The sequence below is a fragment of the Microbacterium bovistercoris genome (assembly GCF_003387575.1).
Lineage (GTDB): Bacteria > Actinomycetota > Actinomycetes > Actinomycetales > Microbacteriaceae > Microbacterium > Microbacterium bovistercoris.
Map to the genome: position 1 here is coordinate 1 of NZ_QUAB01000013.1, position 57044 is coordinate 57044.

The 57044-nt window shown below is 68.6% G+C and carries 54 protein-coding genes and 2 pseudogenes (1 of these 56 running past the window's edge); 17 read left to right on the forward strand and 39 right to left on the reverse strand.

The window, feature by feature from the left end; translation table 11 throughout:
* Both DY023_RS17855 and groES read right to left on the reverse strand, forming a co-directional pair.
* Window positions 1-693, reverse strand: a pseudogene (locus DY023_RS17855) (hypothetical protein); the annotation flags it as partial.
* Window positions 694-912: 219 nt separating this feature from the next.
* Entirely contained in the window at window positions 913-1209 is a 297-nt protein-coding gene (groES, locus tag DY023_RS01675; RefSeq protein WP_017203655.1) for a co-chaperone GroES, read from the reverse strand.
* A 166-nt stretch (window positions 1210-1375) separates the two neighbouring features.
* Between groES and DY023_RS01680 the strand changes: the two genes are divergently transcribed.
* A complete protein-coding gene (locus DY023_RS01680; protein WP_116240615.1) occupies window positions 1376-2596 on the forward strand; it encodes a class I SAM-dependent methyltransferase in 1221 nt (406 codons plus the stop codon).
* Here DY023_RS01680 and DY023_RS01685 read toward each other — a convergent pair whose 3' ends face one another.
* From DY023_RS01685 to DY023_RS01730, 10 genes and pseudogenes are all read right to left on the reverse strand, one after another.
* A complete protein-coding gene (locus DY023_RS01685; RefSeq protein ID WP_147303239.1) occupies window positions 2597-3715 on the reverse strand; it encodes a hypothetical protein in 1119 nt (372 codons plus the stop codon). It lies immediately after the preceding gene.
* 2 nt (window positions 3716-3717) lie between these two features.
* Window positions 3718-4161, reverse strand: coding sequence for a hypothetical protein (locus tag DY023_RS01690; RefSeq protein ID WP_116240617.1), 444 nt, complete (start codon window positions 4159-4161; stop codon window positions 3718-3720).
* Window positions 4158-5216, reverse strand: coding sequence for a tRNA (adenosine(37)-N6)-threonylcarbamoyltransferase complex transferase subunit TsaD (gene tsaD / locus DY023_RS01695; RefSeq protein WP_116240618.1), 1059 nt, complete (start codon window positions 5214-5216; stop codon window positions 4158-4160). Before tsaD ends, DY023_RS01690 begins: the two co-directional genes overlap by 4 nt.
* The gene (gene rimI / locus DY023_RS01700) at window positions 5209-5700 is read right to left on the reverse strand and encodes a ribosomal protein S18-alanine N-acetyltransferase (RefSeq protein ID WP_245958538.1); all 492 of its coding nucleotides are present in this window, start codon (window positions 5698-5700) and stop codon (window positions 5209-5211) included. The genes tsaD and rimI overlap by 8 nt, the downstream gene beginning before the upstream one ends.
* Window positions 5697-6275, reverse strand: a complete 579-nt coding sequence (tsaB, locus tag DY023_RS01705; RefSeq protein WP_116240619.1) for a tRNA (adenosine(37)-N6)-threonylcarbamoyltransferase complex dimerization subunit type 1 TsaB — start codon at window positions 6273-6275, stop codon at window positions 5697-5699. Before tsaB ends, rimI begins: the two co-directional genes overlap by 4 nt.
* Window positions 6276-6572: 297 nt before the next feature.
* Window positions 6573-7055: a tRNA (adenosine(37)-N6)-threonylcarbamoyltransferase complex ATPase subunit type 1 TsaE gene (tsaE, locus tag DY023_RS01710; protein WP_116240696.1), complete on the reverse strand. Its 483-nt coding sequence runs from the start codon at window positions 7053-7055 to the stop codon at window positions 6573-6575.
* A gap of 11 nt (window positions 7056-7066) precedes the next feature.
* Window positions 7067-8167, reverse strand: coding sequence for an alanine racemase (gene alr, locus DY023_RS01715; RefSeq protein WP_116240620.1), 1101 nt, complete (start codon window positions 8165-8167; stop codon window positions 7067-7069).
* Window positions 8168-8349: 182 nt separating this feature from the next.
* Window positions 8350-8697, reverse strand: a pseudogene (locus DY023_RS01720) (holo-ACP synthase); the annotation flags it as partial.
* 548 nt (window positions 8698-9245) lie between these two features.
* Window positions 9246-9737 (reverse strand): SRPBCC family protein, encoded by a 492-nt coding sequence (locus DY023_RS01725; protein ID WP_116240622.1) that lies wholly within the window; start codon window positions 9735-9737, stop codon window positions 9246-9248.
* Window positions 9734-10087, reverse strand: a complete 354-nt coding sequence (locus DY023_RS01730; RefSeq protein ID WP_116240623.1) for an ArsR/SmtB family transcription factor — start codon at window positions 10085-10087, stop codon at window positions 9734-9736. Before DY023_RS01730 ends, DY023_RS01725 begins: the two co-directional genes overlap by 4 nt.
* A gap of 243 nt (window positions 10088-10330) precedes the next feature.
* Between DY023_RS01730 and DY023_RS01735 the strand changes: the two genes are divergently transcribed.
* Window positions 10331-11161 carry a type IV toxin-antitoxin system AbiEi family antitoxin domain-containing protein gene (locus tag DY023_RS01735; RefSeq protein WP_116240624.1) on the forward strand — a complete coding sequence of 277 codons (831 nt, stop codon included), beginning with the start codon at window positions 10331-10333 and terminating at the stop codon, window positions 11159-11161.
* A gap of 300 nt (window positions 11162-11461) precedes the next feature.
* Here DY023_RS01735 and glmS read toward each other — a convergent pair whose 3' ends face one another.
* The 3 genes from glmS to DY023_RS17860 all read right to left on the reverse strand — a co-directional run bounded on the left by glmS (window position 11462) and on the right by DY023_RS17860 (window position 15241).
* Window positions 11462-13306 carry a glutamine--fructose-6-phosphate transaminase (isomerizing) gene (glmS, locus tag DY023_RS01740; RefSeq protein WP_116240625.1) on the reverse strand — a complete coding sequence of 615 codons (1845 nt, stop codon included), beginning with the start codon at window positions 13304-13306 and terminating at the stop codon, window positions 11462-11464.
* 350 nt (window positions 13307-13656) lie between these two features.
* Window positions 13657-14595 carry a type I pantothenate kinase gene (gene coaA, locus DY023_RS01745; RefSeq protein ID WP_116240626.1) on the reverse strand — a complete coding sequence of 313 codons (939 nt, stop codon included), beginning with the start codon at window positions 14593-14595 and terminating at the stop codon, window positions 13657-13659.
* 259 nt (window positions 14596-14854) lie between these two features.
* The gene (locus tag DY023_RS17860) at window positions 14855-15241 is read right to left on the reverse strand and encodes a hypothetical protein (protein ID WP_181905678.1); all 387 of its coding nucleotides are present in this window, start codon (window positions 15239-15241) and stop codon (window positions 14855-14857) included.
* A 54-nt stretch (window positions 15242-15295) separates the two neighbouring features.
* Here DY023_RS17860 and DY023_RS01755 point away from each other — a divergent pair, with 54 nt between their 5' ends.
* The 4 genes from DY023_RS01755 (at window position 15296) to DY023_RS01770 (ending at window position 19701) form a co-directional block, all read left to right on the forward strand.
* The gene (locus tag DY023_RS01755; RefSeq protein WP_281271898.1) at window positions 15296-16114 is read left to right on the forward strand and encodes an arsenate reductase/protein-tyrosine-phosphatase family protein; all 819 of its coding nucleotides are present in this window, start codon (window positions 15296-15298) and stop codon (window positions 16112-16114) included.
* Window positions 16111-16821: a signal peptidase I gene (gene lepB / locus DY023_RS01760; protein ID WP_116240627.1), complete on the forward strand. Its 711-nt coding sequence runs from the start codon at window positions 16111-16113 to the stop codon at window positions 16819-16821. The genes DY023_RS01755 and lepB overlap by 4 nt, the downstream gene beginning before the upstream one ends.
* A 309-nt stretch (window positions 16822-17130) precedes the next feature.
* On the forward strand, window positions 17131-18552 hold the full coding sequence (locus DY023_RS01765) for a sugar transferase (RefSeq protein WP_116240628.1): 1422 nt from the start codon (window positions 17131-17133) through the stop codon (window positions 18550-18552).
* 63 nt (window positions 18553-18615) lie between these two features.
* On the forward strand, window positions 18616-19701 hold the full coding sequence (locus DY023_RS01770) for a glycosyltransferase (RefSeq protein ID WP_116240698.1): 1086 nt from the start codon (window positions 18616-18618) through the stop codon (window positions 19699-19701).
* A 115-nt stretch (window positions 19702-19816) separates the two neighbouring features.
* On the opposite strand, the gene DY023_RS01775 is transcribed toward DY023_RS01770, so the two are convergent.
* Genes DY023_RS01775 through DY023_RS01790 form a run of 4 tightly spaced genes read right to left on the reverse strand, consistent with a single transcriptional unit; the run spans window position 19817 to window position 23132 of the window.
* On the reverse strand, window positions 19817-20815 hold the full coding sequence (locus DY023_RS01775; RefSeq protein ID WP_116240629.1) for a TlpA family protein disulfide reductase: 999 nt from the start codon (window positions 20813-20815) through the stop codon (window positions 19817-19819).
* A 9-nt stretch (window positions 20816-20824) separates the two neighbouring features.
* Window positions 20825-21091 carry a PqqD family peptide modification chaperone gene (locus tag DY023_RS01780; RefSeq protein WP_116240630.1) on the reverse strand — a complete coding sequence of 89 codons (267 nt, stop codon included), beginning with the start codon at window positions 21089-21091 and terminating at the stop codon, window positions 20825-20827.
* Window positions 21088-21939: a nucleotidyltransferase family protein gene (locus tag DY023_RS01785; protein ID WP_116240631.1), complete on the reverse strand. Its 852-nt coding sequence runs from the start codon at window positions 21937-21939 to the stop codon at window positions 21088-21090. Before DY023_RS01785 ends, DY023_RS01780 begins: the two co-directional genes overlap by 4 nt.
* Before the next feature lie 14 nt (window positions 21940-21953).
* Window positions 21954-23132 (reverse strand): glycosyltransferase family 4 protein, encoded by a 1179-nt coding sequence (locus DY023_RS01790; protein ID WP_181905679.1) that lies wholly within the window; start codon window positions 23130-23132, stop codon window positions 21954-21956.
* Window positions 23133-23354: 222 nt separating this feature from the next.
* On the opposite strand from DY023_RS01790, the gene DY023_RS01795 reads away from it, so the two are divergent.
* Genes DY023_RS01795 through DY023_RS01810 form a run of 4 tightly spaced genes read left to right on the forward strand, consistent with a single transcriptional unit; the run spans window position 23355 to window position 28613 of the window.
* A complete protein-coding gene (locus DY023_RS01795) occupies window positions 23355-25328 on the forward strand; it encodes a glycosyltransferase (protein WP_245958539.1) in 1974 nt (657 codons plus the stop codon).
* The gene (locus DY023_RS01800) at window positions 25328-26458 is read left to right on the forward strand and encodes a glycosyltransferase (RefSeq protein ID WP_116240634.1); all 1131 of its coding nucleotides are present in this window, start codon (window positions 25328-25330) and stop codon (window positions 26456-26458) included. The genes DY023_RS01795 and DY023_RS01800 overlap by 1 nt, the downstream gene beginning before the upstream one ends.
* Window positions 26455-27486: a glycosyltransferase family 4 protein gene (locus DY023_RS01805; protein WP_116240635.1), complete on the forward strand. Its 1032-nt coding sequence runs from the start codon at window positions 26455-26457 to the stop codon at window positions 27484-27486. The genes DY023_RS01800 and DY023_RS01805 overlap by 4 nt, the downstream gene beginning before the upstream one ends.
* A complete protein-coding gene (locus DY023_RS01810; RefSeq protein WP_116240636.1) occupies window positions 27483-28613 on the forward strand; it encodes a glycosyltransferase in 1131 nt (376 codons plus the stop codon). Before DY023_RS01805 ends, DY023_RS01810 begins: the two co-directional genes overlap by 4 nt.
* A 53-nt stretch (window positions 28614-28666) precedes the next feature.
* On the opposite strand, the gene DY023_RS01815 is transcribed toward DY023_RS01810, so the two are convergent.
* Window positions 28667-29179 carry a hypothetical protein gene (locus tag DY023_RS01815; protein ID WP_116240637.1) on the reverse strand — a complete coding sequence of 171 codons (513 nt, stop codon included), beginning with the start codon at window positions 29177-29179 and terminating at the stop codon, window positions 28667-28669.
* A gap of 161 nt (window positions 29180-29340) precedes the next feature.
* On the opposite strand from DY023_RS01815, the gene DY023_RS01820 reads away from it, so the two are divergent.
* Window positions 29341-31158, forward strand: a complete 1818-nt coding sequence (locus DY023_RS01820; RefSeq protein WP_116240638.1) for an ABC transporter ATP-binding protein — start codon at window positions 29341-29343, stop codon at window positions 31156-31158.
* Window positions 31159-31162: 4 nt separating this feature from the next.
* Here DY023_RS01820 and DY023_RS01825 read toward each other — a convergent pair whose 3' ends face one another.
* The 3 genes from DY023_RS01825 to DY023_RS01835 are packed head-to-tail and all read right to left on the reverse strand — an operon-like array spanning window position 31163 to window position 33875.
* Window positions 31163-32053: a glycosyltransferase family protein gene (locus DY023_RS01825; RefSeq protein WP_116240639.1), complete on the reverse strand. Its 891-nt coding sequence runs from the start codon at window positions 32051-32053 to the stop codon at window positions 31163-31165.
* A complete protein-coding gene (locus DY023_RS01830) occupies window positions 32050-32913 on the reverse strand; it encodes an alpha-1,2-fucosyltransferase (protein WP_116240640.1) in 864 nt (287 codons plus the stop codon). Before DY023_RS01830 ends, DY023_RS01825 begins: the two co-directional genes overlap by 4 nt.
* The gene (locus DY023_RS01835; protein ID WP_116240641.1) at window positions 32910-33875 is read right to left on the reverse strand and encodes a glycosyltransferase family 2 protein; all 966 of its coding nucleotides are present in this window, start codon (window positions 33873-33875) and stop codon (window positions 32910-32912) included. The genes DY023_RS01830 and DY023_RS01835 overlap by 4 nt, the downstream gene beginning before the upstream one ends.
* A gap of 114 nt (window positions 33876-33989) precedes the next feature.
* Between DY023_RS01835 and DY023_RS01840 the strand changes: the two genes are divergently transcribed.
* A complete protein-coding gene (locus tag DY023_RS01840; RefSeq protein WP_116240642.1) occupies window positions 33990-35036 on the forward strand; it encodes a glycosyltransferase family 4 protein in 1047 nt (348 codons plus the stop codon).
* Entirely contained in the window at window positions 35033-36238 is a 1206-nt protein-coding gene (locus DY023_RS01845; protein WP_116240643.1) for a hypothetical protein, read from the forward strand. Before DY023_RS01840 ends, DY023_RS01845 begins: the two co-directional genes overlap by 4 nt.
* Here DY023_RS01845 and DY023_RS01850 read toward each other — a convergent pair.
* The 5 genes from DY023_RS01850 to DY023_RS01870 are packed head-to-tail and all read right to left on the reverse strand — an operon-like array spanning window position 36214 to window position 42570.
* Window positions 36214-37404: a hypothetical protein gene (locus tag DY023_RS01850; RefSeq protein WP_116240644.1), complete on the reverse strand. Its 1191-nt coding sequence runs from the start codon at window positions 37402-37404 to the stop codon at window positions 36214-36216. The genes DY023_RS01845 and DY023_RS01850 overlap by 25 nt on opposite strands.
* Window positions 37405-37460: 56 nt before the next feature.
* Window positions 37461-38345, reverse strand: a complete 885-nt coding sequence (locus DY023_RS01855; RefSeq protein WP_147303240.1) for a polysaccharide pyruvyl transferase family protein — start codon at window positions 38343-38345, stop codon at window positions 37461-37463.
* Window positions 38342-39451 carry a glycosyltransferase family 4 protein gene (locus DY023_RS01860; protein WP_116240646.1) on the reverse strand — a complete coding sequence of 370 codons (1110 nt, stop codon included), beginning with the start codon at window positions 39449-39451 and terminating at the stop codon, window positions 38342-38344. Before DY023_RS01860 ends, DY023_RS01855 begins: the two co-directional genes overlap by 4 nt.
* 6 nt (window positions 39452-39457) lie before the next feature.
* Window positions 39458-41215: a tyrosine-protein kinase domain-containing protein gene (locus DY023_RS01865; RefSeq protein WP_116240647.1), complete on the reverse strand. Its 1758-nt coding sequence runs from the start codon at window positions 41213-41215 to the stop codon at window positions 39458-39460.
* Entirely contained in the window at window positions 41185-42570 is a 1386-nt protein-coding gene (locus DY023_RS01870; RefSeq protein ID WP_181905680.1) for an O-antigen ligase family protein, read from the reverse strand. The genes DY023_RS01865 and DY023_RS01870 overlap by 31 nt, the downstream gene beginning before the upstream one ends.
* 85 nt (window positions 42571-42655) lie before the next feature.
* Between DY023_RS01870 and DY023_RS01875 the strand changes: the two genes are divergently transcribed.
* The gene (locus tag DY023_RS01875) at window positions 42656-43732 is read left to right on the forward strand and encodes an acyltransferase family protein (RefSeq protein WP_181905681.1); all 1077 of its coding nucleotides are present in this window, start codon (window positions 42656-42658) and stop codon (window positions 43730-43732) included.
* Between the two features lie 4 nt (window positions 43733-43736).
* Here the strand turns inward: DY023_RS01875 and DY023_RS01880 are convergent, their stop codons facing one another.
* Both DY023_RS01880 and DY023_RS01885 read right to left on the reverse strand, forming a co-directional pair.
* A complete protein-coding gene (locus DY023_RS01880; RefSeq protein WP_147303241.1) occupies window positions 43737-44423 on the reverse strand; it encodes a nucleotidyl transferase AbiEii/AbiGii toxin family protein in 687 nt (228 codons plus the stop codon).
* Window positions 44416-45042: a hypothetical protein gene (locus DY023_RS01885; RefSeq protein WP_116240651.1), complete on the reverse strand. Its 627-nt coding sequence runs from the start codon at window positions 45040-45042 to the stop codon at window positions 44416-44418. Before DY023_RS01885 ends, DY023_RS01880 begins: the two co-directional genes overlap by 8 nt.
* Before the next feature lie 172 nt (window positions 45043-45214).
* On the opposite strand from DY023_RS01885, the gene DY023_RS01890 reads away from it, so the two are divergent.
* The gene (locus tag DY023_RS01890; RefSeq protein ID WP_116240652.1) at window positions 45215-45475 is read left to right on the forward strand and encodes an acyltransferase family protein; all 261 of its coding nucleotides are present in this window, start codon (window positions 45215-45217) and stop codon (window positions 45473-45475) included.
* Here DY023_RS01890 and DY023_RS01895 read toward each other — a convergent pair.
* The 4 genes from DY023_RS01895 to DY023_RS01910 all read right to left on the reverse strand — a co-directional run bounded on the left by DY023_RS01895 (window position 45472) and on the right by DY023_RS01910 (window position 49402).
* A complete protein-coding gene (locus tag DY023_RS01895) occupies window positions 45472-45873 on the reverse strand; it encodes a VanZ family protein (RefSeq protein ID WP_181905682.1) in 402 nt (133 codons plus the stop codon). The two genes, DY023_RS01890 and DY023_RS01895, sit on opposite strands and share 4 nt — an antisense overlap.
* 77 nt (window positions 45874-45950) lie before the next feature.
* Complete coding sequence (locus DY023_RS01900) at window positions 45951-47618, reverse strand: choice-of-anchor G family protein (protein ID WP_147303242.1); 1668 nt, start codon at window positions 47616-47618, stop codon at window positions 45951-45953.
* Between the two features lie 193 nt (window positions 47619-47811).
* Entirely contained in the window at window positions 47812-48258 is a 447-nt protein-coding gene (locus DY023_RS01905; protein ID WP_116240655.1) for a VanZ family protein, read from the reverse strand.
* Window positions 48259-48301: 43 nt separating this feature from the next.
* Window positions 48302-49402, reverse strand: a complete 1101-nt coding sequence (locus DY023_RS01910; RefSeq protein ID WP_181905683.1) for an acyltransferase family protein — start codon at window positions 49400-49402, stop codon at window positions 48302-48304.
* 300 nt (window positions 49403-49702) lie between these two features.
* Here DY023_RS01910 and DY023_RS01915 point away from each other — a divergent pair, with 300 nt between their 5' ends.
* Complete coding sequence (locus DY023_RS01915) at window positions 49703-50764, forward strand: glycosyltransferase (RefSeq protein ID WP_116240657.1); 1062 nt, start codon at window positions 49703-49705, stop codon at window positions 50762-50764.
* A gap of 162 nt (window positions 50765-50926) precedes the next feature.
* The gene (locus DY023_RS01920; protein ID WP_116240658.1) at window positions 50927-51685 is read left to right on the forward strand and encodes an alpha-1,2-fucosyltransferase; all 759 of its coding nucleotides are present in this window, start codon (window positions 50927-50929) and stop codon (window positions 51683-51685) included.
* Here the strand turns inward: DY023_RS01920 and DY023_RS01925 are convergent.
* The 5 genes in view from DY023_RS01925 to DY023_RS01945 are tightly spaced (at most 14 nt apart) and all read right to left on the reverse strand, a layout consistent with a single transcriptional unit that may run on beyond the window.
* The gene (locus DY023_RS01925; RefSeq protein WP_181905684.1) at window positions 51682-52590 is read right to left on the reverse strand and encodes a glycosyltransferase family 2 protein; all 909 of its coding nucleotides are present in this window, start codon (window positions 52588-52590) and stop codon (window positions 51682-51684) included. The genes DY023_RS01920 and DY023_RS01925 overlap by 4 nt on opposite strands.
* A 14-nt stretch (window positions 52591-52604) precedes the next feature.
* Window positions 52605-53555: a glycosyltransferase family 2 protein gene (locus DY023_RS18440; RefSeq protein WP_116240660.1), complete on the reverse strand. Its 951-nt coding sequence runs from the start codon at window positions 53553-53555 to the stop codon at window positions 52605-52607.
* A complete protein-coding gene (locus DY023_RS01935) occupies window positions 53555-55366 on the reverse strand; it encodes an ABC transporter ATP-binding protein (protein ID WP_116240661.1) in 1812 nt (603 codons plus the stop codon). Before DY023_RS01935 ends, DY023_RS18440 begins: the two co-directional genes overlap by 1 nt.
* Window positions 55366-56412: a glycosyltransferase family 4 protein gene (locus DY023_RS01940; RefSeq protein ID WP_116240662.1), complete on the reverse strand. Its 1047-nt coding sequence runs from the start codon at window positions 56410-56412 to the stop codon at window positions 55366-55368. The genes DY023_RS01935 and DY023_RS01940 overlap by 1 nt, the downstream gene beginning before the upstream one ends.
* Window positions 56405-57044, reverse strand: partial view of a glycosyltransferase family 2 protein gene (locus DY023_RS01945; RefSeq protein ID WP_245958540.1) — the 3' portion only. 338 nt of this gene lie beyond the right edge of the window; the window shows 640 of its 978 coding nt (coding positions 339-978); its start codon lies off the right edge, out of view; its stop codon occupies window positions 56405-56407. Before DY023_RS01945 ends, DY023_RS01940 begins: the two co-directional genes overlap by 8 nt.

Sequence of the window (57044 nt, forward strand, 5' to 3'; positions counted from 1 at the left end):
GCCGGCGCCGGTCGCCCCGCCTGCGCCGCCGGTGCCCGCGCCGCCTGCGCCACCGTCGCCCAGGACGCCCAGTCCGCCCGATCCGCCGGTTCCGTCGCCGCCGTCGCCGCCGTCGCCGGTGTCGCCACCGCCCGCGCCGGAGAAGGCCGGTCCGCCCCAGCCGCCGTCCGCGTCGCCGCCGACCGCGATCGCCGCGCCGCCGCTGCCCGACGACGTGGTGATGTTCTGGTTGACCGACTGGTCGCTGACCGTGGAGCGCGCGTCGATGTCGATGTCGACATCACCGCCGTGGCCCATCGCCGCCATGCCGCCGGCCCCGCCGAAGTCGAGGTTCAGGTCGTTGAATCCGGAGCTGTACTGCCGGATGCCCGCGTTGACCGAGTGGTCGTTCAGCGTCTGGTTTCCGGAGTCGTGCACGGAGTTGTCGTTGTACGAGTCGTTCGTCGAGTTGTCGGAGTTGTCCGAGTTGTCGGAGTTGTCCGAGTTGTCGGAGTTGTCCGAGTTGTCGGAGTTGTCGTTGAACGAGTCGTCGACATCGGTGTCGTTGTTGGACAGCAGGTCGTTGTTGGAGTCGTTCGTCGAGTTGTCGGAGTTGTCGGAATTGTCCGAGTTGTCCGAGTTGTCGTTGCCGACGTTTTCGAGACCCACGTTCCACTGAGCCCCGAGAACGTTCAGGTTGTCATCCAGTGCCATGATCGATTCCCCTTATCGGTGACAGCGCCTTGGAGCGCTTGATAAGAGTGTCGGCGCACGCGACGCGTCCGGCATCGGGGGTGACCCCGCGGACCCGTAGGGGCGGCATCGGGGATCGGCGGGGGCTGCAGGGGACGGATGGGGGTACGACGAAGGGCCCGGATGCCAGGCATCCGGGCCCTTCGGGACCTTTCGGTCGCTGAGCTTGTCGAAGCGTCGTCAGCGGACGACGACCGCGAGCACGTCGCGGGCCGACAGGACGAGGAACTCGTCCGCGCCGAACTTGACCTCGGTGCCGCCGTACTTGCTGTAGAGCACGCGGTCGCCGACGGCGACGTCGAGCGGAACACGGTTGCCATTGTCGTCGATGCGGCCGGGGCCCACGGCCACGACCTCGCCCTCCTGGGGCTTCTCCTTGGCGGTGTCGGGGATGACCAGGCCACTCGCGGTGGTCTGCTCGGCCTCGACCTGCTTGATGACGATGCGGTCCTCGAGCGGCTTGATGGAAACCGACACGGTCTACCTCTTTCTCGGCTGAACAATCAGAAGACTGGTTCGCACTCTCAGGGGGAGAGTGCTAACGCCAGTGTAGGCGGTCGGCTGGCACTCACGCAATGCGAGTGCCAATTCCGCGCCCAGATGCGGCGCATTGCGACATTCCCCGGGAACGTAGGCTGAGGGGGTGGAGATGACCGAGCTGACCGCGCTGCTCACCCGCGACGGACTCGCACTGCTCGACGAAGTCGGACCGATCACGTCGGCGGCGGAGGTCGCGAAGGCCGTGTCGCGGCTGCGCGCCGCCGGGCACTCCCCCGACCTCGTGTCGGCCGTCGTCGGCCAGGCGCACCTGCGCGCGAAGGCGCAGGCGAAGTTCGGCGAGTTCGCCGACCGGATGCTGTTCACCCGGGCCGGACTCGAGCAGGCGACGCGACTGAACGTCGCGACGCTGCACGCCGTGCGGATGCGGCAGGCCGGCATCACGCACGTCACGGATCTCGGATGCGGGATCGGCGGCGACTCCCTGGCGTTCGCCGGCGCAGGCCTCGCCGTGCACGCCGTCGACGCCGATGAGGTGACCGCCGCGATCGCCGCCTACAACCTCGCACCGTTCAGAGACGAGGCTACGGTGTCGCACGGCACGGCGGAGGAGCACGCCCCGGATCCTGAACGACGAGACGAAGGGGGCGAGGAGGCCGGCACCCACGCCGTCTGGCTCGACCCCGCACGCCGCACCGCCGGGCACTCCGAGACGCAGCGCGTCGCGGCATCCGACTGGTCTCCCGCGCTGGACTGGTGCTTCGACCTGGCCGCGCGGGTGCCCACCGGGATCAAGCTCGGGCCGGGCCTCGACCGCGAGCTGATCCCCGACGAGGTCGAGGCGCAGTGGGTCAGCGCCGACGGCAGCGTCGTCGAGCTGGTGCTCTGGAGCGGAGCGCTCGCGCGGGACGGCATCCGTCGTGCCGCGCTCGTCGTGCGCGGCGACGCGATGCACGAGCTGACCGCCACCGCCGATGCTGACGACGCGCCGGTGCGCGAGCTCGGCGCGTTCCTGCACGAGCCCGACGGGGCGGTCATCCGCGCCCGCCTCATCGGCGACGCCGCGCGGATGCTGGATGCCGGCATGCTCGACGAGCAGATCGCGTATCTCACCGGCGATGCGGCTCTCACCAGCCCGTTCGTGCAGTCGTTCCGGGTGCGCGAGACCATGGCGGCGCACCCGAAGACGATCAACGCAGCACTGCGTGCGAACGACATCGGCCGGCTCGAGATCAAGAAGCGCGGCATGGACATCGATCCGGCCGCATTCCGGAAGAAGCTTGCGCTGAAGGGCTCGCAGGAGGCGACGCTGATCCTCACCCGCACGCCGGCCGGGCGGATCGCGATCCTCGCCGACCGGGTGTGATCAGTCTGCAGTCTTGCCTGTGGTGTCGTCGATGGCGGGCTCTTCGGGGCCGGGCTGCGCCGGATCCGCGCTGCGGATCACCGTCACGACCAGGCCGTGCTCCGTCGCGCGCACGTCGTAGGCGACGCCCGGCTGCTCGAAGCGCATCTTCGTGCCCGGAGTGAGATCCAGGTCGCACATCTCGGTGATCACGGTCGTGGTGTCCGCGAGGTACAGGCACGCCTTCTCGCTCTGGGTGAGCCAGATCGGGGTGTCGCCGTCATAGCCGACGACCTGCAGGCTGGCGCCGTCGACGCCCTTCTGCTCGACGATGACCTTGGCGATGTCGAGCTCCGTGCCCTGGAACATCGCGGTCCAGTCATCCGGCCCGGTGTTCTCCCACTTGTCGATGATGGCGACCGGCCGGTCGTGCGAGTCCCGGACGACGTAGGCCTGCACGATCGACCCCTCCGCCTCTTCGACGGGCACCTGCACGCTGAGCTGACCCCAGTACCCTGCCTCGTCCTCCTTCGACGGATCCGGGGGCGGGGCGCAGCTGACCGCATTCGAGGCCGGCGTCAGGACGAGGCACTCGAGCTTGAGACCCGACTTCGTCGCGTACCAGGCCGTGAAGCCGTACTTCTCGCCGAGCATGCGGATCGAGCCCGCGTCGTAGTCGCCGGATGCCTCCAGGGCGGTCCAGGCCTCCCGCTGCTCCGCATCCATCGGCGGGCCCGAGTCCCTGCCGAACAGCAGCCAGCCGGCGCCGAGACCGATCAGCAGAGCGGATGCCAGGGCCGCGGCCGCGAGGAGGAGGCCGCGTTTCTTCGTGGGCGCAGCAGGTCCTTCGTCTCGTCGCTGCGCTCCTCGCTCAGGATCCGGCACCTCAAGACCTTCTCCTCGCTCAGGAACCGTCACCTCAAGACCTTCTCCCCGCTCAGGATCCGGGGCCGGTCGAACCTCCTCGGCTCCTGAGCGAGCGGAGCGAGACGAAGGACGCCCCTCCGGCGACGGCTCAGCGGCCGGCATCCGCACCGCCGCCTGCAGCCCCGCGAGCTCGTCCGCCTCGGACGCGCTCAGCCCGCCGCCCGGGCCGTAGGCCCGACGCTGCAGATCGCGGAGGCGGTCCCCATCGGGCACTTTCAGACCAGCCTCTCGAACTGCGTGACCGCCCAGATCAGCCAGCCGGCGCTGAAGACCGTGGCCGCGATCCCCAGCACGAGTGCCCAGATCGCGACGGCGCGGTTCTCGACAGGACGGCGGATCGACATGATCGCGGCGATCACGGCGATGATCGCCACGGGGATCCCCCAGCCGACGAACATCGACGTGCACAGCGCGACGATCGCCGCGAACAGCGCCCAGGGCGCGAGCCTGGTCTTGTCCTCGGCGTAGGGCTCCCCCGCGGAGGGCTCCCACTCCGTCGAGATGCCGCCGGTGTCGGCATCCGGGCCCGTCATCACGGGCTCGACGCTCACCGGTCCGGTGGGCAGCTTGCTGTAGGTCTTCCGCGCGCCGGGCAGAGCCGCCGAGCCCTCCGGGCGTTCGACCTCGGGGCTGGGCTCCTCGACGTGCGGATCGCTCATGCCGGGCTCACCTGGATCTCCGTCACGGGCAGCGTGGAGTCGGCGCCGAACGCGAAGGTCGAGGGGCCTCGCCCGGAGGCGATCAGCTCTGCGGCGAGCGCGGCGATCATCGCACCGTTGTCGGTGCACAGGCTCAGCGGAGGGATGCGCACCGTCACGCCCGAGGCCTCGGCACGCTCGAGCGTGACATCGCGCAGCCTCCGGTTGGCGATCACGCCGCCGCCGAGCAGCAGCCGCGGCACGCCGAGGTCCTCACAGGCGGCCAGTGCCTTGGTGACCAGGACGTCGACGACGGCCTCGCGGAAGCTCGCCGCGACATCCGCCACCGGGATCTCCTGGCCGTCGGCCTGCGCGCGCTCGATCCAACGCGCGACGGCCGTCTTCAGTCCCGAGAACGAGAAGTCGTAGCGGTGCTTCGCCATGTCGGATGCCCGCGAAAGGCCGCGCGGGAACCGGATGGCCGTCGGGTCTCCGTCCGCAGCGGCCTTGTCGATCTGCGGCCCGCCGGGATAGGGCAGCCCGAGCAGCCTGGCGACCTTGTCGAAGGCCTCACCCGCTGCGTCGTCGACCGTCTCGCCGAGCAGCTCGACGTCGGTGGTCAGGTCGCGCACGTGCAGCAGCGAGGTGTGCCCTCCGCTGACGAGCAGGGCGATGGTCGGGTACTCCAGGGGCTCGGAGTCGGGGGTGAGGATGTCGGCCGCGATGTGTCCGACGAGATGGTTCACCGCGTACAGCGGTTTGTTCAGCGAGACCGCCAGGCCCTTCGCCGCACCGACGCCCACCATGAGCGCGCCGGCGAGACCGGGACCGCTGGTCACGGCGACGGCGTCGAGGTCTTCGAGAGTGACCTGCGCTTCGGCGAGGGCAGCCTCGATCGACGGCTGCAGCGCCTCCAGATGCGCGCGGGCGGCGACCTCGGGGACGACGCCGCCGTAGCGGGCATGCTCGTCCATGCTCGAGGCGATCGTGTTCGACAGCAGCGTGCGGCCGCGGACGATGCCGATGCCCGTCTCGTCGCAGCTCGTCTCGATGCCGAGCACCAGGGGTTCAGGCATCCGCGATCCCTTCGGTCTGGGTCCCTGAGCTTGCCGAAGGGCGGCCCGCGAGCCCGGTCTTCATGATGATCGCGTCGATCCCGCCCTTGTAGTACCGCGGGCGGCGGCCGATCTCGATGAACCCCTCGGAGAGGTACAGCCTCTGCGCCGCCTCGTTGTCGTCGCGCACCTCGAGGAACGTCTCGCGGGCACCGCGCTCACGGGCCTGGTCGAGCAGCAGGCGCAGCATCCGCCGTCCCCTGCCCTGCCCGCGGAACGCGGGATCGAGGGCGATGGTCTGGATGTCCGAGTCAGGCGCGCCGACCAGCGCTCGGACACCGCCGTAGCCGACGATGCGGCCGTCCTCCTCATCGACGAAGTAGCGGCCGTGCTCGCTGCCCAGCTCGGAAGCCATGCTCTCCGCGCTCCACGCGTCGTCGGGGAACGAGGCGTTCTCGAGCGCCATGATCCCGTCGAGGTCGAGGAGCGTCGCCGCGCGGATCACAGCCGCACCTGCTTGGGAGCGCTGACGTCGGGATGCCGCAGATACAGCGGTTCGTCGCCGGCGAGCGTGCGCCCCGCGGCGAGCGCGGCCGCGCCGACCCGTGCGAGCGCGGCGGCGTCGATCGTGGTCACCGTGACGACGGGGACGTCGAGCACGGCGTCCTGCGGCTCGAGGCGGGTCGGCTCCACCAGGAGCGGGATGCCGTCGGCATCCGTGCCCTCGAAGATGCTGACCGCGATCTCGCGGCGGCGCGCGTCGGTGACGATCGCGAAGCGGTCGTCACGCCCCTGTGCGAGCGCGGCGGCGTAGTGGCTCGGCACCGGGATCACCGGGATGCCGCGACCGAGAGCGAACGTGCGTGCGGCGGCGATGCCGATGCGCAGCCCGGTGAACGGACCGGGGCCCATCCCCGCGACGACGTGCGTGATGCCGGGACGGACCACTCCCAGCAGCAGATCGCCGATGACCTCGGCATGTCCGAGGGGGTTGGCGCTGCCGGCGTCGGCGACGGTCGCGCCGTCTTCTGCGACGACGGCGACGGCCGAGCCCAGCGAGGTGTCGACGGCGAGGATCACGCTCTCCAGCGTAGTCGGGGCGGGGTGCGAGAGGCCTGTTCGCGCCGCGCCGATTCGACCGTTCCGCCCGGGGACAGACCCGCCCGTATGCGGCAGCCCCTCCTACAGCTCCGGTCTCACTCGTTGCGGGCGCGGCCGCGCCGTGCGCAGCATCCTTCTTCTGCTCCGGTCCCAACGGATGCGGGTGCGGCCGCCCCAACACCCGCAACGAGTGAGACCGGAGTATCGGGGGGGGGCGGTCCTCCGCGCGCTCGGAGCAGCGGAGCAGCGGAGCAGCCGAGCCGCGGACGCCCTGGCTCAGGCCTCGACGCGGGCGATCGTGACGACGCGCGGGGCGTCGGCGTCGAGATCCTCGTCGGCGAGACCGTCGTCGCCGCCGACCGGACGCTCGAGCTCGATGTCCCACCAGGCATCCGTGACGGCCGCGGCCATCGGCCGCCCCCACTCGATCACGACGACCGAATTCACGAAGTCGATGTCGAGATCGTCCAGTTCGTCAGCGGAGCCCAGCCGATAGGCGTCGACGTGCACCAGCGGCGCACCGCCGACCAGCGACGGGTGCGTGCGGGCGATCACGAAGGTCGGGCTCTGCACGGGTCCCCGCACGCCGAGCCCTTCGGCGAGGCCTCTCGTGAAGGTCGTCTTGCCGGCTCCGAGCGGGCCGGTGAGCACGAGCACGTCGCCCGCTCGGAGGCGCGTTCCGATGCGGTGCCCGAGCGCCTCCATCTCGTCCGAGGTCGCGATCTCGCGCCGCCCCGCGAATTCCTCGAGGTCGCTCATCTCGTGCGCGCTCATCGCACATCCCGGCGCGGAACACGGTGCCCGATGCGGGTCACGATCTCGTAGTTGATCGTGTCTGCGGCATCCGCCCAGTCCGTGGCCGACGGCTGCCCCAGAGTCGGGTCGCCGAAGACGATCACCTCGTCGCCCGGCGCGATCTGCGCATCGCCGACGTCGACGACGAACTGGTCCATCGCGATGCGCCCGGCGACGCGGAACCGCTGCCTGCCGATCTGCACGGGGCCGCGATCGGATGCCTGCCGCGGGATGCCGTCGGCGTAGCCGAGCGGCACCAGCGCGAGCGTCGTCTCGCGCTCGGTGCGGTAGGCGTAGTCGTACGAGACGCCGGTGCCGGCGGGCACCCGCCGCACGGCGTCGACCGCGGCACGCAGCGTCATGGCGGGCCGCAGGCCGAGATCCGCCGAGCTGCGGTCGGCGAACGGCGACAGCCCGTACAGCCCGATGCCTATCCGCACCGCGTCGAGGCGCGCGTCCGGCCGGTCGATCGCCGCGGCCGTGGCCGCGAGATGCCGGATCTCGGGACGGATGCCGAGGGCCGCCGCCTGCTCGATCGCCGTGTCGAACACGGCCAGGGCGGCCGCGTCGTCCTCGGCAGAGGCGTTGGACAGATGGCTGAAGATGCCGACGATGCGGATGTGCCCGATCCGCTCCAGCCGTGCCGCCTCGGCGAAGGCCCGCTCGCGCTCCGCCGGCGCGAGGCCGTTGCGACTCAGTCCTGTGTCGAGCTTGAGGTGCACGGCGGTCGTGCCCGGTGCGGATGCCGCGGACTGCAGCTGCTGCATCGAGGAGATGCCGATCTCGACACCGGCATCCGCGGCGTCGTCGAACCGCCGGTCGGCCGGGTGCAGCCACGCCATCAGCGGAGCGTTGATACCGGCGCGGCGCAGCTCGAGCGCCTCCTCGATCGTCGCGGTGCCGAGGCGCGACGCCCCGCCCTCGAGCGCCGCGGTCGCGACACCCACCGCACCGTGACCGTAGCCGTTCGCCTTCACGACTCCGATGACATCGGTGCCGGTGAGGCGCCGCAGGTGCCGCACGTTGTCGGAGATCGCGTCGAGGTCGATCGTGGCCTCGCGGAACGGCACGCTCATTCGGGGTCCTCTTCTGCTCTGCGCCAGGGCTCGCCGTCGACGCCCGTGCGGGGTGACGACGCTGCGGCGGGGTCTCGGCGAGACGACGGGGTTTCGGCGGCGTCCGGTTCGATGTGGTCGCGTGCGGGGACCGCGGAGGCGGCATTCCCGGCATCCTGGCCTGCGGAGCCCGCGGCATCCGGGCCCTCGGCGATGACCTGCGCGATCGCGAGGCCGGCGTCGTGACTCAGGCTGAGGTGCAGGGTGCGGATTCCGCGCTCTGAGACGACGTCCGACGTCGACCCGGTGAGCACGAAGTAGGGCTTGCCGGAGGGCTCGGAGGCGATCTCGATCTCGGTCCAGTGCACGCCGTCCGAGCCGCCGAGCGCCTTGATCAGGGCCTCTTTCGCCGCATAGCGCGCCGCCAGCGAGCGCAGGTGCAGCTGCTGCTCGGCGGCGGTGAACAGACGCTCGAGCAGCCGAGGCGTCCGGGCGACGGAGCGCTCGAACCGCGGGATGTCGACGAGGTCGATTCCGGTCCCGATGATCACCGGATCAGCCTACCGGGGCGGGTCGTCTCTCCGCGGTGCAGGATCCTCTGCGGATGGCGGAGGATTCCGCGGATGGCGGCAGATCCCACGGCGATTCGACCGCCGGATGCAGAACCATCCGCCACCTGCAAGGTCCACCGGAACCAGAGCGCCCCAAGGCATCCCCGCTCGCCGGCATCCGCCCTTGCAGACGGCGGACCGATCCTCAGATGGCGGAAGAATCCGCGGCGAATCGACCGCCGGATGCAGATCCTGCCGCCACCTGCAAGGTCCACCGGAACCAGAGCGCCCCAAGGCATCCCGCTCGCCGGCATCCGCCCTTGCAGACGGCGGACCGATCCGCAGATGGCGGAAGAATCCGCGGCGAACCGACCGCCGAACGCAGAACCATCCGCCACCTGCAAGGTCCACCGGAACCAGAGCGCCCCGGGGCATCCCGCTCGCCGACATCCGCCCTTGCAGACGGCGGACCGATCCTCAGATGGCGGAAGAATCCGCGGCGAATCGACCGCCGAACGCAGAACCATCCGCCACCTGCAAGGTCGGGATCAGAGCGCCCCGAACCGCTCCTCGTATTCCGGTGAGAGCTCGGCGAAGCGGGCATCCCAGTCCTGCGCGAACGGCTGCCCGGCGAGGTGCGCCTGCAGCCGCTCGAGGTAGGTCTGCCATCCTGCGCCGTAGAAGATCGAACGGATGCCGGTGTGCACGAGGCGCATCCGGGTGCCACCCTCCACTTCCTCGAGCGTGACGACGAGTTCGGTGGGCTCCTCCTCGATCGCATGCCACGTCGTGGTGAACGAGCGCGGCGCCTCGCAGGCGGTGATGGTGCCTGCGGCCCACGGCGGCGCGTCGCCTTCGGCGACGACCGACCAGGTGCCGCTCAGGCGCAGGTCTCCGGTCAGGTCGACCATCCAGCGTGCGATCCGGTCGCGGTCGGTGATCGCCTGCCAGAGATCCCGGATGCCGGTGGCGTAGACGTCCTCGTAGACGAGCCGGTACCCGGACGGATGCTTCTCGATGACGGGACTGGTGATGCTCATGAGATCTTCCTCTCCCTGTTCTCGTTCTCGGATGCGCGGCGGCCCCGCGCGACCTCGGTGTGCAGGGCGTCCAGGCGCTGCGCGAGCGGATCGGTCAGCTGCGCCAGCGCTCGGGATGCAGCATCCACCCCCGCGCGATCCAGCGCGTAGATCCGGCGCGTGCCCTCGGCGCGCACCGTCGCGAAGCCGTTCTCGCGGAGCACCCGCAGGTGCTGCGAGACCGCCGGCTGCGAGATGCCGAACTCGCTGCGCGCGATGTCGGTCAGCACGCCGGCCGGCTGCTCACCCAGGGCGAGCACCGCGAGCAGGCGCCGCCTGACGGCATCCGCGAGCACCTCGAACTCATGCACGACATCACTATATAAGTGCATACTTATGTAAACAAGACCTTCTTTCTGCACCTGGCCGTCTGCACCTGGCGGACCGATCTGCAGGTGGCCGACGATTCCGCGGCGTGTCCCCCGCCGAACGCAGATCCGTCCGCCATCCGCAGGGATGCCACTCGCCCTCCACAAGGCGACTTCTCGAAGACCTGTCCACATCGTCGCCTTTCGACGCCGACGGTCGTCCTGAGGTCGACCAGGATCATCAGCATGATCTCGGCCCGACAGCTCGTCGACCACTTCGGTGGTGTCGCCCGTAGCAAGCAGCTGGCCCCCTTCGGCTTCTCCAGATACCGATTGGGTGTCGCTGAGCGCAACGGCGAGATCGAGCGCATCCGCCCCGGAGTGTTCGCAACGTCCTCCGCGCCCTCATCGGTGAGAGCCGCCGCGGCACACGGGGGTGCGCTCACGTGCTCTGGGGCCCTCCGGCACCACGGAGTGTGGGTGCTGCACGACGAGCCGAAGCCCCATGTGTGGATGGGGCGCGCCGGCCGCAAGCACACGCACGACAAGTGCGAGTGCACTCTGCACTACCGTCCGGGACGGATGCTGCTCGGCGTCGCCGACGTCGAACAGGCGCTCGTGCACGCCTACGACTGCCACGGCGACGAGTTCTTCTTCGCCGCCTTCGAGTCAGCCTGGCACAACAGGCTCATCGGAGCCGGCGAGCGGGCCCGCATCCGCGCCGCCCTTCCGGCATCCGCACGGTGGCTGGTGGATTTCGCACGGCGCGATGCAGACAGCGGCCTGGAGTCGCTCGTGAGGCTTCGCCTGCACCAGCTCGGAATCAGCGTGGAGACACAAGTCGAGATCCCGGGTGTCGGCAAGGTCGATTTCGTGATCGACGGACGGCTGATCATCGAGGCCGACGGCGAAGAGAACCACGAGGGCGCGACCAACCGTCAGAAGGATCTGCGGCGGGATGCCGCGGCATCCGCTCTCGGGTACGAGACGCTGCGCTTCGACTACTGGCAGATCATCGAGCAGTGGGATCGCGTCCTTCCCGCGATCCTGGCCGCGCTTGCTCGGGCGCGCGCGTGATCCGACCTCGCTCCCCGCGCGGCCTTGCACCTGGCGGACCGATCCGCAGACGGCGGACCATCGCCCGGCGAGTCCCCCGCCGAACGCAGATCCGTCCGCCACCTGCAAATCGGACGGATCACCCCGCATCCCGCATCCGGCATCCGGCACCCGGGCACCCGGCACCCGGCATCCGGCACCGAGCCCGGGACATCCCGCCCTTGCACCTGGCGGACCGATCCGCAGATGGCGGACCATCCCCCGGCGAGTCCGCCGCCGAACGCAGATCCATCCGCCACCTGCAAGAGGTGCCGCCCGCTTTCACTCCACGGTGACGGACTTCGCCAGGTTGCGGGGCTGGTCGACGTCGAGACCCTTCGCCGTCGCGAGCGCCATGGCGAAGATCTGCAGCGGCACCACCGCGAGGAGGGGCTCGAACAGGGCGCCTGCGAGCGGGATCCGGATGACCTCGTCCGCGAAGGGCAGCACTGCGGCATCCCCCTCTTCCGCGACGACGATCACACGGGCGCCGCGTGCGCGGATCTCCTGGATGTTCGAGACGACCTTGGAGTGGATCAGCGCGGAGTGCCGCGGCGAGGGCACGAGCACGAACACCGGCTGGCCCGCCTCGATCAGGGCGATCGGACCGTGCTTCAACTCACCGGCGGCGAAGCCCTCGGCGTGGATGTAGGAGATCTCCTTGAGCTTGAGCGCGCCCTCGAGCGCGATCGGGTAGCCCACGTGACGCCCCAGGAACAGCACGGAGCGCGTGTCGGCCATCCATCCGGCCAGCTGCGAGACGTGCTCCTGCTCGTTCTTCAGCACCCAGGAGACCTTGTCGGGCAGCGACTGGAGCTCGGCGACCTCGGCCGTGGCATCCACGTGCGTGCCGCGCACCCGGCCCATGTGCAGTCCGAGCAGCAGCAGCGCGGTGATCTGCGCCGAGAACGCCTTGGTCGACGCGACCGCGACCTCGGGGCCGGCGTGCGTGTAGACGACCGCGTCCGACTCGCGGGGAATGGTCGCCCCCTGCGTGTTGCAGACCGAGAGGGTGCGGGCGCCGCGCTCGCGCGCGTACTTGACCGCCATCAGCGTGTCCATGGTCTCGCCGGACTGGCTGATCGAGATGACCAGGGTATCGTCGCCGATCACGGGGTCGCGGTAGCGGAACTCGTGCGCGAGCTCGACGTCGACGGGCACGCGCGCCCACTGCTCGATGGCGTACTTGCCGACCAGCGCCGCGTAGGACGCAGTGCCGCACGCGGTGATGATCACGCGGTCGATGCCGAGGAACAGCGAGTCCAGCCCCTCGAGCTCGGGGATGATGACCTGCCCCTCCTGCACGCGTCCGCGGATGGTGTTCGCCACGGCCTCGGGCTGCTCGGCGACCTCCTTCGCCATGAACGAGGACCAGCCGCCCTTCTCGGCGGCGGCGGCGTCCCACGACACCTCGAACGGCTGCGCCTCGACGGCGTTGCCCTCGAAGTCGGTCACGGTCACTGCGGAGGGAGTGATCGCGACGATCTGGTCCTGCCCGATCGCCAGCGCATTGCGCGTGTGCTCCACGAACGCGGCGACGTCGGAGCCGAGGAAGTTCTCCCCCTCGCCCAGGCCGATCACCAGCGGCGAGTTGCGGCGGGCGCCGACCACGAGGCCGGGCTGGTCCTGGTGCATCGCGAGCAGCGTGAACGCGCCTTCCAGGCGGTTCACGACGGCCTGGAACGCGGTGGCCAGGTCGCCGGTGCGGCGGTACTCCTGGCCGAGCAGCGCGGCGGCGACCTCGGTGTCGGTCTCGCTGAGGAACGTCACGCCGGCATCGGCGAGCTCCGCGCGCAGGGCCGAGAAGTTCTCGATGATGCCGTTGTGGATGACCGCCAGCTTGCCGTCGTCGGCGAGGTGCGGGTGGGCGTTGACGTCGGTCGGGCCCCCGTGGGTCGCCCAGCGGGTGTGTCCGATTCCGGTCGAGCCGTCGGGCAGCGCAGCATCCGCCAGCGAGTCGCGCAGCACGGCGAGCTTGCCGGCCTTCTTGCGCATCCCCAGATCGCCGGCGTCATCGATGACGGCGATTCCGGCGGAGTCATAGCCGCGGTACTCGAGACGGGCGAGCCCGGCGAGCAGGATGTCCTGGCTGGGCCGCGGGCCCACGTATCCGACGATTCCACACATGAATTCAAGGGTAAGGGCGGGGATTTGCGAGGGTTCCGTACCAAATAGTGTGCAGGATGCCGCCGCAGATTCCCGGGCATCCTCTTGCAGGCGGCGGACGAAACGACGGATGGCGGATCATTCCCCGGCGAGTCCGCCGCCGAACGCAGATCCGTCCGCCACCTGCAAGAAAGGACAGGAAACCGGAGACGGTTACCGGGGACGGATGCCGTCCCCGCATCCGCTTGCAGGCGGCGGACGGAACGACGGATGGCGGATGAATCACCGGCGTGTCCGCCGCCGAACGCAGATCGGTCCGCCAGCTGCAAGAGCGGACAGCGCGCAAGAGCGGAACAGGATGCCGCGGGGCATCAGACCTTGCGCAGCTGCACCGACTCGACAGCGTGATCGGCGCCCTTGCGCAGCACGAGGGTCGCACGGTGCCGAGTGGGCAGCACGTTCTCGAGCAGGTTGGGCATGTTGATGTCGTTCCAGTAACCCATCGCCGTCGTGACCGCCTCGTCGTCGGTGAGGTGGGCGAACACGTTGAAGTACGACGACGGGTTGGTGAATGCGCCCTTGCGCAGCGCGAGGAAGCGGTCGACGTACCACTGCGCGATGTGCGCGGGATCGGCGTCGACGTAGATCGAGAAGTCGAAGAGGTCGCTGACGGCGACGTCGTTCGGGGCAGGCGGCGGCTGCAGCACGTTGAGCCCTTCGACGATCACGACGTCGGGACGGCGCACCACGACCGTGGCATCCGGGATGATGTCGTAGCGCATGTGCGAGTAGAACGGGGCGCGCACCTCGGCCGCACCGCTCTTCACCTCGGTCAGGAAGGACAGCAGCGCGCGCCGGTCGTAGGACTCCGGGAACCCCTTGCGGTCCATCAGACCGCGTCGCTCGAGCTCTGCGTTGGGGTAGAGGAATCCGTCGGTGGTGACGAGCTCCACGCGCGGGGTGCCGGGCCAGCGGCTCATCAGCTCGCGCAGCAGGCGGGCGATCGTCGACTTGCCGACCGCCACCGAGCCGGCGACGCCGACCACGAAGGGCGTGGTGGAGTCCGGTTCCTGCAGGAACGCGCTCGTCGCGGCGCCCAGTCCCTTCGATGAGGTCGCGTACAGGCTGAGCAGCCGGCTCAGCGGCAGGTACACCTCGCGGACCTCGGTGAGGTCGAGCCGGTCGCCGATGCCGCGCAGCTCGACGACCTCGGTCTCGGTGAGGGGCTGGTCGAGTCCGGCCGCGAGCCGCGCCCAGTCCGCGCGGTCGATCGCGCGGTACGGAGACAGCGGCAGAGTCGGGTCGGTCACGGGTTACATGGTATCCGCGACGCGGCGAGACCCTCGCGAAGCCTCTGTTCCGGCCCCACGTTCCTGCGGCCGGTCTCACGCAGAAGGCAGAGTCTCGGAACTCGCGAATGCGTGGCGCTGAGTACGGCAGCCGGATGCTGGATGCCGGATGCCGTCGACCCGGGCATCCGGCCCCGGGAGCCGGCCCGGCATCCGTTCCCGCCCTTGCAGACGGCGGACCGATCTGCACTCGGCGGCGAACTCGCCGGGGATTCATCCGTCATCCGTCGTTTTGTCCGCCGCCTGCAAATGGAAGCCAGGACCGGATGCGGGAATCGGCCGCTGCCCGGCATCGACCGTTCGCGATCGTCCGCGCGCGCTCTAGGCTGATGCCATGGGTGAGGAGCGGCGGCCGCAGTCGCGGCGCGAACTGCGTCGTATGCGCGAGCGTGCCGCCGCGGAACAGGCAGAGGCCGCAGCGAAAGCCGCCGCCGAACGCGCCGCGATCGAGGCCGAGGAACGCGCCGCCGCACAGGCAGCCGAGCGCGCCGCCGCCGAGGCCGCCGAACGCGCCGCCGCCCAGGCCGCGGAGCGCGCCGCAGCACACGCCGCGGAAGCTGACGCAGTCACCCGGGCCGCGGGTCAGCCAGCGGTTCAGGACATGCACGCCCCGCACGCCGCCGCCCCGCACGCCCTAGNGGGTCAGCCAGCGGTTCAGGACATGCACGCCCCGCACGCCGCCGCCCCGCACGCCCTAGGTGCCGCTGAGCAGGCCACGACCGCCCCCACCGGCGCGCCTGCGACTCAGCCCGCGCCCGCTCAGCCCGTGCCGGCGCCCGCCGCAGCCCCTCACCCCCCGCTGCTGCGCTCCCGTCGCTCCCGCACGCGCCCCGTCGTCGCGGCCGACACGATGCCGCCCGGCCCGCCGACCATCCTCACCGTCTGCACCGGCAACATCTGCCGTTCCCCTCTGGCCGAGGTGCTGCTGAGCACCCGGCTGTCCGACCTCGGAGTGCGCGTGCACAGCGCCGGCACGTACGCCCTCGTCGGCCACGGGATGCCCCTCGAGGCCCAGCAGGTGGCACTCGCGCGCAGCGCCCGCGCCGTCGACGTCGCGGCGCACCGCGCGCGGTACCTGCGCGAGCCGCTCATCCTCGAGTCCGACCTGGTGCTCACGATGACCCAGGAGCACCGCAGCTACACGGTGCAGCTGCTGCCCGGCCGCATGCACCGCATCTTCTCGGTGCGGGAGTTCGCCCGGATCGCCGGCTCTCTCTCGGACGAGCAGATCGCGTCGATCGCCGCCACCGCCGGCGAGGATCCCCGGGCACGGCTCGGCGCGGTGATCATGGCCGTCGCGCAGCACCGCGGGATGCCCGTCGATGAGGACGTGCTCGATCCGTTCCGCCAGGGGATGGCGGCGTACGAGGCATCCGCCGCACAACTCGACCCCGCGCTCGCCGAGGTCGAGCGGGTGATGCGCGCGGCACTCGTGCCGGCGCGGCACGAGTCGTCCGTGCGTCACGAGCCGATCGCATGACCGGCGAGGCCGAGGCATCCAGACGCGAGTCACGACTGCGCCGGGTCACCCGCAGCGCCTGGTTCCACCTGATCCTCGCGTTCACCGTGATGGGGCTGATCCTGTCGTTCGTCGCGAAGCCCTATGTGATCCCCTCGGGATCGATGGAGCAGACGCTGCAGATCGGCGATCGTGTGCTGGTGAACCGCCTCGCCTACGTCGCCGCGGAGCCGCAGGTCGGCGACATCGTCGTCTTCGATGCCGGCCCGGAATGGGATCTCTCCCCGCGTCCGGCGGAACCGCTGCCGAAGGCCGTGCTGCGCTGGATCGGCGAGGTCACCGGATTCGGTCCCTCAGGGCCGCACACGCTGGTCAAGCGGGTGATCGGCACGCCGGGACAGAAGGTCGAGTGCTGCTCGGCCGACGGCCGCATCCTGGTGGACGGCGAGCCCGTCGACGAGCCGTACGTGTACGAGGATCTGCCGTTCACGCCGGGCGAGAACGACTGCACCACCACGCCCAGATCCGCGCGATGCTTCGACGCGGTGGTGGTCCCCGAGGACAGTTACCTGATGCTCGGCGACCATCGGTCGAACTCCGCCGACTCCGCCGTGCGGTGCCGTACGCAGGATGCCGAGAGCGCGTGCTGGCGCTGGGCGAAGCGCGATCAGCTGGTGGGCCGCGCCGTGGTGATCCTCTGGCCGCCGGGGCGCTGGACGGCGTTCTGACGGAGGGGACCGCAGAGTCTCAGCCTGCGACCGGCTCATCTCATCGGGGTGATATTCGCCGGTGCGCGAATTCTCAACGCTGGTAGGATGCGAGGGTCACGAGCGCCGCGGATTGACACCGCGCGGGCACGCCATTGGGAGACGGCGTCCGCGTGAGATCCGCATGCGCTGTTGGGGAGAACCATTGGGAGGTTCGCACTAGTGGTCGACTACGGAGTGCGCGCAGGACGCAGGGGGACGCGTCCTGAGCAGCGACGGCACAGCAGAACACGACAGGTTGAGACCGCATCGACCACCGCCGCCTCGAGCGTGCGGTCCGCCCACGACTGGCGGCGCGCGTACGCGACCCGCCTGCGCATCACGGATGCGGTGATCGTCTTCGCCTCGGTGTTCGCGGCGACGCAGGTGCGATTCGGTGACTTCGGCGACAGTGCGATGCCGACCGAGCGCCTGGACGTCACCTACACGATGATCTCGATCGCGATCGCGCTCGCGTGGCTCGCAGCCCTGAGCATCTATGCGTCACGCGATCACAAGGTGATCGGAAACGGCTCGACCGAGTACAAGCGCGTCGCGGATTCCACGCTGCGCGTGTTCGGCGTGCTGGCGATCATCGCGTTCGCGTTCAAGCTCCCGATCTCGCGCGGCTATCTGCTCGTGGCGCTGCCGGTCGGCATGGTGCTGCTGATCGCCGGCCGGTGGGCCTGGCGCTCCTGGCTGCATCGACAGCGCGCGAAGGGAGCCTTCGTGCAGCGTGCGGTGCTGATGGGCGAGCGCTCCAACCTCGTGCACGTCGCCGCGCAGATCATGAACGAGCCCTCCGTGGGCATCCAGGTCGTCGGCGCGGTGACCGAGCGCGGCACCGACGCCGATCTGGTCCCCGGCATCCCGGTGATCGCGAACTACGACGACGTGATGACCGGGCTCGACGGCATCGAGGCTGACACCCTCGTCTTCAGCGGGTCGGACAAGATCAGCCCGCGCAAGATGCGCGAGCTCGGCTGGAACCTCGAGTCGCGACGCATCGACCTGATCGTCGCCCCGGCCCTGACCGATGTCGCGGGCCCGCGGATCCACTCCAGGCCGGTGGCGGGCCTCCCGCTCATCTACGTCGACTTCCCGGCGTTCGAGGGCAGCCGGTTCGTGAGCAAGCGCGCGGCAGACATCCTGCTCTCCTCGCTCGGCCTGGTGCTGCTCGCGCCGTTCTTCCTCGTCGTCTCGCTGCTCATCCGTCGCGACGGCGGGAAGGCGTTCTTCCGCCAGGAGCGCGTCGGCCTGCAGGGCAAGACCTTCAAGATGCTGAAGTTCCGCAGCATGGTCGTCGACGCAGAGGATCGCCTCGACGGTCTGCTGGACCGTTCCGAGGGCAACGGCGTGCTGTTCAAGATGAAGTCCGACCCGCGGATCACCTCGATCGGCCGCTGGCTGCGCCGGTACAGCATCGACGAACTGCCCCAGCTGATCAACGTGTTCCGCGGCGAGATGTCTCTGGTCGGCCCGCGTCCGCCGCTTCTCACCGAGGTGGAGCGCTACGACGACAGCGTGCGCCGGCGCTTCCTCGTCAAGCCCGGCATCACCGGCCTCTGGCAGGTGAGCGGCCGTTCCGACCTCTCCTGGGACGACAGCGTGCGACTGGACCTGTACTACGTCGAGAACTGGTCCTCGACCGGCGATCTGGTCATCCTGTGGCGTACGATACGGGCGGTGATCGCGCCCGAGGGCGCGTACTGAACCCCACCCCTCGAACCTGAAGTGCGCCGCCGATCGGTGCATCCCCGGAAGGAGATCGCGCCGATGACCGGAGTGATCGTGCACGAGTGGCTCGAGCGCTACGGCGGTGCGGAGAACGTCGTCGAGCGCCTGACCGCGCTGTACCCGGATGCGGCGGTGCACGCTCTCTGGAACGATGCGCCGGAGCGCTTCCCCGGCGTGGGCGAGACCTGGCTGGCGCGCACGCCGCTGCGCCGCCGCAAGGCTCTCGCCCTGCCCCTGGAGCCCGCCACCTGGCGGCACCTCGGCCGCAGCGAGGCGGAGTGGATCCTGTGCAGCTCGCACCTGTTCGCGCATCACGCCCGGTTCTCGGGTCCCGCACGTCAGGCGCCGAAGTTCGTCTACGTGCACACGCCCGCCCGCTACGTGTGGAGCCCTGAGCTGGACGAGCGGGGTCGTTCGCTGCCGGTGCGGCTCGCCTCTCCCCCGCTGCGCGCGATCGACCGGCGGCGCGCCGCTGAGGCGCACTCGGTCGTCGGCAACAGCGCGGCGGTGCGCGATCGCATCCGCCGGCACTGGGGTGTGGATGCCGGGGTGATCCACCCTCCGGTCGACGTGGACGCGTTCACCGGCGAGTACGAGCTGTCGGAGCAGGATGCCGCGGTGCTGGCGGCGCTGCCCTCGGAGTTCCTGCTCGGCGCGTCGCGCTTCGTCTCCTACAAGCGCCTCGACCTGGTGATCCGTGCGGGGCTCGCCGCCGGACTTCCCGTGGTGCTGGCCGGGGACGGCCCGGAGCGCGAGGCGCTCGGGCGCCTCGCCGCCGAGCTCGGCGTGGAGACGCACTTCGTGCCCCGCCCGTCGCATCCGCTGCTGGTCGCCCTGTTCCGGCGCAGCGCGGCGTTCGTCTTCCCCGCTGTGGAGGACTTCGGCATCATGCCGGTCGAGGCGATGGCCACAGGCACGCCGGTGATCGCTCGCGACGTCGGGGGCACGGCCGAGACGGTGCTCGACGGGGTGTCCGGAGCTCTGCTGTCCGAGTTCGACGCCGACGCCGTGCGCGAGGCGGTGCAGAGAGTGCGGGAGCTCGATCCGCGGGCGGTGGTCGCCCGCGCCAGGGAGTTCGACGCGACGGTGTTCGATCGCCGGATCAGGGAGTGGCTGCCCTCCTGAGCCGGCTCACGCCCGACCCTTCGACAAGCTCAGGGACCCAAGAAGCTGGGTCGCTGCCCTTCGACAAGCTCAGGGACCCAAGAAGCTGGGTCGCTGAGCCTGTCGAAGCGTCGCATCACGCCGGCGGACGCTCCCCGTGCAGGCTCTCGTAGACGTCGTCGATGAACTCCGCGATCTCCTTGGAACCGGTGACCGGGCCGCCCGCGAGCATCCCGTCGGCACCGAGCAGCACCGCCGACGGCGTACTGCGGTAGCCAAGGGAGGGCGCGACGTGCCGGTCGGGGTCGTGCAGCGAAGCCGGATGCTCGGTCTCGAGCAGCGTGCTGTTCTCGGGTGACGTCGTGAACAGCATCCGGATGTCGAGCTCGGGCAGCAGTTCACGCCACCGCGCGCGACTGGCGATCACCTGCTCGCACGAGCCGCAGGTGGGGCTGACGGCGAGCACCAGCAGCGCCCGCCGCGAGCTGAGCTCGCGCAGAGTCCTGGACGACCCGTCGGCGAGAGTCAGCGGCAGCGCCGGCGTGATCGAGCGCAGGTAGTCGGCCTCCTCCTCGCCCTGCACGACGGGCTCCACCGCGGTCTGCGGTGCGGCATCCGGTTCGCCCTCCGGCCACATGATCAGCGCGACCGTGACCGCGGTCGCGGCCAGCGCGATCACCCAGCCCCAGCCCGCGACGCCGAGCGCTGCGAGCGGACCGCCCAGCAGCGGCAGCGTCCACGATGTCGCGGCGGCGAACAGCGCGAGTGCGGTCAGCCAGGCGTTGCGCACGACGGTCACGGCGGTGATGCGCTTGGTGGTGCCGAAACACGCGCAGGAGGCATCCGGCGCGGTGCGCAGGGCGCGGGCGACCAGCACGAGGTACGCGCCGAGCAGCACGACCGCGGCGAGCGCGGCGAGCAGCCCGAGCACCCCGCCGAGCACGAGCAGCAGGATGCCGAGCAGCAGCTCTCCCCAGGGGTGCAGCCGGGCGATCCACTCGCGCCGGAGCGCCTTCGGCACGCCGAGGCGGTCGAATTCGTCGAGCCCGCCCGGGGTGCGCAGCTTGAGGACGCCGCTCGCGATCAGGACGCCGCCGAGGATGAGTGCGGGGGCGAGAAGGAGCGCAGAGGTCACGCTTCCATGCTATTGGCCGTCGGGGACGAGAAGGCCGCGGCGGACCAGGTCGTCGAGGAACGCGGTGACGCCCGGCTGCACAGCCGACAGGTCCTCGCCGGTGAGGTCGGCGAGGTGCCGTGCGACCTCTTCCGCGGGCATCTCCTGGGCCGTGGCCCAGATGGCCGCGGGCACCTCGTCGAGCACGAGGATCGGGCCGTCGGGAAGCGCGGCGACGTACACGATGCCGTCCTGCTCGACCGCCCCGGTGTCGGGCGCAAGGTGCAGGCGGGTCATCGGCGTCCTCCCCGGATGATCGAGACGGCCTCGCCGACGCCGCGCAGCCCGCGCGAGAAGAACTCGCCCACGACCTCCGGGCGCGTGGGTGGACGTCCGAGGCGGTGCGCGAGCAGGTCGGTGTTCACAGCCGGAGCGCCGATGATCACGCGCAGCGATCCGGCGGTCGTCGGCTGGGCGATCACGCGCCCCCACCACTCGGCGATCCGCGGCCCGCCGCGGGTGGTCACACGCCACAGCAGGTACTCCCGGCGCCGCCGGTAGGCGGCCAGGTCGCCGGTGGCCGCGGCGAAGGCGACGCGAGCGTCGAGCCGGTCGATCAGCGCGCCGCAGCGTCGCAGCGTGGCGTCGTCGAGTCGAGTCCAGAACGCCGGCACATCGCCGGCACGCGCAGCGTTGAGCACCATCAGCACCGCCTGCGCATCGACACTCGGAGCGTCGAAGCGGATGCCGGCGGTCCAACGTGCCGTGCGGTCGTTCCAGAGCAGGTCGAAGGCGGCCTGATCGTCGAGCCGGATGCCGGGAAAGCGCCGGTGCAGGTCGAGGAAGCCCCACTGCTCGTGCTGGTAGGTCTGCGCATGCTCGAAGGCCGAGCCGAAGCGGAACGAGCTGTACACGGCCCAGCCGTGCCGAAGCAGCACGGCGTGCAGCAGCGGGATGCCGCGCGGGTCGGCGAGCACGTCGATGTCCGACCCCGGCCGGGGATCGGCGCGCAGTGCCGGGTCGACCGCGTCGCCCTTGATGTGCAGCACCCGCACGCCGAGGCGATCGGCGAGCACCTGGACGGCGGCGCGAGCCAGTGCGAACTGCGCGTGCCGCGGGATGCGAGGTGCGGCCGCGTCTGTCACAGCGCCAGCCTAGATCACGCCAGAAGATCCTGAGCGGGCTCTCGCACCCGGTCGTGCTGCAGCCCGGTGCCGCGCGCGACGGCCTCGTAGACCTGCGCGTGCAGCCTCGCGACCTTGTCGTCGTCGAGCAGTCCCGGCGTGAGTGACGCCTCGGCGCTCAGGCGCCGGCGCAGCTGAGGATCGGCGGCGACCGTCCGCAGCGCCGTGGCCAGCGCGTCGACGTCGCGCGGGGGGACGACGACGCCGTTCACGCCGTCGGTGACCCATTCGACGGGTCCGCCTTCGCCGGCGACGATCGTGACCAGTCCCGACGACAGGTACTGCAGCACGTTCTGCCCCATCGGCTCGGGGCGCAGCGATGCCTGGATGCCCACGTCCCAGCCGTCCAGCACACCCTGCACGTCGTCTACCTGTCCGAGCAGGCGCACCCGGTCGGAGATGCCGAGCTCGACGGCCCTGGCGCGCAGCTCATCGATGTGGTCGTCGTGGCGGAACGGCGCCCCGCCGGCGATGTCGAGGTGCTCCTCGCCAGAGGGGAAGGCCTGTGCGAACGCGTCGAGCAGCATCAGCTGCCCCTTCCACGGGTCGATCCGCGCCAGGATCCCGAAGCGCAGCGGCCCGGCGGGACGGGTGCGCCGCCGGCCGGAGACGCGCAGGCCCGAGGCGCTCGGCACGACGGCGCGCACGGCATGCGGCCCGAGGAAGGGCTCCGCGCTGGCGAGAGTGGCGTTCGAGTTCGCGACCACTCCGTCGGCCCGCGGCAGGATGACCTGGGTCATCATGCGGTGGCCGAAGCGCCCCAGGCTCTCGACGCTCACGATGTCGCGGAGGTGCACCACGAACGGCTTCGACGATCCGCGCAGGGCGATCGCCCCGTAGGCGGCGGCGCGGGTGCTGTTGGCCACGACGAGGTCGCTGCGTCGCACGGCGGGGTGGGCCTTGGTCAGCGCCGCCTGCTTCAGCAGCTGCGCCCCGATGCGCAGCGCGCCGATGCGGGAGCTGGTACTGGCCCCCGCCTCCTGGCGGACGCCGCTGATGTGCCGGGGCACGTCCTCGGGAAGGTGCGCGAACACGTCCTCGTCTTCTGCCGCCGGATGCAGCACCACCGCGTTCCACGGGCGGTCTGCGCGCAGCAGACGGACCAGCGCCATCTCGGCGCCGCCGCGAGCCGTCGTGTGATCCAGATGGACCACGTTCAGGCGCGTTCGAACGCTCCCCAGAGCAGCAGAGCCAACAAACATGGCGTTCCCCAAACCCACTGCGCCCCAGCGCAGTCCCCAGTGCAACTGACTGCGCCCCACGCGCAGTCCCCAGTGCAACCCTGCGCGGTTCGGATGGGCCCCGCAGGATATCGTTGCCCTGACAGCTTACAAGGAGTACCGGTGCGAGTGTTGAGAATTTCGCACAGTGCGACCGTGGCCGCCTGGCGCGGGCGCGAGCGGGCACTGCGTCTGGCCGGTGCCGACGTGGCTCTCGCGACCGCATCCCGCTGGCACGCGGGCGGTGTGCCCGTCGAGCTGGAGCAGGATGCAGCGCAGGAGTTCCCGGTGGTCGGCGTGCGCACGTTCGGCCTTCACCCCGCCCTGTTCGTCTACGACCCGCGCCCGCTGTGGCGGCTGCTCGGCGAGCGGTGGGACGTCATCGACATCCACGAGGAGCCGTTCGCGCTGAGCACCGCGGAGGTGCTGCTGCTGCGAGCGCTGCGCCGCAATCGCGCGCCCTTCGCGCTGTACACCGCGCAGAACCTGCGCAAGAGGTATCCGTTCCCGTTCGGATGGCTGGAGCGCCGCGCGCTGCGCGCGGCATCCGGCATCTCGGCCTGCAATCGCGAGGCGGCGGCGATCGCCGAAGGCAAGGGCTTCCCTGGCCGTGCGCGCGTGATCCCGCTCGGCGTCGACACCCCCGCCGGCCTCCCCTCCCCGGCCCCTGAGCGAGCGACGAAGGAGCGAGACGAAGGGCGCGTCACCGTCGGCCTCCTCGGCCGCCTCGTGCCCGAGAAGGGCGTCGGCGTGCTGCTCGATGCGCTCGCGCTCGAGCCGCGGCTGCATGCCCGCATCGCGGGCTCGGGACCGCTCGCGGACCGGATCGAGGCGGATGCCGCGACCCGCGGCATCCGCGATCGGGTGACCTTCCTCGGTGCGCTCCCTCCCGAGGATGTGCCGGAGTTCTATGCGAGCGTCGACGTGCTGGCCGTGCCGTCGGTGCCGACCCGCAGCTGGACGGAGCAGTTCGGGCGCGTGGCGATCGAGGCGATGGCCGCCGGGGTGCCGGTCGTGTCGAGCGATGCCGGCGCCCTGCCCGACGTCGTCGGCGGGGCCGGCCTCGTCGTGCCGCACGGCGACGCGTCCGCCCTGGCGCGGGCGCTGGTCGAGGCGCACGACCGTCGTGATGAGCTCGCCCCCGCGGGTCTGCTGCGCGCGGCGGAGTGTTCCTGGACCGCCGTCGCCGCCGACTACGAGGACATGTACCGCAGCGCCATCGCACCGGCCCTTCGACAGGCTCAGGGACCCACGGAGACGACCCTTCGACAGGCGCAGGGACCCGACAGCGTCGAGATCATCACCGTCGCCTACGGCGCCCCCGACCTGCTGGAGCGGGCACTCGCGCCTGTCGCCGGCCTGCCGGTCACCGTGGTCGACAACTCCTCTCAGCCCGAGATCGCGGCGATCTGCGAGCGGCTCGGCGTGCGGTATCTCGATGCCGGCGCGAATCTCGGCTTCGGCTCGGCGGTGAACCTCGCTCTGGCCGACCGGCTGGTGCCGGGCGCGGACGTGCTGCTGCTGAACCCGGACGCCGCGATCGATCCGGACGGCATCGCGGCGCTGCAGGCGTCGCTGCACTCCCGGCCGGGCACGGCGAGCGTCGGGCCGGTGCAGGTCGACGAGCAGGGGCGGCCGGCACGGGTGGAATGGGTGTTCCCCTCCCCCGCGCGCGCCTGGCTCGAAGCGGCGGGGCTGGGCCGTGGCATCCGCGGTCCGAAGTTCGTGATCGGCTCGGTGCTGCTGCTGAACGCCGGCGCGCTCGAGGCGGTGGGCGGGTTCGACGAGCGCTTCTTCCTCTACGCCGAGGAGACCGACTGGGCCTACCGCACGCACCTGTTGGGCTGGACGCACCGGGCCGTGCCCACTGTCGAGGCCGTGCACACCGGCGCCGGGACGAGCAGCGATCCGCGCCGCCGCGAGGCATACTTCCACGCGAGCCAGGAGCGCTACTACCGCAAGCACTTCGGCGCGGCGGGCTGGACGGCCGCTCGGGCGGCGCAGATCGCCGGAGCGACCGTCCGCGGCATCCTGCTCCCGGGCGGGCGCGGGGCGGATGCCCGGCGACGTGCGGCGCTGTACCGGCTGGGGCCGGTGCGCGTCGAGCAGAGGTTCCGGAGGGGAGTCTGATGCACATCGTGCAGATCGTGCCGGTGATCGGGTCGGGCGGCGGGGTGTCCGGATCGGCGGCCAGGCTCGGCGAGGAGTTCCGGGCTCTGGGTCACACGGTCGAGACCTTCACCGCCGACTCCGCGCGCGGCCACGCCCGGCGCCGTTTCCGCAGCCTGTTCCTACACCGGCTGTCGCGGGTCTGGTACGCGGTGGAGTTCAGCATCGCGGGCACACGCAAGGCGCGGCGGTTCCTCGCCACCCGGCCCCGCGCGGTCTCGATCTGCCACAACGCGGTGATGACCGGCGACCTCTACGTCAACCACGGCATCGTCGCCGCGGCCATGCGGGCACGCGGCGACACGCTGTACCGGATGCTGCGCAACCCGCTGCATGTGTTCACCTACCTGCGTGACCTGGTGCGCTACCGCAGCCACCGGCATCGGGCGGTCGTGGCGCTCACTCCCGGCGAGGTCGACGCGCTGCACCGCACCTACGGCCGGATCGTCCCGCCCGTCGCCGTCATCCCGCACGGTGTCGACCTGGAACGCTTCGCACCTCCGGCGCCCGAGCAGCGCCGTGCTGCGCGCGAGCGACTGAACCTCGACGACGAGCACCGCGTGGCGCTGTTCGTCGGCCACGAGCTCGATCGCAAGGGCGTGCCCGCGGCGATCGACGCCCTCGTGCACGCTCCGACCGTGCTGCTGCTGGTCGTGGGCGGATACCGATCGGCCGTCGAGCGCATGCGCCGCCGCGCCGAGGCGGCGGGAGTCGCCGACCGCGTGCTGTTCACCGGCCCCCAGACGAACATCCCCGACTATCTCGCGGCGGCCGACATGTTCGTGCTGCCCAGCGACTACGAGTCCTTCGGGCTGGTGATCACCGAGGCGCTCGCTTCGGGCGTGCCGGTGATCGCCACGCGAGTGGGGTGCGCACCGGACGTGATCGTCGAGGGTGAGAACGGCCACCTCGTCGCCGCGGATGCCGCGATGATCGGCGACCGGATGGAGCGCCTGGCCGCCGAAGACGTCACGGCGCGCTACGCCGACCGCAGGGCGAGCGTGGCGCACCTGACGTGGCGGGCGACGGCGGAGCGCTATCTGGCGCTGCTCGCCGAGCTGGCGCCCGAGCGAGCGGGAGCGGCGCGATGACGCCGCTGCGGATCATGCACGTCGTCGTCTCGGATCGGTTCGCCGGTGTCGAGCAGTTCGTGCGACGCCTCGCGGTCGAACAGGCCGAGGCAGGACATGAGGTGTGGGTCGCCGGCGGCGATCCGGCGCGCATGGCGGGGCCGCTGCGCGACGCGAGGGTGCGGTTCACGCCGGTGACGAGCACGCCCGAGGCGGTGCGCGCGATCCGCTCGGTGGGTCTGGATCTCGACGTGGTGAACTCGCACATGACGGCGGCCGATGCCGCGGCTGTCACCGCGAAGGCGGCGGGATGCCGGGCCGCCCTCGTCTCCACCCGGCACTTCGCCCTGCCTCGCGGCACCCGAGGTCCGTCGGTGCCGTATCGGGTCGTGGAGCGCATGCTGGACGCCGAGATCTCGATCAGCCATGCGGTGGCCGGCACGATCGGCGTGCCGTCGACCGTGGTCCATCCCGGGGTCCCGGACGTGCCCGCGCCGGCGCAGCCGCGCACCCGGTCCGTGCTGATGGCGCAGCGGCTGCAGCCCGAGAAGGATTCCGAGCTCGGGGTGCGTGCGTTCGCGGCATCCGGCATCGCGGACGACGGATGGACGCTCGACATCGCCGGGCGCGGCCCGCAGCGGGAGCGGCTGCAGCAACTCGCCGCGCAGCTCGGCGTGGCGGAATCTGTGCGTCTGCTCGGCTTCCGCGACGATCTGCCCGAGCTGATGAGCCGAGCGGGGATGCTGCTCGCCAGCGCGCCGTTCGAGCACTTCGGGCTCACCGTGCTCGAGGCGATGTCGGCGGGGCTGCCGGTCGTCGCGACCGATGCGGCCGGGCACGCCGAGATGCTGGCGCCGGTGCCGGGGAACGCCCTGTTCCCCCCGGGCGACGCGACAGCGGCATCCGCTCTGCTGCGCCGGCTCGCTGATGACGATGCGGCCCGCGACGGGCTGGGCGCCGCGCAGCGCGAGCGCCAGCGGAAGGCCTTCGCCCTGCGCGGCCAGGCGGAGGCCACGGAGCGCGTCTACCTCGAGGCGATCGCGCGATGACCGATCTCGTGGTGGTCTCGCTGGAGGCGTGGGATGAGGTGTGGCGACGCAACCAGTACCTGGTGTCGGGTCTGCTCGACGCCGATCCCGACCTTCGGGCGCTGTTCGTCGAGCCGCCCGACGACCCGCTGCACGCCGTGCGCAGCGGGTCGCGGCCACGGTTCGGGCACGGCCTGCGGCAGGTCGCGGATCGGCTGTGGACGTTCCGCTCGGTGAAGGCGCTGCCGCGCCGGCTGGATGCCGGGGCCGACGAGCGGATGGCGCGTGCCGCGCTGCGCGCGGCACAGCAGTTGGGTATGACCGATCCGGTGCTGTGGATCAACGACCCCGGTGCGGCTGCGGTCGCCCGGGGCAGCGGGCTGCGCACCTTCTACGACATGACGGACGACTGGATCGCCGCCGATCGCCCCGTTGCGGAGCGCGAGCGGCTGGATGCCGGTGAGCGCTGGCTGCTCGCGACCGCCGACACGGTGATCGCCTGCTCGCCCGAGCTGGTGCGGCGCAAGCGCGACCAGCGGGCGGACATCGTGCTGGTGCGCAACGCGGTCGACGTGGCGCGGTACCGCGAACCGACGCCGCGCCCGGCCGATGTTCCTGCCGGTCCGTACGCGCTGTACGTCGGCACCCTGCACCGCGACCGGCTGGACGTGGAGCTGTGCGTGCAGACGGCGCAGGGGCTGGGGTCAGGCGGCCGGCTGGTGCTGGTGGGGCCGAACGCCCTGTCGTCCGAGGACTCCGCACGGCTGCGCGAGAGCGGGGCGGTGCTGCTGGGCGCCCGTCCGCGCGACGCGGTGCCGGGCTATCTGCAGCACGCCGCGGTGCTGCTCGTGCCGCACCGGGTGACGGCGTTCACCGAGAGCCTCGACCCGCTGAAACTGTACGAGTACCAGGCCGTCGGGCGGCCTGTGGTGTCGACGCCGGTGGCCGGGTTTCGCGACAGCGGCGATCCGCGCGTGGTGGTCGCCGAGGGGAGCGCATTCTCGGATGCGGTTCGCGCCGTGGTCGCTGAGCCCGTCGAAGCGCCGATCGCCGACCAGACATGGGTCGCTGAGCCTGTCGAAGCGTCGTCACTCTCCGCGGACTGGTCCGACCGGGTCGCCCAGGTCCGAACGCTACTCGAGGGCTGAGACGACGAGAGCCGCCACCCGGAGGTGACGGCTCTCGTGCAGAACGCTGTGCGTCAGGCGTTGCAGTTCTTGCAGGGCGGGGTCTCCGACGTGTGAATCGGAGTCTGGCCCGAGCCGGACTGCGTGCCGTCCTCGGACTCCCAGGTCCAGTGCACGTCACCCGTGATGGACTCGTTGCTGCTCTCATCGTCGCCGATGAAGCCGAGGATGACCTTCTCACACGTGTCGGGCTGCACGGTGAAGTTCTTCGGAATCGCGTTGAACTCGTGCGCGCCGCCATCGAAGATCAGGGTCACGGGCGTGGTGATCGTGACGGTGATGACGTCGGTCTGCGAGTTGTTGCAGATCATCAGCGGCTGCAGGTAGCCCTTGATCCACCCCGGCGTCGTGTTGTTGCACGAGCCACCGGGCAGCTTGCAGGCGTCGCCCGCCTCGCTGACGGTGATGATCTCGCTGGCCGCGGCCATCGGGATCGTGGAGGCGACGGCGACGGCGGGAACCGCCCAGGCCATGGCCTTCGTGACGGTGCGGCGGCTGATGCCGTCGGTCTGATTGCTCTCGCTCATGAGAGTGCCTCCCCAGAAAACTTTCGATCCCACGCGTGGCGCCCCCCAGGGCGTGTATCGCGGCACTCCGGCATCGAGCATCCGGAGGTGCAGTGCGATGCTACCGTAATCACTGCCCCGCGCGAAAGCCCAGGGTGACAATTGCCACGGGGAGGTCGTCGATGGGTGGAGTCCGCCGTCCCGACGCCCTGCTCCCCCAGCTGGGAACGCTGCTGCGGGTGACCGGCGCGAGCCCCCGGCGCTGGATGACGCTGACCGTCATCGCGTCGGTGGTGCTCGCAGGTCTCGACATGCTCGGCGTCGCGGCGATGGTGCCGCTGATGCAGCTTGCGACGACCGACGGCGCGCCCGAAGGCGCGTTCCTGGACTGGCTCGTCGGCGTCACCGGCACGTCGGAGCTCTCCGTGCTGCTGCCGCTGGTGGCCGCCCTGGTCGCGGGACTGTTCATCGTGAAGAGCGCCGGATCCCTGGCCTTCCGCTGGTGGATGTTGGGACGCACCACGAAGATCAGCGCTCTGGCATCCGCCGAGCTGATGAACCGGTACGTGCTCTCGCCGTACTCGGCACACCGGCAGCGCAGGCTCAGTGAGCTGTACCGCAACATCAACGACAGCACGGCGCAGGCCTCCAGTGTGCTGCTCGCGCTGGTGACCCTGTGCTCCGACGTGCTCGTGCTGGCGGCGATCACGCTCGTGCTGGCCTTCTCGTCTCCGATCCTGGTGACGGTGTTCGCGATAGCACTGTTCGGCTTCCTCGTGTTCGGCGTGCAGCGCGTGCTGCGCGCGAAGCAGCTGCGCATCGGCGAGGAGATGTCCGAGGCGGGACTGCAGGCCTGGCAGTCGCTGATGCCCGGCATGGAGGGCTTCCGCGAGACGCGCCTCACCTCCAGCGGGGAGCTCTTCGTCGGCGGCTTCCGGTCGGCGAAGCTGCGCGGCGCGCGGGCCAGTCGCGAGATGGCCTTCCTCTCCGACATCCCGCGCTATCTGCTCGAGGTCATCTTCATCTTCGCGATCCTCGGAATCGCAGGGCTGATGTTCCTGCTCGGTCAGACCGAGATGGTCATCCCCATCCTCGGGCTCTTCGCCGCAGCATCCATGCGGGCGCTGCCCACGATGAACCGCGTCAGCGGCAACATCGCCACGATGCGGACCGGTCAGGCGGGGCTGCGGATCATGGTCACCTCGCTGGACGAGCTCGCGAAGGGCGGTCGTCACGAGGAGCATCCGCGAGACGACCACCCGTACTCGGGCGACATCGAGCTGGAGCGGGTGTCGTTCCAGTACGCGGATGCCGAATCGCCGGTGCTCGAGGATCTGTCGCTGACGATCGCCAAGAACAGCACGGTCGCCTTCACGGGTGGCAGCGGTGCCGGTAAGAGCACGATCCTCGACCTGGTGCTCGGCCTGCTCGAGCCGACGCAGGGCACGATCTCGTGCGGCGGCCGGCTGATCGACGACGATCTGGCCGCCTGGCACGCGGGGCTCGGCGTCGTGCCGCAGGAGGTGTTCCTCACCAGCGACACCATCGCCGCGAACATCGCGTTCGGCGAGCGAGCCGACCGGGTCGACCTCGAACGTGTGCGCGAGGTCGCCCGCCTGGCACAGCTCGACAGCGTGCTCGAGGGCCTTCCGGACGGGCTCGACACGAAGGTCGGAGATCGGGGCGTCCGTCTGTCCGGCGGCCAGCGCCAGCGCGTCGGGCTGGCGCGGGCCCTCTACCGGCGACCGAGGGTGCTGGTGCTCGACGAGGCGACGAGTGCACTCGACAACGCCACCGAGCACGAGATCGCTCAGACCCTGCGCGGTCTGCAGGGCACGATGACGATCATCATCGTCGCGCACCGCCTGTCGACCGTGCGCGCCAGCGATCGGCTGTTCTTCCTGCGCGAGGGACGGGTGGCCGCTGCGGGCACCTTCGACGAGGTGCGCGACCAGGACGCGGAGTTCGCGCGACTCGTGGAGCTCGGGTCGCTGGACTGAGCTTCTAGGAGTTCCGCTCCGGCATCGCCTCGAACTCCAGCACCGGTGGCACACCTCCAGGCGGCTCCGCCACCTTCGCCAGACGGAACCGGTTCTGATGACCGCGCATCAGCGGTGTCATGAGCGTCGCCAGAAGCGGATGCCTGGTGCGCCAGGCCCAGCGGCGATAGATCTTCGGCGGCTTGTACACGGCGGTGTGCCCCGACCATCCGAACTTGCGGCGGATCGTGTCGGGATCTCGCACCCAGGAGAAGTGCAGCACCGCCTGTTCGGGCGAGATCACGGCATCCACCGGGGCATCCTTCGGCCGCGCCGGGTCGGTGCTCCGCTCCCGCAGATCGACGCGGAACAGATCGACATCGGCCTGGCGGGCGTGCCGCAGCCGGGTGCCGGCGCGCACGGCGAGCGGCCCCGGGTACCCTGCGACGCGTCGCCAGAGCCGGGTCGACGACTCGAGGTAGCGGCCGGGGCCGGTACGCGTGTAGAGCCACCGCGCGGGGAAGTCGAGGCCTCCCGCGCCCGCCCGATCAGCTCTGCCGAGCATCTCGAAGAACGTGTCCGGGTCACCCATCACCTCGTCCGTGTCGAGCTGCAGCACCCAATCAGCACCCTCCGACGCAGCGTCCAGAGCGGCCTGCCGTTGGAACGTCTCGTTCGCGAACACCCAGTGGTCGAGGCGGGCGAAATCGCCGGGAGCGTGGACGCACTTCCCCTCGCTGTCGAGTTCTTCGACGATCTTCAGGCACTGCGCCACGGGCAGCGGGGTACCCGTCCACGAGGTCGAGGTCCGGTCGTAGCTGAGCACGATCCGGTCGACGTACGGGTAGTACGCCATCAGGCTCTCGCGCAGGAAGCTCGGATCCGCGATGAGCACGTAGGCATGGATGCGTGTCATCGCGCTCCCCCGTCGAAGCCGTCGAACCCGTCCAAGGCGATCCAGCGCGGATCGAGCTGGTGCGCATCCGAGCCGTGCGGCATCCGCGCGTGGAATCGGGGCATCACGATGCGCGCGTCGGGATGCATCGCATCCGCGATGTACGCGCCCCAGTACGAGAACGTGGAGTTCGCCCCGATCAGCAGCCTCGCCGAGCCGAGAGCGAGCAGGTTGTCGAGCGGATCCTGCGCGGCGTAGTCGACGGTCCCCGCGTGCGCGCGCAGTCTGCTGTCGAGAGTCCGGCGGCACCAATGGGGATCGTCCGAGACGACAAGAGTCCCCTCCGCATCCGGGAATCGGTCCAGCGCCGCATCGACGAAGGGCACGATGTCGAATCCGTGCTTCGCCTCGAACTCCGTACCGTAGAAGTCGCCGCGACGGATGTTGATGACCAGCCTCCTCGCGTCCCCTGCGGGGACCCGCTCGCGGAACACGTCGCCGATGAATACCTGCAGCTGGTCGCGTGTGAAGTCCGTGCCGAAACGCTGGTAGAGCCAGGCGCCGTCCCACTCCCGCCGGTCCGAGAACCGGATCTCCGAGGCGTCGGCAGTGAGAGCGCGCAGCGCCGGGAACTCGTCGCACCATTGCTCCATGCCGCGCGATTCCCGCACGCTGATGCTCTCGCCCGCCGCCCTGCGCAGGTGCACCTGCAGCCAGAGATAGAGGAAGTTGCCGAGACGCATGCCGTGCGGCGGCGCGTCGAGCAGCACACGATCACCACGGCGCAGCGCGTCGACGGCTCCGCCCGCGATCCGGCTGCCCTGGTCGAGAGTGCGGCGGGCGAGGCGCTTCGCCTTTCGGATCGCCCCGTCCTGGGTCATGAGGTCGCCCTGTGCACGTCGCGGGCGCGGTCTCTCGGCGCGATCGCGGCGACGAGCCCCACGACGGTGCCGGCCAGATCTGCTCCGGCACGGATGACCCCGCCGGCGACTCCGCGCAGTCCAGCCGCCGGGCCGCTCTTGGACGACCAGGTGGTCAGTCCCGAGACGGCGACGCGTGCCGTGCTGCCGCCGACCGACCCGAGGTACCGCACCAGGTGCGGATCGCCCCAGCCGAGCGTGGTCCTCAGCAGCAGGATGTGATTGCGCGCGCCGTAGAACCGGTACCGCAGATCGAACCGGGTGCCCTTCGAGTAATCACCCGCGACATGCAGCACGACGGCGTCGGGCACGTAGACGATGCGATAGCCGGCCTTGCGGATGCGCAGGGCGATGTCCGTCTCCTCGCGCAGGCAGGTGCCGGGGTAGAAGTCCCGGATGCCGCCGAGGGAGCGCAGCACGGAGTTGCGCACGGACATGTTGGCGCCGAGCAGGTGGTCGGCGTCGATCGCGTGTCCGGGATCCGCTGCGAAGTTTCCGGTGAGGCGCCCATTGCGCAGGAACCGGCCGATGCGGTCCAGTCCCTCGTTCTCCTCGCCCTCGCGGCCGTTGCGCGCACGCCCTCCGACTGCGCCGACGTCGTCCGGCCGGTAGGCGGCGATCAGCCGTTCCAGCCATTCGGGCTCGGCGAAGGCGTCGTCGTCGATGAAGGCGACGATGTCCTCGGTCGCGTCGTGCGTGCCGATCGCGCGTGAGGTGGCGGTCGCACCGAGCCCGATGTCGTTGCGCCGGTACTCGACCTCGGGGAACTCCCGGACCACCGTGCGCGTCTCGTCATCGGGTGAGGCGTCGACGACGACGATCCGCGTGGGCGAGACGGTCTGCTGCCTCAGATGCTCGAGGCACGTGCGCACGTACTCCGGCCGTCGGTAGGTCGCCACCACGACGACGACTGTGCGGTCCATGTGCTCTCCCCTGCCCCCAGTCCCTCTCCCGATGATAGGGAATCATCCGCGGCGTGCGCGGTCCGCGCATGCGCGGGATACTGTTGCCTGGTCGACTGGGGAGGCGGTGCACGGATGAAGCGGCTCAGCGTCGCGCGGATCGCGACCGACACCCCGATGGGCGCGCAGGCCTATCAGGCGCAGATCATCTCGCGGGCACCCTCAGCGCTGGGCCCGGACTGGTCGGTCCGCGAACTCGTGTTCCGCTCCCTGCGCTCCCCGCTGCCTGGCAACCGTCGTCTGCCCCTCGGCAGGGTCACGTCAGCGCCGGCATCCGTACGTCGCGAGATCGGCCGGATGCTCTTCGCCGGCGACACCGTCTCGCACCGGATGTCGCTCGAGCTGCCGCCTTCGCCGCACGCGGATGTGATCACCCTGCATGATGTCGTCGCCTGGCGCTTCGCAGATGAGTCGGCGCCGGTGCCGGCGGCGGTCGACGAGGCCCGCCGCGCCGCGGCGGTGATCTGCGTGTCGGAGTTCACCGCACGCGAGGCTGCGGAGTTCCTCGGCGTGCAGGACCCGCTGGTCGTGCCGAACGGCGTCGATCCGCGGTACTACGACGCCGAGCCCGCGGATGCCGCAGCGCTGGCTCTTCTGGGTCTGCGCGGCCCGTATGTGCTGCACGCCGGCGGAGCGGCGGAACGCAAGAACCTCGCGGCGCTGGCATCAGCCTGGCCACTCGTCCACCGTGAACGTCCCGATCTCACGCTCGCGCTCGCCGGCCCGCCGCATCCGCGTCGCACGGCGCTGTTCGATGGGATGCCGGGGACGGTGATGCTCGGCAGGCTGCCTGACGAGACCATGCCGGGGCTGGTCGCCGCCGCATCCGTCGTCGTCGTTCCGTCACTGTACGAAGGATTCGGACTGCCCGCGCTGGAGGCGATGGCCGCGGGCGTTCCGGTGGTGGCCGCGAGCACCAGCAGCCTGCCCGAGGTGGTCGGTGCCGCGGGCATCCTGGTGGCGCCGACAGCGGAGGGGATCGTCGACGGTCTGCTGCAGGCGACGTCAGGGGATGCCGCCGTGGCGGCTCTGATCGCGGCGGGCAGAGCCCGTGCCGCAGAGTTCACCTGGGAGCGTTCGGCCGCCGGGCACGCACGCGTGTGGAACTCGGTGGGACTGTGAGCGAGTCCGTCATCTCGATCGGTGTCCCCGTGATCACGGCAAGCGGTGACATCGTCCGCTGGTCGGTCCCTGTCGACGGGCCGGGGCTGCCGCCGACCCTCTGGTACGAGGTGTCCTCGGAGCATGCCCACATGCTGTCCGACCGTGCGGATGCGGCGACCATCGGGCTGATGATCCCCGCCCTGCATCTCGGCCTGGAGCTCGTCGTCGAGGGGCCGCTCACCGATGAGCTGGTCTTCGCCTTCGGCGACTTCCAGGCTCTCTACGGTGCGATCGGGCTCGGAAGGCCCCGGCCACTGACGGCGCGGCGTAGTCTCCCGCCGGCGACTCGTGCACCGGGCGTGGCGACCGGCTACTCCGGCGGCATCGATTCGTTCGCCGTCCTCGCCGAGCACCATTACGCCGCCGATGTCCCGAACGCCCGCCGGGTCACCCACCTGCTCTTCAACAACGTCGGTGCGCACGGCTGGGGTCCGTCAGCCGACGCACTGGGTCGGGATCGGATGAACCGGCTGAGGCCGTCTGTCGAGCAGATCGGCCTTCCCCTCGTCGAGGTGGATTCCAACCTCGATGCCTTCTACGCCCCGCCGCTGTGGTTCTATCGCACGCACACGCCGCGGAACGCGTCCGTCGCTCATCTGCTGAGCAAGGGCATCGGCGCCTGGCTCTACGCATCGGCCTACGACTATCGCAGGATCGGTGTGCGCCCGGGCCCTGCAGCCGTTGCGGACCCGATCGCGCTTCCGCTGATGTCCACGAGCGCCCTGAGCGCGCGTGACACGGGGACGGCCCTCCGTCGCGTCGACAAGACGGCGATCGTGGCCGAGATGCCGTTGTCGTGGGAGTTCCTGGATGTCTGCAGCAACATCGACATCCCCGGTGCCGCACAGTGCTCCGACTGCATGAAGTGCCGGCGCACACTGCTGACGCTCGAAGTCCTCGGAGTGGTCGAACGGTACGGCGGCGTCTTCGACCTGGATCACTGGGCCGGGGTGCGAGATGCATACCTCTGGGAGGTGATCACCGCACGGGAGGATCCGCTCATGATCGAGCTGCGCGATCTGATGGATGAACGCGGTTACCGCGTGCCCCGATCGGTCGTCCGGTATGCCGCCCCGCAGGCCTGGGAGAAGACCAAGGCCGGGGCTCAGCGCGTCCGCAACGGTGTCGCCCGCCGCTACCGGCGCGTGATCTCCCGATAGAGCCTGCCCGCACGCCGTTCGACCCGGCGCAGGAAGGTCTCCGCCTTCTCGACGGCCAGTTCCTGTCGTGCGCGGCGCCGATCCGCGGGCAGCGGCTGATAGCCGACCTCAGCCATCAGCTCGTTCAGCTCTACGACGAGAGCCGGGGTCTTCAGCAGGCTCACGCGAGCCAGGTAGGCTTCCCGATCGGCGCGCCAGACATCGAGGTCGAACTGCGGATCGAATCGGTCGACGGCACCGATGAGGTCGAGGGCTCCCAGCGTCAGGCGGCACTTCCAGCATCGGGCACAGTTCGTCTTGTCGAGCGGTTCGATCTGGATGCAGACGTCGAGCGAGCTCCACGCATCAGGGATCTCCGCGACGAGGCGGGTCTTGTCGATGCGCCGCATCCGCGATGACGCAACGCGCAATGCCAGCGACTCGGTCGACATGAGCGGCAGCGCGATCGGATCGACGAAGGCCGAGTTGTAGGAGTTGTGCGTCACCCCGACGCGGCGGTACTCGACGCTCGAGGCGAAGATCCACGTCCGCAGCCCAGCGCCGAGCAGGTGCGCGACCGACGCGTTCGCCGGAGAGTTCAGCGGTTCGTAGGAGACCCCCGGTGAGGGGATCTCGTCGAGGTTCGAGTTCACCGGGATGATCGGCAGGCCGATCCGCTCCGCGACCGGCGCGATGCGCGCGAAGCGCCGCCGCCACAGGTCCTCTCGTCCGTCCGCGTGGGAGCCGACGTTGTTGAAGAGCAGGTGTGTGAGCCGCAGTGCGTCCGGAACGTCCTCGGCGTAGTGATGCTCGGCGAGCAGCGCATAGGAGTCGATTCCCGCGGAGAAACCCGCCGCCACCCCGGCACCCGCCGGCGCTGCAGGCACAACCCGGTTGAACACCACGGGAACCGGCGGCTTGTCGCCGCTGGCCGAGTACAGGGCCTGCAGGTCGCGGTACTGGAACGTGAGCTCATCCGTGATCGGACCGTCGAACACCAGCGGCAGCCCGAGCCGCATCGCCGGGATGGTCAGCGCGATCAGCGCCGGGTCGCAGCGGTAGGTGAGCATGTCCGTGTACTGGGAGGGAACCTCGTACCAGATCGTGCCCGGCATCCCGCTCGGGCCGTCGACGGGCACAGACCACCGGCTCAGACCGCCCTGTGACTCGACGACCGGGGTCCCCACCCTGATCTCGTTCCCATTCCCCATGCGACCAAGTTACTGCGATGTCGCAGACCGGCTCACCGGCGCAGCAGTCCCGCCGGGAACCGCCGTGCCCCGGAAACCGCCGCAGGCAGCCCGTGCAGCACCCGCTCCAGTCCGTCCGAGAGCTCCCCGACCCGCGCAGCATCCGCCGTCCCCGCCCGGCGCACGACGTCGTCCAGCGTGCGCAGGTCGTCGAAGGCGACGAAGCGGCTGCGGCCCGGCGTCACTGCGGCCTCATAGTCACGGAACTTGAAGTCGGCGCCGTCCAGCGCCGGTTCGAGCATGGTCCAGACCGCCGGAATGCCGTACGAGTCGGCGGTGATCAGGCCGTGCAGCGAGGTCGTCAGCACGACCTCGCCTGCGGCGATCTCTCGGACGGCGGATACCGCGCCCTGATGCACGTTCACGGTGCGCACGCGGCCCGGTTCACTTTCCAGGAGCGCGGCCAGACCCTCGTGAGATCGGTGATGTCCGTGCGGCACCGCTGTGATCGACACACGCTTCGACGGGCGGCGGACGTGCCGCGAGACCAGCAGGCCGGGGTCGCCGTAGGCGGCGCCGGATGCTCCGATCCGCTCCTCCGTCAGAGGTCCCCGCACGGCCAGCGCCGCTGCATCCGGCATCCGCTTCTCGCCGTCGCGCATGAGTCCGGTACCCCAGATCGCGCCGTCGTAGTCGTCGGGGAAGAACTCCAGCAGACTGCCGACACCGGCCAGCCGCGCATGCCGCGGCTCGCGGTACAGCGGCACGATCCCGTACTTCGGCAGCAGCCAGGGCGTGAGCGCGTCGCCGAAGTTCGGGTGCCCGTCCCACCAGTAGGCGGGTACCAGCATTCCGCCCCAAGCCGCGCGATGCCCGGCGGCGGCACCCAGCCGGCGCAGCTGCCGCATCCGCCGCGGGATGCGATCCTCATATCTCACGGGTACAGCTCCTCGTACCGCTGCGCGACCGACGCCCAGGAGAAGTCCGCGGTTCGCGCCCGCCCGGCGGCGGCGAGCCGTGCGCGCAGCTCGGCGTCGCCCAGCAGGCGTTCGAGAGCTGCGGCAAGAGCGTCGATGTCGTCCGGGTCGACCAGCAGTGCGTCGACGCCGTCGGTCATGAACTCGGCTGCACCGCCCCGAGTCGTCATGACCAGCGGCGCGGCTCCCCGCCAGGCCTCCAGCGCGACGATCCCGAAGGCCTCCGAACGACTGGGCACCACGACGGCGACGGCGCCGTCGACCGCGCCCGCCACCTGCTCGGCCGTGAACCTCCCCGGGAAGTGCACATGCAGCCCTCTGGCCTGCTCGATCAGCGCTTCGTGCTCCGGCCCGTCGCCGCCGATCACGAGCGGGATGCCGGCATCCGTCACGCGCGCGAACGCCTCGATCAGCAGGTCGAAGCCCTTCATGCGCCCGAGACGGCCGTAGGCGAGCAGATAGGGCGTCGGCAGCGGCGGCGCCGCCGCATCGACGTCCAGGTCCACGCCGTTCGGCACCACGACGCCGCCGTCCAGCCCGTAGGACGCCCGCAGGTCAGTGAGCACGTACTCACTGGGCGCCGTCACGACGGATGCTGCCGCAACAGCATCACGAAGACCGCGGCGCAGCAGGGCCGAACGCGCGAAGATCGACGAGTCGTCGCCCCGCGTCTCGCCGTGCGAGGTGACCACCATCGGGGTTCCGAAGCGCCGGTGCAGGTCGAGCGCGTAGAGTCCGTTCGGTCCGAAGCAGTGTACGTGCAGCACGTCGGGTCGGAACTCCTCATGTGCGCGTGCCCAGGCGCGCCGCGCGCCGGGGCCCTGCACGGCGAACCGTGCGAGGTTCGACGCCTTCCTCGCCGGCAGCGGCGTCGGCAGGTACCGCACGACGACCCGCTCGTCGAACGGATGCTGCGGCCGCTCTCCCCTGTCGACGGTCCACACCTCGACGGCATCACCGCGGGTCGCGAGCTCTCGTGCCACCTGGGCGACGTGTTCTTCGACTCCGCCGATGTGGGGTGCGAACGACGACGCGATCAGCGCGATGCGGCGCGGGCGCGAGGCCACCTCGGATCAGCTCCGGGTCGTACGCCGGTGCGCCCGCTTGGGCTCGACCTCGGCCTCGCGGAGGAACTCGTCCACCTCGTCGTCCGCGGCGTCGTCGTCCGCGGCATCCGCGGGGTAGAGCTCGGCCGCGACTGCCGAAGCGGAGGGCTCGGCGGTGGCGGGCACGCTCGTGATCGGCGCGACGGGGGCCTCAGCGACAGGTGCCACTGGTGAAGCTGCCTGTTCGGAAGCCAGTGTCCGCGGTTCGGCGGCGGGCTGCGGCGCGTCGGTGACGACCGCCGGCTGCACGGCCGGGCTGTAAGCTGCTGCCGCCGGCGCAGGGCCCGCCTCGGCCGAGGCATCCGCCGATGCCTGCCTCCCGCGCTTCCCGTGCCGCCCACTGGTCGCCCCGTGCGACTGGTAATCGTAGGTGTACACCGACGATTCCGAGCCGGTCACGGGAGCGCGGTTCAGCACGACGCCGAGCACCCGGCCGTGCACCTTCTGCAGCGCGAGCATCGCCTTCTCGACCAGGTCGTAGGTGGTCTTGCCCACCGAGACCACTACGAGCGCACCGTCGGCCTGATGCGCCAGCACCGCGCCGTCGGTGACGGCGAGCAGCGGCGGGGCGTCGATGATGACGGTCGCGTGCACGGCGAGTTCGGCGAGCATGTCCTTCATCCGCTCCGACCCGAGCAGTTCGCTGGGGTTCGGCGGGATCGTCCCGGCGGTGAGCACGGCGAGGTTCGGCACCTGCGGCGAGCGCTGCAGCGCCTGGCTGAGCTCGACCCGTCCTGCGAGCACGTCGGTGAGGCCGATCGGCGAGGTCACGCCGACGGTCTTCGCGACGGTGGGCCGGCGCAGGTCGCCGTCGACGAGCACGACGGGCGAGCCGCCGGCGGCGAGCGTGGCCGACAGGTTCGCGGCGACGGTCGACTTTCCCTCGCCGGGCAGGGCGCTGGTGACGACGATGACGCGGGGCGGGTGGTCGACGTCCATGAACTGCAGGTTCGTGCGCAGCACGCGCAACGACTCGCGCAGCGCGAAGCCTGCCTTCGAGCCGGTCTGCTCGTCGGTGAGCAGCCGCTGCTCGGCATCCACCTCTTCGCTGATCGGCAGGGTGGCGACGACGGGCACGCCGAGGTTCTTCTCGACGTCGTCGGCCGCGCGCACGCGCCGGTCGGATGCCGCCCGCACCAGCGCGAACGCGATGCCGAAGCCCAGTCCGAGCACGCCACCGACGAGCATCGCCATGCGCTTGTCGGGGAACGAGGGCGAGGTCGGCAGCGCAGCCGATTCGGCGAGCACGACGTTGATGGGGGCGGTGCCGGCCGCGCCGGTGCCCTCGCGCTCGTCGACTGTTGCGCTCAGGCCGTTCACCCAGGCCTCGGCGAGGTCGCGGGCGGCTTCGGGGGTCGACCCGCTGGCGGTGATCTTGAGGATCGGGGTGCCGGCCGGGTTGTCCACGACGATGCGCTGCACGAGCTGCTCCGGCGGCACGTCGAGCCCGAGCTCTTCGGCGGCCTTCTCGGCGACGTTGCGCCACTGCGCCATCTCGACGAACGTCGGCACCTGGTTCCTGGTGAGGACGTCGTTCGCGCCCGGCGTGAGCGCGACGTCGGGGTCCTTGGGGGTGATCACCGTGACCACGCCGCTGGCGTCGGCCTGATAGACCGGTGCCTGCATGGCCGCCCAGCCGAAGCCGACGGCGACGCCGAGCACCGTGAGCAGCACGATGCCGATCCAGTGCCGCTTCAGCGCCCTGACATAGTCGCGGATCTCCATCCGGCCCCCTGTTCCCCTAGATTCTCGATCTTAGGAGAATCATCGCTGTTCTCCCTGTGCGAGGCCAGCACCTGTGCGCCGAGGCACACCCCGGCGATGACGAACGGGATCGACACCTGCGCCGACACCCAGAACAGGTCGAACTGTCCCTGCACGATGCGCGAGAAGACGGCGGTGAACGCGAGCGCGCCCAGAGCGGTGTGCTTCGACCAGAACTTCCAGAGCACGACGAGGAATCCGATCCACATCACGATGAAGCCGGCGAGGCCGACGAGCCCTGCGGATGCCACCACTTCGAGCTCTGCCTGCGGCGGCTGGAAGTTGGCGGTCGGATGCACGTACCAGTAGCGCAGGCCGTGCCCGAAGATGGGCGAGTGCTTCCACAGTGCGTAGACCTCGCGGAACCACTCGAGGCGCTGGTAGGTGGAGTTGAACCTGTTCTGCGACTGGATCTGGTCGATCACGCTCTGCACGATCAGTACGGCGCCGGGGATGGCCAGCACCGCAACGAGCACCTTGTGCCGGCTGGCGCCGGAGCGCAGGGTGAAGATCAGCATCGAGAGCAGCAGGCCGATCGCCGCCTGCCGCGACTGGGTCAGCGCGATGCCGACCAGCATCAGCCAGAAGACGGGAACGGTCGCCTTGCGCGGCAGGTCGGCTGCGGCGGGCTTGATGAAGGCGATCAGGGCGACCAGGGCCATGGCGCTGCCAGCGAAGTTCTTGTGCATCGGCCAGGGCCAGAGCGGGTAGATCGACTGGAAGCCGTCGGTGACGAACACCACGACAGCCGTCGCGATCGTGCCGAGGGCGATCACGGCTCCCATGACGAACATCAGCAGGAACGCCGTGCGCATCAGACCTGCGCGCCCGACTCCCCAGCCGACGAGCAGCGCGCCCGAGATCAGCAGCCAGGCGTGGAACCACTCCACGGTGTTCTGCGGGAACGGATTGACGATCACCGTGAGCAGCGTCGTGAACTGGTAGACCGCATTGAGCCACAGCAGCGCGCGCATCGTCGGGCTGAAGTCGTGCCGCGACAGCAGCACGACCGTCATGAAGGCCAGGGCGAGGGCGAGGTCGGAGACGGTGAGGTCTCCCCCGCCGAACCCGACGCGAGCGGTGACGAACACGGCCGGCACGGCCAGCATCGGCAGCGCCATCGGATGTCGTGGGGTGAGTGCCACGCCGATCACGAGCACGCCGAGGGCGATGGCGTCCACCGCACCGGACGCGACGTCACGGTCGAGCGCGAAGTACACGGCGAGCACCGCGGCCACGGCGAACAGCACCCACCGCCAGACGTTCGCCCAGAGGTCGGCGAAGAAGGCCTGCACTGCGGCGCGCCGAAGCGTCATGGCAGCCCCCTTCCCCTCGTCGTCAAGTATCGCACCGGGGGTGCGGCCTGGGAATGCGCGCGGCGATATGCTCATCCCGATTCAGATGAGCATCCATGACACGGCCGCACGCCCGGCACCTGCGATCAGCGAATACGTCCCCGCGCTCGACGGCATCCGCGCGATCGCCGTGCTCGCCGTGTTCCTGCTGCACCTCGCCGCCGCGTACTTCCCCGGCGGGGCGGTCGGTGTGGACCTGTTCTTCGTGCTCTCGGCGTTTCTGATCACGGGCCTGCTGATCGCCGAGTTCGAGGCGAGCGGAAGGGTGCGATTCGGAGCCTTCTACCTGCGCCGCGCGTTCCGTCTGCTGCCTGCGCTGGTGCTGTGGCTGATGCTCGCGTCCGTCACCGCGATGCTCGCGGGTGAGGGCGAGAAGGTGCCGTGGAGCGTGACCGGTGCCCTGTTCTACTTCAACGACTTCCTGCAGGCCTGGACCGACTGGGTGGCGACCGCCTTCGACCAGTCGTGGTCGCTCAGCGTCGAGGAACAGTTCTACTTCGTCTGGCCGCCGCTGCTCGTCCTGGTTCTGCTGCACCGCTCGCGGGCGTTCCAGCGCTGGTTCATGCACGTATCGGTGCTGGCGGCCGCGGTGGTGCCGTTCACCGGGCCGAACTACTTCCTGCCGACGGGGCATCTGCTGCCGCTGGTGATCGGATGCTGGGCGGCCGAGCAGCGCGCGCGGGGCTGCACGCCCTGGGTGGCGGCGCTGGTGCGGCAGGCGTGGGTGGGGTACGCGGCGTGCGCCGTGTTCGTGGTCGCGACCCTGTTCGTCGTTCCGAAGCTGCAGTCCGTGACCTTCATCGCCGTGTCGGTTGCGACCGCCGCACTGGCGCTGCGGATCACGACCGGACGAGCCGATGCCGTGACGCGGGTGCTGGGTTCGCGCGTGCCGGTGTGGATCGGCGCACGGTCGTACGGCATCTACCTGTACGGACTGACGCTCATGCAGCTCGTGCCGCTGCTGATCCCGGGGATCGAGCTGAAGTGGGCAGCGCCTATCGACGTCGCGCTGACGGCGGTCGTCGTCGCCGCATCTTATCGCTTCGTGGAGTCACCGATCCGTCGGCGCGGCAGGGACTGGCTGCGCAACCGTGCGAGCCGCACGCTGCCGGACGCGGCCTGACGGGTTAGAGGCTGCGCGTCGCTGGGCCAGCTTGCTGACCGTAAACGAGCGATTCCTGCACCCACGCGCGCCTCAGTGCCGCGAGTGTCTTCTGGTCGTCCTTGCTCGGTTTCGCGAGATCATGGATCAGCCTGAACATCTCGACGACGTACTGGGGGATGTCCGCGACGCTCCCTGCCGTGGCCTCGGCGAGGATGCGCAGCGCCACTTCCGCATCGACGCCCTTCTTCAGCAGCGCAAGCAGCTCACGTGCGTCTTTCGCGCCCTTCTCCGAGTGCGGACGATCGAGAAGGGCTGCCAGCTTCGTCACGGCATGCGCTTCGATGGTCAGGAGGAGCCACGGAGGCGCGATCTTGTCGTCGACATACTTCGCCAGTACTTCCACCTTCAGCCGCAGGTGCATGCCGAGCTGGGATTCGTGGGGAACGTAGATGTCGAGGTGGACGCCCTCAAGTTCACCCGTGAACTTACGCCCCTGGTGCACGGTGTTGTCGGTCGCGTCCGGGAGAACCTGCGGGATCCTGTGGCGTGAGTCGGTTGTCACGATGAAGTCGATGTCGTAACTGATCTCTCCGCCGACGCGGAGGTGCGTGGCCCATCCGCCGATCAGGATCGAAGGGTCAAGCTCCTCGCCGAGATAGTCCAGCACCAGGCGAAGAGTCTCCTCGACCTCTGGCCTTCCTTCATTCACCGGTCGGCTCCTTCTGATCCCAGTCCGCCGCGCCGAAGAGCTCGCGATGCAACGCCAGACGGAACTCGCTCGCCTGCCACCCGGGCAGGGCGAAAAGATCAGCGTAGGTCTGCGCGCGGCTGGTGAAACCCGACCGCCAGGTTCGTCGCCCGACGGCGTCTCGACTGACGACTCTGACTTCTTCCCCCGCGGGCAGAATCAGTGGCCAGTCGTCAGTCAGGTTCTCATCGACGTAGGCAAGCCGGAACCCGACATCCGCCACGGTGTTCCGCCCGCCCAACCAGTGGATCGCCGCGTCGGCGCCGCCCAGTGTGATCGCCTCCGGCCGGTGCGTGAGGAGGTCGTTGACCGCACGCCGACTCGTGACCGCAAGAGTGTCGTTGATCAGATTCCGGTACCCGCACAACTGGATCAACACCTTCTCCGGCGACAGCACTGTCACTCCTCCGCGCCGGCGCACCTCGACGGCGCCGATGTCGACGAGTCGGCGGAGGGCATGATGGGCGGCGCCGTTCGCGAGATCGGCGGCGTCGGCGAGCACCGTGACGTCGGGCCACGTCCGGCGCCCTTCGAGGGCGCTGTCTGCCAGGGTGCGCCAAAGTCGCTCGGTCTGCTTCACGCGAGAAGGCTATCAGGAAAAACTTGATTCAGAATCAGGTTTTTTCTGGATTCAGAATCAAGTTTTTCCTGAGCTGACTCGTCACGGTCGAGCGGGAGGTACGCGGCAAGCACCGCGGCCACGCCCGACCGCCGCGCTGGCGCTGCGGATCACGACCGGACGAGCCGATGCGGTGACGCTGGTGCTGGGTTCGCGCGTGCCGGTGTGGATCGGCGCACGGTCGTACGGCATCTACCTGTACGGACTGACGCTCATGCAGCTCGTGCCGCTGCTGATCCCGGGGATCGAGCTGAAGTGGGCAGCGCCTATCGACGTCGCGCTGACGGCGGTCGTCGTCGCCGCGTCTTATCGCTTCGTGGAGTCACCGATCCGTCGGCGCGGCAGGGACTGGCTGCGCAACCGTGCGAGCCGCACGCTGCCGGATGTCACTTAGGCGCGCCGCCGCCTGGCCCTATAGGCGATCGCGACGATCGCCAGGCCGATACTCGCGCCGATCACGTTCGCGACGACGTCGAGGATGCTGGCCGTGCGGCCGCTGATGAACACTCCCTGCACCGTCTCGATGACCGCCGAGACGAGCGCTGCGCTCGGCACGGCGAGCCACCGTCGCGCGGGCAGCAGCAGCGCAAGAAGGATGCCGAGCGGCACGAACAGCAGGATGTTGGCACCGAACTCGACCCGCTCGTACGTGATGAACGGGATCGTCGTCTCGAGCATCCGCCAGAACCGCGACGGCACGGCGGAGTCGACGTGCTGCGGCCAGAACGCGATGAGGGCGAGGACGATGGCGTAGATGCACGCTGATGCCGCGAGCAGCGCTTCCCGTCTCACATGCCACTCCGATTCGCTGCCTGCAGATGAAGGGGCAGACTCATCGCGAGCCGGCCCCTTCACCTACCGAACGACGGTCAGGCTTGTTCGGCGTGCGGCCCGACCGAGCCGCGAGCGAGGAACAGGTCCAGAACGTTCAACGCACCGACCGCAGTGAGCCCGAGTGCAGCCACGTCGTAGCGGCCGGCCGGAAGCGCTTGCGCTCCACCGGCGTTCCACCGCGCCGGGCCGGGCGTGTGGTTGTACGGCGTCTGCGGGTTGTTGTTCTCCTCCGGAAGGTTCTGAACATTCAGCGTGATGTTGAGAATGTTCTTCAGCGCGTCGAAGATCGAAGCGAGCAGCTCGTTCAGGGCGACGAGCGCGACGTTGATGACACCGCCGGTTGCCAGCAGGCCACCCTTGATGATGTTTCCGACGGTCGCCAACGCGGCGTTCGTCACGGGTCCGTTGATGACCGGGAGACCAGCCAGCGTCGCCGTGATCGTGGCGGTTCCGTTGAGGAGGTCCGCGAGCGTCCCGGCAACCTTCAGAGTTGTCGCGCCAAAGAGAATACTGAAGGAGATCTCCACGCTGACGTGGCTGGCGATGCGCGTGATGATCTCATTCTGGATCTGAGCGAGCTGGTTGCTGAGCGTATCCGTCGGCAACGCATAGTCGACGAACAGGATCGAATTGGCTGGGAGCGAATTGGCCATAGACGACGACCCGCCGGGAAAGGCTGACCCCAGCAGCGAAGCGACATCGATGGTCACGGTGCCGCCGCCGAGGTCCGTGACGATGGCCGTGCTCGAGCCTAGCGGGCTGGAAGTCAGGGCCGTCGTGATCTGCCCAACGTTGGCGCTCACCTTCACCGTGGGCTGAGCAGCCGCGGCCACCAGCGCAGCGACAACATCACCGATCACGGGGATCTCACCAAGCGCGTCAAGCAACGCATCGGTGTCGACGTTGAGGTCTGCGACGTTGACGCCAGAAGCCACTGCGGTGACGATGTTGCCGATCAGAGGCGAAGTGAGCAGAAGTCGAAGGTACGCAACAAGATACTCGCGAGTCAGGTGGTAGCCGTCGGGGGTGACCACCGTGTTGCACATCTGCTCGAGGATCGCGCGCCCGGCGACTGCACCCACGTCGAGAGTGAGGTCAGTGACGTTCGCCAGGAATCCGGTCGTCGCCGACCCCAGCAACGGGGTCAGGAACTGCTTCAGATTGAGGCTCGCCACCTTCGGGTATCCACCGCCAGGCGCGACTCGTATGGTGCCGTTGTCGGTGACGTATCCGGAAGCGCCCCGCGAAAGCCCGATGCTCTCCGCATAGCTGTACTGGTTCAGCAGCCCGGTTCCGTCGGGCGCGCTGGCGATGAGACCCAGCAACTGCGAGACGGTCGTCGTGAGGCCCGTCGCCGTTACGGTGACCGCCCCGAGCGCCGTGAGGCTGAGCGGGTTGTCATGAATGTCGGGGTCAGCCTCGGCATTCGGCCCGTGGATGACACCGGTCTCAGTGACCTGATTCGGCACCGAGGCGATGACACCGTTCGCAGAAACAAGCGTGTCGAGGTTGAGGTTGAAGAGTCCCCCGCTGAGCATCTTCCCGCGACCGATTGCGCTCCAGCGTCCGGGGGCACAACTCAGCGCATACGCGGGCGCTGCCGTCGCGACCATGACGGCCGGGACAGTCCACAGTGCACCTGTCACGACTGTACGACGAGACATCCCCTTTGAAGGAACGACAGATTCGACTTCTTCGCTCATGAAGCTTTTTCCCCTGTATCGCACTGCTCCGGACGATCCCTCCGTCAACAGACGAAGGCCCTCGCACTCCCACACGAGGCAAACAACGAGCCCAACGCTCCCCGTCAGCGATCAGAGTAGCCGCCTCAAAGGAATCTCGCAAAGCGGCGTGATATATGGGACTCGATGCCGTCCGCCGTGACGCGCGGTCGCATCACCGCCTGGCACGTCGCGCGATCGCCTCCCCCAGTAGCACCAGCAGGATGCCGGCAGCTGCGCCCGCGGTGTTCGCGACGACATCCCAGACCGAGGCATCGCGCGGAAGCGCGATGAACTGCACGAGTTCAATCGCCGTTGCCCCCGCGAGCACGGCGAGAACCCACGCCCACCGCGGCACGCGCGACCAGATCAGTGCCGCAAGCGCAGCGGGCACCGCAAACAGCAGCATGTTCAGTCCGGCGTCGTACCACTCCAGACCGACGAACGCAGGAGCACCGAGACTCTTCCCGAAGTAATAGAGCCACACGACGAACCGATTCAGCGCCCACCCGATCGGCAGGAAGACAACCGCGACTGCGCCCAGAAGGCAGACGCCGAGCAGGGACGCTAGCAGCGGATGCTGCTTGAGCTGCGCGCACGCGGAGGCGGCCTGGTCGGTCATGGGGACATTGTCGCAAGACTTCAGCGCCACTCAGTCGCGAACGTCAGTCGGGAACAGGATCAGATGCTACGGCCCGCGCCTTGCGGGCTGCCCACACATCCCGCATGCGGTCGAGCCAGTTTCGCAACATCCTGCTCAGCGTAACTTCACCGACGCGCCACACGACCCACGCCACCACAAGCGCGACGACCAGTGCGAGCAGCATAGCGACATCGCGGCCGACGTAGGGCCAGGTGAGCCGGATGACCAGATAGCCAACCAGCGAGTGTGTGAGGTACAGCGAGTAACTGACTTTGCCCAGCCATTGCACGGGCGCGATCGTAAGCGCGGGAACGCGCGGCACCGCCACGACGACAAGGAACAGCGCGCAGATGCCGGCGATGATCCCGGCGGCCAGCGCGGAATGCAGTAGATACGCGTTCACGACGGCGATTGTCGCGGTCATGAGCGAGAGCCGGCTCACGCGGCCATCTCGCCGCGCCAACGAGGCCAAAGCGCCCGTCGCGAAGAGGGGTGCGAACTCGGCCAGTGTCATGTTGAGAACCAGTTTGACTGGCGTGGCGACACTTGCCGAAGCCAAGCCATGTGCGACCGGCATCACCCAGAACGAGATCACCAGCCCGATGAATGACCAGCTGACTGCACCAATACGTACTTGACGATCGGTGAGCCGACATTGAGTAAGAACCAGCGCGAGGAAAAGCAGCACGTAGAACTGCATTTCGACCGCCAGGGTCCAATACACATCATTGACGTTCGGGACAAGAAACCAACGCTGGATCATTGTCAGGTTCGCCGCAATGACAGGGGGAGAAAGCGGCACGAGCGGCATCGCGATAGACGCTCCGACGACTACGGCGATCAACAATGAGATCCAATAGGCCGGATAGAGCCTCGAAAGCCTCGAGCTCACGAAGTCGAACGGGACGCGAATCCGTCTCGCTGAGAATAGGATGACGAAACCGCTGATCAGGAAGAAGAGCTGAACTCCGTATCCGCCCCACCACGCGTCGAAGAACGAGTTCGGGTCCGATGGATAGGGTGCGTTGTACGAACCGGTGTAGTGCGATGCCACAACCGCGAGCGCCGCGAGACCACGCAAACCGTCGAGCTCGCGAAATCGGCCTCCGCCCGCCACAAGCATGCTACTTTTCCCCATAAGAGCCCCCAAAGCCCATCGCCCCCAGGTACGGTCGGCACTCCCCGAGCGACCGAGACAGCGGTCCCATTCTAGCCGCCGGATCGAACTCACCACTGAGGTTGGACTTCCCCCGCATGGGATGGGTCAGGTTTCGTGCCGCCACTCGTGCCTGCTCTGTTCCAGCTTGACGAGGCGATCACTCCGGGTGTCATGACGCGATGGACAGGATCACCCACCGCGACCGCCATACATACTCGCAGTTGACCGGCACCCTGCGGGCTGGGCTTCTGGGAACATGTCTTTATGCGTCTCGTGTATGTGTCTCCTGGACCCCTCGATGCGAAAGCCGTCGAGGGACTCGAACAGTACGCCGCCACCTGGCCGGGAACGATCATCGCGCTGATCCCAGCTGGGCACGCCGTCGAAACTGAGCCGTCCGGCATTCATACGGTTCCGGCCAAGGTCGCCGACAGACTTGATGCCGTTGCCAGCCTTGATCCTGACGTCGTCCTCGCATTGCATAGGCCTGAGAACATAGGCCTGACGCGCATCGCTCCAACTGTCCTCACCGCAGAGGTAACGAAGCGCATACGGACCGACCTACTTCGGGTCAGCGCACGGGGCGCCATCAACCACGCCAGGATCAAGGTAGGGCAGACACGCCTCGAACACACGTACCGAAGCATGTCGCGGTCTGCCGCCGGGCTTCAGTGCAATGGGTACGCGGCATGGGATGCCTACGCAGGGCTCAACGCCAATCCCATGCGCTTCCGCGACCATCGAATTCGTGAGTCCGATCTCACTCTCGCAAGGGAGCGATCTACATGGGATGGGCGCCGACCTCTGCGCGTCGTCTTCTCCGGGCGAGTAACAGCCATCAAAGGGCCCCGGACAGTCCTTGCGGTTGCTGCGCTTCTCCCCAATGTTGAGTTCGTGATCCTCGGCGAAGGCGATCAGAAGGATGAGCTAGCCGCAGTTGCCCCCTCCAACGTTCTTTTTGAGAGCTTTCTGCCGTTCGCGGAGTGGACGTCCTATATGCGCGAACACGCCGATCTAGCTTTGTTACCACACCCGCAAGGCGATCCCTCCTGCACGTACTACGAGGCGCTGGGATGCGGCGTACCGGTGATCGGCCTTCCGAACACGACCTGGGCACAACTCGCTAATGCCGAGGGGCTCGGATGGGCCGAGCCTGATGCCCGGTCTTTGGCAACACGCATTCAAGTTCTCCGTCCGGAGGATCTACATCGTGTGCGACAACGCGCTCTCGCCACGCTCGAACCCTTCGAGCGCGTCGCGGCGCGCAGAGTTTCGCACCTCGTTGAAGTCGCTTCGAGTAGCACGCGAATAGCGAAACGCCCATGAGCAAAGAAAACGCAGACCCTGGGATGCCGTTGGCTCCCCGCAACGGAAAGGCACACAGTGACGCATCCCAGCGTTGCCAAGATTAAGTCCACAATATACGCGACCGTTAGACGTGGGCCCCGCGAAATTCTTTGGACACCGGATGCGATACGTGGAGGGAATTTGCTCTATTACTGGCTCCACGCATTCGCCCAGAGATCGCGGGGAATTGACTGCCTCTCGCTCGAAGTCGCACATTCGGCGGAGTGGATCGACTACTTCCCCACCATGGCGTCTCTAAACGTCAAACGTTCAGAAGTTCGCCTCGCCGATCGCCGGGTAGTTCCCGGCCCGCTTCAAACCTTCGGCATGGATTTTACATCCGCCGAACTCGACGCCTTCATCGAGCTGCACTTACTCGACTCCCGAAGCATGCTGACGCAAATGACTTCTCCGCTCCAAGGTCTGTATGATCTCACGATCAACGTTCGACGTGGCGACTATTACTCCGTTCCCAAATGGCGAGGCGAATACTCCTTCGACGTCGTTGAGTACGTCCGTTCTGCCTTGGAACAAGTGTCTGCCCAGCGGCCCATCGATCGGATTCACGTGGTAAGCGACGACCCTGAATGGTGCCGCATCAAACTTGGATGGTTGGGTGATGTGGCTCCCGTTTCCAGTCCGCCTGATAACGGGACGCCACTGGACCATCTGGCTGCGTTGACCGCATCGCCCCGTTTGATTCTCGCCAACTCGACGTTCTCCTATTGGGGCGGATACCTCTCCGAATGGCTACATCGCGGAGGCGAACAACCCCACCCCAAATCTGAGATCTGGGCACCCGCGTTCCATAACCGGTTCTTCCCGGATGGCGGCAGAGCCACACAGCTCCATCCGAATTGGCATGTGATCGAAAACATCCCTGGCGGCTGGGATGGTTAGCGGCCTATCGCCGTGCGGGCCAGATGATATAGGTATGCGGGAACCGATCCAGCGCCGCGTCGAGCAGAGTGCATCAACTCGAGTTTCTGACTTGTCGACATGTCAGTGTTCGCCGCCCGCTTGGCAAGCTCCCACCGGGCGCTGGCCACTCGTCGGCCTAGCCCATCTTCCGTTATGGGGAAATTCCTCAGTGCGGCGTCGTGCGCAAGAATGAAGCGGGGACTCGTGGACACGAAGCCGACGGCCCCGAGTGATGTGCCCAGCCGTCGTACGGCGACCGCCGGCTCCTCGAGCGCCTCGAATGACCATCCCCCGGCCGCTGCCCTCGTCAGGAGTTCATAGTCCTCAAAGAAGATCCTCTCGTCGTACCCGCCGAGACTCCGCAGGGCGTCCGTGCGCATCATTATGGATGCCGCTGGGATCCAGTTTGCCTCGAACAAGCGCTCCAACAGACTCTCGGGGCGATTGAAATCTGGCGGCCAGGGATACTCGATGCGGGATGTCTCGAAGAGCACGTTTGATTCGTCGTCAATGACAACCGCATCGGTGTAGGAAAGCTCCGCTCCAGTCCTTCTCATCAACTCGATCTGGCGTTCCAACCTCCCTGGAAGCATCAGGTCATCCGCAGCGATGTATGTGACGAACTCCGTGCGAACATGCTCCAGCATGGCGTTCAGGGTGGGGGTCAACCCTCGATTATGCGCGTTCGGATAGAACTCGAGAAAGCCGTCAAAGCGCTCGCCATAAGTCTGCACGACGGTGCGTGTGTCGTCCGTTGACGCGTCGTCGGCGACAAGGACTGCCTGAGGCGCCAGCGACTGCTCGCGAATGCTATCAAGACATTCAACGAAGAATCGGGCGTGGTTGTATCCGACCACGATGACCGTGGTGTCTGAACTGCGCAACCCCTGCATCTCCTCTACGGATCGAGTCGACTAGTGAGCCCAACGCCGAGTCGCGGCGGAGGGAGGCGTCGAAGATAGCGATAACGAAACGTGCCAATCGTGAATCCGAGCGCAGATGCCATCCGCTCAGACAGCCCAGACCAGTCTCGTGTCCTGGGGATCACCGTCATTCTGAGCATTGCGGCGAACGCACGCGCTAGGGCAATCCACCACACAGGATATGGCGATTCCGACCACAGCCCGTACCGACTTGCCAAGAGCGAGTGTGCGACAGCCGCCTGGTACTGCTGTCGTCTGCGTGCGCTTGACGACGTACGAATGCGGTAGGCAATACGCACGCTAGGAGCGATAGGGATGCGCCGTCCACGCAAGCGTGCTCGGACAGCGAGATCGTTGTCTTCCCCTGCTGTCGGGAGCGACTGATCGAACCCGCCGAGGCGCCTGTACACCTCAGCCTTCACCCCAAAGTTGCCGCCCATGAGGATCGGGAAAGCCCCGTCCTGATCGTCAACGAGTTCTTCCCACACAGAAGAATCACCGATGCGTTGCCTCAGGCTTTCCACGTCACTGCCGAACTCTGTGTCGTCGACAGGCAGCGCGGCCCCGCTCCAGAGTTCAGACCGCTGGAACGCACGCGCCCCATGATCGATCCACGTCGCAGATACGACATCGTCTGCGTCGCAGAACATCAGTCTGGACGAACGCGCAGCGTCAGCTCCCACGTTTCGCGCATAAGACGCCCCACTCTCCTCGAAGGCGTCGACAACTCGCAATTGTGGCAGACGCGCCTTCCAGTCCAACGCAACACGACGGAGCCCGTCGCCGGATCTATTGTCGCTGAGAATGACCTCAAAACTCACTCGGGTGCGCTGGGTCGCAAGCGATTCCAGCAGCAGCGGAAGGGTTGATGTCGCATTCTTGCAGGGCACAATCACGCTGATGTCATGCGGTCCGCTTTCAGCCATCACGTCAACTCACCGAGCTCAACGAGACGCGCGAACGCCGGCGTCGACTCTCGTACCTGCGCGAAAGTTCCTTCGTCGACGACGCCGCCCTCGGCCAAGAACACGAGCTTGTCCGCGTCGCGCACCGTCGAAAGCCGGTGTGCGACAATGATCACCGTCATGCTGCCGCGAAGATTCCTGAGCGTTGAAGCGATCTCGTGCTCCGTCTCGTTGTCCAAAGCCGACGTCGCCTCGTCAAGCACCAATATCGACGGTCGGCGGTAAAGCGCACGCGCAAGACCAATGCGCTGCCGCTGCCCACCCGACAACCGAACGCCCCTCTCACCGACCACCGTGTCGAGGCCAGCGGCAAGGTCATGAACGAAGTTCTCCAATTGCGCCAGCCGGATCGCTTCGCGGACCCGCTGAGGATCAATGTCTTCGCGTTTCACCCCGAACGCGATGTTCGCTTCGAGGCTGGCGTTCAGAAGGAACACGTCCTGCGGCACCACCCCGAGTCCGTCGTACCACCCCGCTAGATCGTCCGTAATGAGCCGCCCTCCACAACGGATCTCACCAGAAGTCGGTTCTAGCAGTCCAAGGACAAGGTCCAGCAGAGTACTCTTGCCCGCCCCACTCGACCCGACGAATGCCGTGGTCGAGTTCTCCTCAATGGTCATCGAGATACCGCGGAGGATCTCATCGTCCGCGTCGGGGTAGCGGAAATGGATCCGGTCGATGTCGATATTGCCCTGGAAGGGCATGGCCGTTGTCACCTTGTTGGAGTAGCGCGGCTGTTCGTCGAGCGCTCCTGCGGTATCGACGACGATATGGAGCCCGACCTGCCCGCTACGAATGATTGCGAAGGTCGCAGAGACCCGATTGAGGGTCGGAAGAGCGCGGAGCGATGCTGCTGCGAAAAGGCCCAGGACGGTCAGTGCTTCGGAAACGGGCGCCGTGCTGAATAGGACTGCTGAGATGCCCATGATCGCGATGATGAACCCGATCTCCAGCAAGTACTTCGGAATCTCCGAGACGATCGAGAGAACGCGCCACCCGTGTGCTGACCGCCGCTTGGCAGACGCAAAGCCATCGACGAACATGTCGGCGCTGGATGTGAGCCGTGCATCACGGAAGGCATCGAGCGCGGGAAGCAGGAACTGCCAAGTCTGCAGCGCGGCCTCCGCAAGTTCTTCGCCGACCTGCGCCTGCCGACGGCGAAGGGCCAGTTGAACCCCGCCGACAAGCACGGCAAAGAACGCAGCCGCCATCAGCGTTGCCCCCGGTGCAACGATCATCAGGATGGCTACGACCGCGACGAGCATCATGAGATCTGAGAGAAGTCCGATGACGCCAAGGAGCACGGTGGAGGCCTGCGCGGTGGCATCGTTGACATTTCGATAAGTTTCCGAGAGTTCGCGTGTCCGGTGCAGGGCGTACGGCGACGCAACGTATCGACGCAGAAGCTCGGTCGCTGCGTCAGCCGACACTCGCGTGGTGCGGCCCAACAGCCACCATCGAAAGACAATTGTGAACGCACTCTTCATTACGAAGAGCAGCCCGATGAGGCCCGCGACCGCCGGGACGAGAGCGGAAATCTCGGTCGTTCCGGTGACTGCGGACACGGCCCTGATCACGCTGCTGTCGGGATTCGAACCAGTCAGGAGTTCCATGAGCGGCAGCATGGCCGCAACTCCCAGGGTGTCTAGACCGGCGAGCACGACAGAGCCACCGACGGCCATGATGATCCAACCCGGGGAGTCCATATCCGCCACCCGGAGCAACGCCCGAAGTTCCACCGCCAATGCTCGTCGCGCGCGCCTCTCGGCCATCAGACTTCCTCCATCCGCAGGGCCAATCGCTCATTCATGGTCGCCGTCGAATCGAGGCTCTCCGTCTCCGGCGAACTGCGAATGACCGCGGCGGCGATAAAATCCGCAGACGCTTCGAACGGTACGAGGGCATTCGAACTCACAATCTCTCGATTCCCACCGACGTCGGATGCCACGATGCGCAGCCCTCGCATCGCCGCATCCATGAGCGTGTATGAGCAGTTCTCCCAAACCGACAACTGCACGACAACATCCGCGTCCGCCATCGCCGCCTCCGCGTCTACGAAGCCGGGGAACCGCACATGGTCGAGAACTCCACCTGCCCTCGCCAGGTCCACAAGCTCGGACCGAAGCGGACCCTCACCGGCGATCGTCAGTATCGCCTCCGGGTACTCAGCTCGGATCGCCGAGAACGCCGCGATCAGCTTGTCTATCCGCTTCTCCGGCGCCAGACGTGACAGCGACAGGATACGCATGCCCGCGGTCGATTCCGGCGTCCGCGGAGTGACACCGAGAGGCAGATCGACACCGTTGCGGATGACCGTGATCGGCTGCCGCACGCGCCACTTTGCGATCATCGCGTCACGGGTAGCCTGCGAGACCGCGATCACGCCGTCGAAGCGCAAGAAGCGCAGCCGATGCACGAGTGCCATCACCTTCGCCTGCACGGATGACCGGTGGTACAAGCCGTCATCGCCGGCGATGCCGTGCTCGGTCGTGAATCGACGCGTCTCCTTTGGCTGCCGGCTCCACGCATTGATGATGTCAGCGTATGCGAGATGGGAATGCACGATGTCGGGGCGTAGCGCCCGCACCGCGCGGGTAAGCGTTCTGCGGGATTCCAGAGCACCAGCGCTCGGCCCGAATGGTCCGGTCAGTACCGCCGAGCCCTGCTCGCGTAGCTTGTCCGCAAGTGCACCTTCTGGACACAGTACGGTAACCCACCACCCGGGGATTCCGACGCGAGTCACGTCGAGCACGTGGCGCGCGACTCCGCCGAGCTCCGCGACCGGGACCAGCCACAGCGCGTGCGAGCGCTTAGACATCAGCGCTCACCTGCTCAGGATGCATCTCTCCGGAGCGTGCGGCTGACTCCACCAACCACGACACACGTTTCTCGGCAGCCCAGCGCGGCATCCTATCCAGCGTCGCGTCGGCTTTGCGTGCCCTCGCGCGCAACTGCGACAGTCCGTCACGCTCAGCGGTCCGGTCGATGAGTCTGCCCCACCAACCATGATCCGGCGCCCTTTCCCCGAACACCTGCGAACCGTGCTTCCCAACGAACGTTCTCCGTGCCGCTCCGGAGTGGAACGCACGCTCTATACGGATCTCGGTCGTCACCGCGGCGATGTGGTGCAGGGTCTCCAATTCCGGCGCGAGAATAACCTCCGCGCCGAACACCTGCAGGCGATACCCCCAGTCGACATCTTCCCACCCGTACGCCCGGTAGTCTTCGTCGTAGTCGCCGACCCGGTCGTACGTCTCGCGGGTCACCGACACATTGCCCGCCCAGTATCGCCACGTTGCCGTCGCAGCGTATGCCTCTTCACGGAACCGCCGGTCACGCGCACGACCGTACGCGCGAGCGTACGCAGTATCCGGATAGACATTTCGGTAAAGCCCGATCACACCGACCGCGGTCGATGACTCATGGCGTGCGATGTGGGATGCGACGTAA

What these genes read in the sequence shown, in the direction of transcription:
- DY023_RS01690 (WP_116240617.1), bottom strand. Translation starts at nt 4,161, where the DNA reads ATGAGCGATCCGCACGTCGAGGAGCCCAGCCCCGAGGTCGAACGCCCG.
- tsaD (WP_116240618.1), bottom strand. Translation starts at nt 5,216, where the DNA reads ATGCCTGAACCCCTGGTGCTCGGCATCGAGACGAGCTGCGACGAGACG.
- tsaE (WP_116240696.1), bottom strand. Translation starts at nt 7,055, where the DNA reads ATGAGCGACCTCGAGGAATTCGCGGGGCGGCGCGAGATCGCGACCTCG.
- alr (WP_116240620.1), bottom strand. Translation starts at nt 8,167, where the DNA reads ATGAGCGTGCCGTTCCGCGAGGCCACGATCGACCTCGACGCGATCTCC.
- DY023_RS01725 (WP_116240622.1), bottom strand. Translation starts at nt 9,737, where the DNA reads ATGAGCATCACCAGTCCCGTCATCGAGAAGCATCCGTCCGGGTACCGG.
- DY023_RS01735 (WP_116240624.1), top strand. Translation starts at nt 10,331, where the DNA reads ATGATCTCGGCCCGACAGCTCGTCGACCACTTCGGTGGTGTCGCCCGT.
- glmS (WP_116240625.1), bottom strand. Translation starts at nt 13,306, where the DNA reads ATGTGTGGAATCGTCGGATACGTGGGCCCGCGGCCCAGCCAGGACATC.
- DY023_RS01755 (WP_281271898.1), top strand. Translation starts at nt 15,296, where the DNA reads ATGCACGCCCCGCACGCCGCCGCCCCGCACGCCCTAGGTGCCGCTGAG.
- lepB (WP_116240627.1), top strand. Translation starts at nt 16,111, where the DNA reads ATGACCGGCGAGGCCGAGGCATCCAGACGCGAGTCACGACTGCGCCGG.
- DY023_RS01770 (WP_116240698.1), top strand. Translation starts at nt 18,616, where the DNA reads ATGACCGGAGTGATCGTGCACGAGTGGCTCGAGCGCTACGGCGGTGCG.
- DY023_RS01780 (WP_116240630.1), bottom strand. Translation starts at nt 21,091, where the DNA reads ATGACCCGCCTGCACCTTGCGCCCGACACCGGGGCGGTCGAGCAGGAC.
- DY023_RS01800 (WP_116240634.1), top strand. Translation starts at nt 25,328, where the DNA reads ATGCACATCGTGCAGATCGTGCCGGTGATCGGGTCGGGCGGCGGGGTG.
- DY023_RS01805 (WP_116240635.1), top strand. Translation starts at nt 26,455, where the DNA reads ATGACGCCGCTGCGGATCATGCACGTCGTCGTCTCGGATCGGTTCGCC.
- DY023_RS01810 (WP_116240636.1), top strand. Translation starts at nt 27,483, where the DNA reads ATGACCGATCTCGTGGTGGTCTCGCTGGAGGCGTGGGATGAGGTGTGG.
- DY023_RS01815 (WP_116240637.1), bottom strand. Translation starts at nt 29,179, where the DNA reads ATGAGCGAGAGCAATCAGACCGACGGCATCAGCCGCCGCACCGTCACG.
- DY023_RS01820 (WP_116240638.1), top strand. Translation starts at nt 29,341, where the DNA reads ATGGGTGGAGTCCGCCGTCCCGACGCCCTGCTCCCCCAGCTGGGAACG.
- DY023_RS01825 (WP_116240639.1), bottom strand. Translation starts at nt 32,053, where the DNA reads ATGACACGCATCCATGCCTACGTGCTCATCGCGGATCCGAGCTTCCTG.
- DY023_RS01830 (WP_116240640.1), bottom strand. Translation starts at nt 32,913, where the DNA reads ATGACCCAGGACGGGGCGATCCGAAAGGCGAAGCGCCTCGCCCGCCGC.
- DY023_RS01835 (WP_116240641.1), bottom strand. Translation starts at nt 33,875, where the DNA reads ATGGACCGCACAGTCGTCGTCGTGGTGGCGACCTACCGACGGCCGGAG.
- DY023_RS01840 (WP_116240642.1), top strand. Translation starts at nt 33,990, where the DNA reads ATGAAGCGGCTCAGCGTCGCGCGGATCGCGACCGACACCCCGATGGGC.
- DY023_RS01865 (WP_116240647.1), bottom strand. Translation starts at nt 41,215, where the DNA reads ATGGAGATCCGCGACTATGTCAGGGCGCTGAAGCGGCACTGGATCGGC.
- DY023_RS01870 (WP_181905680.1), bottom strand. Translation starts at nt 42,570, where the DNA reads ATGACGCTTCGGCGCGCCGCAGTGCAGGCCTTCTTCGCCGACCTCTGG.
- DY023_RS01875 (WP_181905681.1), top strand. Translation starts at nt 42,656, where the DNA reads ATGAGCATCCATGACACGGCCGCACGCCCGGCACCTGCGATCAGCGAA.
- DY023_RS01900 (WP_147303242.1), bottom strand. Translation starts at nt 47,618, where the DNA reads ATGAGCGAAGAAGTCGAATCTGTCGTTCCTTCAAAGGGGATGTCTCGT.
- DY023_RS01905 (WP_116240655.1), bottom strand. Translation starts at nt 48,258, where the DNA reads ATGACCGACCAGGCCGCCTCCGCGTGCGCGCAGCTCAAGCAGCATCCG.
- DY023_RS01910 (WP_181905683.1), bottom strand. Translation starts at nt 49,402, where the DNA reads ATGCTTGTGGCGGGCGGAGGCCGATTTCGCGAGCTCGACGGTTTGCGT.
- DY023_RS01915 (WP_116240657.1), top strand. Translation starts at nt 49,703, where the DNA reads ATGCGTCTCGTGTATGTGTCTCCTGGACCCCTCGATGCGAAAGCCGTC.
- DY023_RS18440 (WP_116240660.1), bottom strand. Translation starts at nt 53,555, where the DNA reads ATGGCTGAAAGCGGACCGCATGACATCAGCGTGATTGTGCCCTGCAAG.
- DY023_RS01935 (WP_116240661.1), bottom strand. Translation starts at nt 55,366, where the DNA reads ATGGCCGAGAGGCGCGCGCGACGAGCATTGGCGGTGGAACTTCGGGCG.
- DY023_RS01940 (WP_116240662.1), bottom strand. Translation starts at nt 56,412, where the DNA reads ATGTCTAAGCGCTCGCACGCGCTGTGGCTGGTCCCGGTCGCGGAGCTC.